29 protein-coding genes (2 of these 29 only partly in view) are annotated in these 57,671 nt (G+C 41.9%); 22 read left to right on the forward strand and 7 right to left on the reverse strand.

Features of this window, described 5'->3' with window-relative positions; genetic code table 11:
- From N7E81_RS07900 to N7E81_RS07925, 6 genes are all read left to right on the forward strand, one after another.
- A protein-coding gene (locus tag N7E81_RS07900; RefSeq protein ID WP_263052749.1) for a helix-turn-helix domain-containing protein crosses the window boundary here: on the forward strand, positions 1–1,059 show its 3' portion. It extends 24 nt beyond the left edge of the window; only the last 1,059 of its 1,083 coding nucleotides appear in the window; its start codon lies beyond the left edge, outside the window; its stop codon occupies positions 1,057–1,059.
- Between the two features lie 267 nt (positions 1,060–1,326).
- Positions 1,327–5,913, forward strand: coding sequence for an Ig-like domain-containing protein (locus N7E81_RS07905; RefSeq protein WP_263052750.1), 4,587 nt, complete (start codon positions 1,327–1,329; stop codon positions 5,911–5,913).
- Between the two features lie 142 nt (positions 5,914–6,055).
- Positions 6,056–7,498, forward strand: coding sequence for a glycoside hydrolase family 125 protein (locus N7E81_RS07910; RefSeq protein WP_263052751.1), 1,443 nt, complete (start codon positions 6,056–6,058; stop codon positions 7,496–7,498).
- Positions 7,499–7,526: 28 nt separating this feature from the next.
- Complete coding sequence (locus N7E81_RS07915; RefSeq protein ID WP_263052752.1) at positions 7,527–8,444, forward strand: alpha/beta hydrolase; 918 nt, start codon at positions 7,527–7,529, stop codon at positions 8,442–8,444.
- Positions 8,444–9,262: an alpha/beta hydrolase gene (locus N7E81_RS07920; RefSeq protein WP_263052753.1), complete on the forward strand. Its 819-nt coding sequence runs from the start codon at positions 8,444–8,446 to the stop codon at positions 9,260–9,262. The genes N7E81_RS07915 and N7E81_RS07920 overlap by 1 nt, the downstream gene beginning before the upstream one ends.
- A gap of 33 nt (positions 9,263–9,295) precedes the next feature.
- Positions 9,296–10,414, forward strand: coding sequence for an aldose epimerase family protein (locus N7E81_RS07925; RefSeq protein WP_263052754.1), 1,119 nt, complete (start codon positions 9,296–9,298; stop codon positions 10,412–10,414).
- A 52-nt stretch (positions 10,415–10,466) separates the two neighbouring features.
- On the opposite strand, the gene N7E81_RS07930 is transcribed toward N7E81_RS07925, so the two are convergent.
- Positions 10,467–11,876 carry a sulfatase family protein gene (locus tag N7E81_RS07930; protein WP_263052755.1) on the reverse strand — a complete coding sequence of 470 codons (1,410 nt, stop codon included), beginning with the start codon at positions 11,874–11,876 and terminating at the stop codon, positions 10,467–10,469.
- 254 nt (positions 11,877–12,130) lie between these two features.
- On the reverse strand, positions 12,131–16,183 hold the full coding sequence (locus N7E81_RS07935; protein ID WP_263052756.1) for a T9SS type A sorting domain-containing protein: 4,053 nt from the start codon (positions 16,181–16,183) through the stop codon (positions 12,131–12,133).
- 498 nt (positions 16,184–16,681) lie between these two features.
- Between N7E81_RS07935 and N7E81_RS07940 the strand changes: the two genes are divergently transcribed.
- The 5 genes from N7E81_RS07940 (at position 16,682) to N7E81_RS07960 (ending at position 30,691) form a co-directional block, all read left to right on the forward strand.
- On the forward strand, positions 16,682–17,767 hold the full coding sequence (locus N7E81_RS07940) for a helix-turn-helix transcriptional regulator (RefSeq protein ID WP_263052757.1): 1,086 nt from the start codon (positions 16,682–16,684) through the stop codon (positions 17,765–17,767).
- Positions 17,768–18,206: 439 nt separating this feature from the next.
- The gene (locus tag N7E81_RS07945) at positions 18,207–21,821 is read left to right on the forward strand and encodes an Ig-like domain-containing protein (RefSeq protein ID WP_263052758.1); all 3,615 of its coding nucleotides are present in this window, start codon (positions 18,207–18,209) and stop codon (positions 21,819–21,821) included.
- 80 nt (positions 21,822–21,901) lie between these two features.
- Complete coding sequence (locus N7E81_RS07950; protein WP_263052759.1) at positions 21,902–24,325, forward strand: WD40/YVTN/BNR-like repeat-containing protein; 2,424 nt, start codon at positions 21,902–21,904, stop codon at positions 24,323–24,325.
- Between the two features lie 22 nt (positions 24,326–24,347).
- A complete protein-coding gene (locus N7E81_RS07955; protein ID WP_263052760.1) occupies positions 24,348–26,144 on the forward strand; it encodes a PKD domain-containing protein in 1,797 nt (598 codons plus the stop codon).
- Positions 26,141–30,691 carry an IPT/TIG domain-containing protein gene (locus N7E81_RS07960; RefSeq protein ID WP_263052761.1) on the forward strand — a complete coding sequence of 1,517 codons (4,551 nt, stop codon included), beginning with the start codon at positions 26,141–26,143 and terminating at the stop codon, positions 30,689–30,691. The genes N7E81_RS07955 and N7E81_RS07960 overlap by 4 nt, the downstream gene beginning before the upstream one ends.
- Positions 30,692–30,924: 233 nt before the next feature.
- Here the strand turns inward: N7E81_RS07960 and N7E81_RS07965 are convergent, their stop codons facing one another.
- Complete coding sequence (locus tag N7E81_RS07965; protein ID WP_263052762.1) at positions 30,925–34,242, reverse strand: alpha-mannosidase; 3,318 nt, start codon at positions 34,240–34,242, stop codon at positions 30,925–30,927.
- Between the two features lie 93 nt (positions 34,243–34,335).
- On the opposite strand from N7E81_RS07965, the gene N7E81_RS07970 reads away from it, so the two are divergent.
- Entirely contained in the window at positions 34,336–35,514 is a 1,179-nt protein-coding gene (locus N7E81_RS07970; protein ID WP_263052763.1) for a helix-turn-helix transcriptional regulator, read from the forward strand.
- Between the two features lie 60 nt (positions 35,515–35,574).
- On the opposite strand, the gene N7E81_RS07975 is transcribed toward N7E81_RS07970, so the two are convergent.
- Complete coding sequence (locus N7E81_RS07975; protein ID WP_263052764.1) at positions 35,575–37,509, reverse strand: ADP-ribosylglycohydrolase family protein; 1,935 nt, start codon at positions 37,507–37,509, stop codon at positions 35,575–35,577.
- Positions 37,510–37,832: 323 nt separating this feature from the next.
- On the opposite strand from N7E81_RS07975, the gene N7E81_RS07980 reads away from it, so the two are divergent.
- The 3 genes from N7E81_RS07980 to N7E81_RS07990 all read left to right on the forward strand — a co-directional run bounded on the left by N7E81_RS07980 (position 37,833) and on the right by N7E81_RS07990 (position 43,700).
- Positions 37,833–40,871 (forward strand): SusC/RagA family TonB-linked outer membrane protein, encoded by a 3,039-nt coding sequence (locus tag N7E81_RS07980; RefSeq protein WP_263052765.1) that lies wholly within the window; start codon positions 37,833–37,835, stop codon positions 40,869–40,871.
- 8 nt (positions 40,872–40,879) lie between these two features.
- A complete protein-coding gene (locus N7E81_RS07985; protein ID WP_263052766.1) occupies positions 40,880–42,436 on the forward strand; it encodes a RagB/SusD family nutrient uptake outer membrane protein in 1,557 nt (518 codons plus the stop codon).
- A 169-nt stretch (positions 42,437–42,605) separates the two neighbouring features.
- Positions 42,606–43,700: a helix-turn-helix domain-containing protein gene (locus N7E81_RS07990; protein WP_263052767.1), complete on the forward strand. Its 1,095-nt coding sequence runs from the start codon at positions 42,606–42,608 to the stop codon at positions 43,698–43,700.
- A 67-nt stretch (positions 43,701–43,767) separates the two neighbouring features.
- On the opposite strand, the gene N7E81_RS07995 is transcribed toward N7E81_RS07990, so the two are convergent.
- Positions 43,768–44,820, reverse strand: coding sequence for a hypothetical protein (locus tag N7E81_RS07995; protein WP_263052768.1), 1,053 nt, complete (start codon positions 44,818–44,820; stop codon positions 43,768–43,770).
- Between the two features lie 223 nt (positions 44,821–45,043).
- On the opposite strand from N7E81_RS07995, the gene N7E81_RS08000 reads away from it, so the two are divergent.
- Genes N7E81_RS08000 through N7E81_RS08020 form a run of 5 tightly spaced genes read left to right on the forward strand, consistent with a single transcriptional unit; the run spans position 45,044 to position 51,250 of the window.
- Positions 45,044–46,462, forward strand: coding sequence for a purine-cytosine permease family protein (locus N7E81_RS08000; protein WP_263052769.1), 1,419 nt, complete (start codon positions 45,044–45,046; stop codon positions 46,460–46,462).
- Positions 46,459–46,638: a hypothetical protein gene (locus N7E81_RS08005; RefSeq protein ID WP_263052770.1), complete on the forward strand. Its 180-nt coding sequence runs from the start codon at positions 46,459–46,461 to the stop codon at positions 46,636–46,638. Before N7E81_RS08000 ends, N7E81_RS08005 begins: the two co-directional genes overlap by 4 nt.
- Positions 46,631–48,148: a hypothetical protein gene (locus N7E81_RS08010; protein ID WP_263052771.1), complete on the forward strand. Its 1,518-nt coding sequence runs from the start codon at positions 46,631–46,633 to the stop codon at positions 48,146–48,148. The genes N7E81_RS08005 and N7E81_RS08010 overlap by 8 nt, the downstream gene beginning before the upstream one ends.
- Position 48,149: 1 nt before the next feature.
- Positions 48,150–49,853: a sulfatase family protein gene (locus tag N7E81_RS08015; protein WP_263052772.1), complete on the forward strand. Its 1,704-nt coding sequence runs from the start codon at positions 48,150–48,152 to the stop codon at positions 49,851–49,853.
- Positions 49,854–49,855: 2 nt separating this feature from the next.
- Positions 49,856–51,250: a sugar MFS transporter gene (locus N7E81_RS08020; RefSeq protein WP_263052773.1), complete on the forward strand. Its 1,395-nt coding sequence runs from the start codon at positions 49,856–49,858 to the stop codon at positions 51,248–51,250.
- Positions 51,251–51,505: 255 nt separating this feature from the next.
- Here N7E81_RS08020 and N7E81_RS08025 read toward each other — a convergent pair whose 3' ends face one another.
- The gene (locus N7E81_RS08025; protein WP_263052774.1) at positions 51,506–53,761 is read right to left on the reverse strand and encodes a GH92 family glycosyl hydrolase; all 2,256 of its coding nucleotides are present in this window, start codon (positions 53,759–53,761) and stop codon (positions 51,506–51,508) included.
- A 145-nt stretch (positions 53,762–53,906) separates the two neighbouring features.
- Positions 53,907–54,038 carry a hypothetical protein gene (locus tag N7E81_RS08030; RefSeq protein ID WP_263052775.1) on the reverse strand — a complete coding sequence of 44 codons (132 nt, stop codon included), beginning with the start codon at positions 54,036–54,038 and terminating at the stop codon, positions 53,907–53,909.
- Between the two features lie 214 nt (positions 54,039–54,252).
- Between N7E81_RS08030 and N7E81_RS08035 the strand changes: the two genes are divergently transcribed.
- Positions 54,253–55,155: an AraC family transcriptional regulator gene (locus N7E81_RS08035; RefSeq protein ID WP_263052776.1), complete on the forward strand. Its 903-nt coding sequence runs from the start codon at positions 54,253–54,255 to the stop codon at positions 55,153–55,155.
- A gap of 97 nt (positions 55,156–55,252) precedes the next feature.
- Positions 55,253–57,671 carry the 5' portion of a VCBS repeat-containing protein gene (locus N7E81_RS08040; protein ID WP_263052777.1) on the forward strand. It continues 917 nt past the right edge of the window, so the window shows 2,419 of its 3,336 coding nt (coding positions 1–2,419); it begins with the start codon at positions 55,253–55,255; its stop codon lies off the right edge, out of view.

Here is a 57,671-nt window from a genome sequence, read left to right on the forward strand (position 1 = left end):
CTTTATATATGGGCCATATTGCAAGGGCTTATGATTGCATTGGCCATTTTATTAAACCATAGGCTATATGCATCTAAGCTTTATGTGATTTTTTTCTTGCTCGCGGCCGTTGAGACATTTTTTCAATACATGTATTCTCATAGTGCATCGGCCTATAAGCTTACCTTGTACATGTTTACATATGAGTGTGCCAACCTCTTATATGGGCCTATTGTCTTTCTAGCACTTTTAAAGAATTTGAAAAAACCATTGATCGGTTTGAAGTCTTGGCTACACTTTATACCAGCACTTATTTTTTTGATCCATTATTTTGTTGACTTTGTTATACCGTATTACCCATTAAAATTCAATGATTGGGTAGGTACTGATGCGAATATAGCATGGCTAATAGCATGTGCGATCTCCTTGCTTGCGTACTTTGCTTATGCTATGTATTTGCTCAAAAATCAGACATACGCAAAATTCAATGTACTCATCAAGCCATTACTTATCTTCTTGATGATCAAAGGTATAAATGCGATAATAGCTGCTTTATATATTCCAGTTTATACCATGAAATTCGAATGGTATTATGAAACGTTGTTTCTGAAAGATTTGGTTTTCATAGGAAGTAATTCATACATGATATACGTCACAATTTTTCTTATTTTCAAAAGAGAATCTATCATTGGCGATGATCGTTCTAGTACCCATCATCCTGCTTTCATTGAAGACCATAAAGACACGATTAGTAACCTAGAAAAGCTCATGAAAGAATCTCAGGTATTTGTCCAACCAGACTTGAGTAAAGAGAAGCTAGCCAAAATGCTTGAAGTACAGCCTTATATACTATCTCGGATTATCAACGAGGGTTATGGTAAATCTTTTTGGGATTATATCAATGAATCGAGAGTAGAATTGGCCAAGGAAATGCTTCTTAAAAACGATGAAAAAATGCTAGCTATCGCTATCAAATGTGGGTACAATTCGGAATCTGTGTTTTACAAAAATTTCAGAAAAATAGCTGGTCAAACACCTAAAAAAATACAAGCGCAAATGCGCAAGTCAGAAATGGACTGAAAAGTTTGAATTTGTACTCTATGGATTTGCAAATTCAAAATTAAGAATCGGTCATCTGATTAGTTATTTCAGAATATGCTGTGTGTTTTGTTAAGTATTGCCCTGTTTCATTGAAAATAATTCAAAAAATAAATTTTTCACTGCTTTGCCTAAATTCCGACTGAGCCTTTGCAAACGCTCACCGAATCAGCACATCCATGGTTTACATTGTAAGTTGATACAAAGCCAAAAAAAGTCTTTTGGTTCAAACTAAACTTAACAAAAACTATGATGAAAAAAATTACAATTTTAACCATCTCCTTGCTATGGACACTATTAGGACATGCGCAGTGGGAGTCGATCAATCCTGGTGCGGGAGGCCAGGTGCAAGATATCGTGTGCGATCCCAATACGCCCAATCGGGTGTTTCTTGCTTCCGATATGGAAGGCATCTACGAGAGTTTGGACAACGGTCAGTCGTGGCATCCCAAAGGCCACCTCAAACAAAACAGAGTGTATGCCGTGGCGGTTACCCCTGGCAATTCAAACAAAATGTTTGTAGGCACCTTATATGGTCTTGAGGTATCTAGCGATGGAGGAGATCATTTCGATTTGGTGGGTATTTCCAAAAAGTTTTCGATCGGCGCCATAGCGGTGAGTCCTTCCAATCCCAACCTGGTCATTGCGGCTGTAGGCTGGAGAGACGATGGGGATTTTGCTGGCAATTTTGGAATGTCTAAAAATGGACAAATCATCACCTACAGATCTACCAATGGCGGAAGCACCTGGCAGCAAGTGAATGTAGGCGGATCGTCCGAGCGAAATGTGTACAGCATCCAGTTCGAAAAAAACAATGCCAATGTAGCCTACATGGGTACTTCGCAAGGAGTGTTCAAAACCACCAACGGCGGTTCATCTTGGTTTGCCTTGGGAGGCAATCCCGGCACCAATACTGGTGTGGCGCTAAGTCCAAACGGCCAGACTTTGTACGGCACATTCAATCATGACCTCTATGTGACAAGTACCTCATCGATCAACTGGCAATTGAAAATGTCAGGATTGGATGGTAGTGCCAACTACTGGTATCCAGAAGTCGATCCTAGATCCACTGGATCATCTCACAAAGTAACGATGGCAATTCTAGGCAGCCGCCCAGGTCTGTACGAAGGCACCTTCAACTGGAGCGGCAACAACCTATCCAGCTATTCTTGGAAGAAAATCTGGGAAGGAGTAAGCGGGTATGATACGGGTTGGGATCAGGCCACGCCAAACCCGAGAGTGGCTCACTATACGCCTACTACCTGGTCTAGGGCGCTATGGTCTACCACCAATCAAACCATCTTTCAGGCAACACCAAATAGCTCGACTTGGGGCTGGAATTGGAACAACAAGTATTGTATTCCAAACAACAACTTCAACCTGGGTGGCAATCCTACCTATGCGAGTAGAGGCACGGCCAGTACCTATACCTACGATATTGCCATGCACGACAACTACATGATACAAACCATGGCCGACAATGGCTGGGTAGAAAGCTGGGATGGAGGCTACTCCTGGAGCAATATGCAAATGCGCTGGAAAGGCCAGCAGTCTGATGCCCAAAGTGTAGACATAGGCTATGACAATGGCAAGTACATCGCCATCACCGAATCAGCTCCTAGCTGCTATGGTGGCGCTTGTTTTACAGGCGGTCGACTTTGGACCAAAATATTGAATACGCATTCTCCGTCCGACGAATGGGTACAAGTAGCCAATAGTGTGAAAGGGGCAGGCGGCCAGATCAATGGCGGTCAGTACCGTGACATCGCCGTATCGCCAGTCAAACGAGATCGTGTGTTTGCCGCGAGCAACGACAACGGCGTGTACTTGATAGACGATCTGTGGGCTGCTGCCAATGGTGCTAGCAATCTGCAGTACATCGGTATGGCTGGTATCCGTACCAAGAAAATAGCCCCACACCCTACTAATGCAGACGTGGTATTCATCTCTTCTAATAGTGGTGGAGGCCAGGGTGTATACAAAGGACAAAAAAATGGAGGCAGCTGGAGTTTCAATAAAATCCTGGACGGATCAGGCTGGGATGCCGAAGTGGATGTGTGGGAGCACAATGGACAAGTATACCTCTTCTATTTTGGAAATATAGGGGGTGAATACAAAGGCATGCTATCCATGGATCAGGGCAACTCTTGGAACACCGTCATTACTTCGGCTACTGCCAAAGGACTGAATACGCCAAGCTGGTATGGACAGGTGTCTGGTGATTTTCGATTCCAAAGCAAGGGTGGAATAGCTGGGTATGACAATAAGATTATTGTCAACTATTATGACCACCGTCAGCAACAGACCTATGGCGTGTATCGTGGTACCATCAATGGTAGCAACAATGTGTCTTGGGAAAATTGGTCTGGAGATATTCACTTTGGTGGATTCACATCGGCAAGAGTAAAAGTAGCCTCCGATGGCAAGAGATATTTCATTGCGTCTACCGCAGGAGCGGGCGCAGTACGAAGAGAAATAGATGGGACGGGTACGATAGTGCCTACCAGCGTTTCTATCAGTGGATGTTCTGGCAGTGCATTATCTGTAGGAGCTACTATGAATCTCAATGAAACGGTGTCGCCTTCCAATGCCACCAACAAGTCTGTGAGCTGGAGCTCTAGCAATACCAGCGTGGCTACAGTGAGTAGTAGTGGACTAGTTACAGCGGTGGCAGCAGGGTCTGCCACCATCACCGTCACCACCAACAGCGGCAACAAAACGGCAACTTGCGGGGTGACCGTATCCGGTGGCTCTGGAGGAGGATGCTCCAATCCTAATTTGGTCAGCAATGGCGAATTTGATAGTGGCGTCTCCGACTGGAATCTGTATGTAAATACCGGCGCGAGCGCCAATGCTTCATCGTCGCAAGTCTCGGGCGCAGGATTGTCTGGGAGCCAAGCGGCTAAGGTGACCATTAGCAATGGTGGTGGTGGCAACAATGACGTACAGTTTTACAAGGTGATTGGTACGCTTCAGAGTGGAAAGACTTACACTGTTTCTTTCAAAGCCAAATCTTCGTCGAATCGAAGCATCACGGCCGGAATACTCAAAGACATTTCGCCTTGGACTGGGTACAAATACGAAACCATCAATTTGACTAATGCAGTGACGGATTACAGTTTTGAATTCGCCATGAGCGCCAACGAGAGCAATGCCAGAATTGACTTCTTTATGGGTGGAGGAAATCCTGATGTATGGATAGATGCGGTATTGGTTCAGGAAAAATGTGAAGGTGGCACAGGGCCAATTCTCCAGACAGGAGTGACTATTAGTGGCTGTTCGGGAAGTGCACTGAGCATAGGCGCTACCATGGATCTCGACGAGTCCGTTTCACCAAGCAATGCAGACGACAAGTCTGTGACGTGGAGCTCGTCCAATACGAGCGTAGCTACCGTAAATGGAAGTGGTGTGGTGACAGCTGTAGCGGCTGGTTCGGCCACCATCACCGTGACTACGAATAGCGCTAATAAAACGGCCAGTTGCAATGTGACAGTAAGCGCACCGAGTGGAGGTAATTCATTGACCATTCGAGCCAGACTCACTGGCGGCAGCAGTGATAATCTGCAAGTACGTGTAAATGACAATACGGTGCATACCTTCTCAATTTCAGGAAGCTCATTTGCTAATTATACGACTTCTCTTTCCATTGCCGGAAACCTAAAAATCTATTTTCCGGACAACGGAACAGATATCGAGGTGGATTATATCATTGTAGATGGGGTGACCTATCAGGCTGAAGATCAGCCTATCAATACCAGTGCTTGGCAGAATGGCTCTTGTGGAGGTGGTGGCTTTAGCCAATGGATGCATTGCCCAGGCTATATAGATTTTGGTAGCCTCAATGGAGGTGGATCTAATGTGTCCGTTTCAGGTGTGGTGATCGGCAATTGTAGTTCGCCTAGTTTATCTGTAGGAGCCACTTTCGATTTCAACGAGACCGTGTCGCCGTCCAATGCCACCAACAAGTCAGTGACCTGGAATTCGTCCAACACCAATGTGGCCACAGTGAATGGCAGCGGTGTAGTGACTACAGTATCTCCAGGTTCGGCCAATATTACGGTGGTGACTGCCGACGGCGGTTTTTCAGCGGGTTGTATGGTGACAGTCACTGGCGGAGGAGGTGCTTCTTCTTATCGCTATTTAAGAGTGACGGCTTATGGTACAGTACAGTTGGAATCTACCATTCAGCAAATTCACTGGCTAGTCGGTAGTGCAGACTATCCAAATCCCAAAATCACTTGGAATACGCAAGGACAGGTGACTTCCAGCAACAACGCCAGCAATGACTATGCGGCCTATGATAATACCAATGGTGGATGGGCTGTAGGCACGAGCTATCCGGCTTGGATCACGATCGACTTGGGTGCAGGCAATGAAATTCTGCCAACAGAAATCCAGATCAAAGCCAATGCGGCCAACAGAGGATTCTCTGCTTTCGATTGCCACGGATCCAATGACAACAGCAATTGGACGATGCTGCATAGCGAAAGCGGATTGACCAGTGCGGACTATCCCAATACCTGGGGAAACTTTAGTTTCGGTAGCAGTGGAAGACTGCGCGATGCTGAATCTGAAAAGTCAGCTGATTTGAACACCCAAGTGGTGTATCCAAATCCATTGAAACAGGGTCAAACGCTGACGATCCTTTTGCAAAAGTCAGCGCAGTTTGTCGAGATTATAACGCTACAAGGCAAAGAGGTCTTGAAAGTTGATGTGACTGGTCTGGATCAGTATCAAGTGCTGATCGATGAGCGCCACTTTACCAGCCGCGGATTATATCTGATCCGTATCAAGAGCGGAGATGACTTCATCACCAAAAAACTGTCTATTAAGTAGTTTGATGATGATTTGAATAGGAAGAACCTTAGACAGTCCGCTGTCTAAGGTTCTTTGCATTTAAAAATGTGCAGTCAATTCTTCTCTTGCCCTTCATGCAATTGACGTATCATTGTTTTTCATTCTATCATAAAACAAACGCATGAAAAGAAGGGATTTTATCATTAAAAATGGGATAGCCGCTACAGGCCTTAGTGTACTGCCAAGCATCAGTTTGGCTTCAGATGGGTTGGCAACGGACGAAAAATATGTGTCTAATCGGCCGCCGAAAAACAAGCGAACATTTACGAGTACGGCAATCGAAAATGAAATCAAATCCATTAAAAAGAAAATAGCCGACGACGAACTCGCCTGGCTTTTCGAAAATTGCTACCCCAATACCTTGGACACTACGGTGGACTATGAAGTAATCGATGGTAAGCCAGATACCTTCATTATCACTGGCGATATAGATGCGATGTGGCTCCGCGATAGCACGGCCCAGGTATGGCCGTACATGAGTTTGATCAATAAAGATGAGGGCATAAAAAAGCTGGTGGCGGGCTTGATCAACAGACAAGTGAAATGCATCCTAAAAGACCCTTATGCCAATGCCTTTTACAAAGACCTGACTAAAGAATCTCATTGGAAAAGTGACCAGCCATCGCCCATATCTGGCGTACATGAGCGCAAGTGGGAGATCGATTCGCTTTGCTATGTGGTGCGGTTGTCCGAAGGATATTATCGTGCTACTGGTGATGCGTCGATATTCGATAGCGACTGGGATGAAGCCATGCGCACGGTGTATGATGTGCTGCGTACCGAGCAGCGCAAAGACGGAGAATCACCCTATCGCTTCAAACGCGTATCCTATGGCATGATCGATGCCCCTGTATTCGACGGTACCGGTAGACCGATCAAACCTGTGGGGCTGATTGTGTCGGCTTTTCGTCCTTCAGACGATGCCACCATGTATCCCTTTTTGATTCCGTCTAATATTTTTGCGGCCATCTCATTGCGTCAGCTGCATGGCCTATATACCAATGTGCGCAAGGAGCCAGCTTTTGCGTCTGATTGTTTGGCATTCGCCAATGAAGTGGATGCTGCGATCAAACAATACGCCATTGCGGAGCATCTGGATTTCGGTCAGATATATGCCTACGAGGTAGATGGCTTTGGCAATAAACTCTATATGGACGATGCGAATGTGCCTTCTTTGATGTCCTTGGCTTATTTGGACGATCAGTATAAAAGCGATCCGATATACACTAACACCAGAAATTTCTTGCTGAGTGAAAACAACCCGTATTTTTTGAAAGGGACGGCAGCAGAAGGCCAAGCCAGTCCACATACTGGCAAAGAGAAAATTTGGCCCATGGGAATCATACTCCGCGCCATGACGAGCACGGATGATCAAGAAATTACGAATTGTTTGAAGATGCTAAAGGCCACACATGCCGATACTGGCTTTATGCATGAGGCTTTTCATAAGGATGATCCCACGGATTTCAACAGGTCTTGGTTTGCCTGGGCCAATACGTTGTTTGGTGAGCTCATCGTAAAGATCCATACCGAACGGCCACATTTGCTAAAACAGACCTTTTAGATATTACCTGTTGATTAAACATCATCATATGAAATCATATATAATACTTACCCTTTGTTTACTTGTAGTTGCCAGTAAGAGCTTTGGACAAGGAACGACACTCTCACTCTGGGAAGGCAAAGTGCCCAATCAGCGGGTCACGGACGAGCAAGAAACTCGCAGGCAGGATGATATATTTTGGGTAGGCAATGTGCAAGCGCCTGCCTTGGACGTGTATCTGCCTGCGCCCAGAGCAGCTACAGGTAAGGCGGTAATCATCTGCCCAGGGGGTGCCTATCATCACCTGGCATACGACTGGGAAGGAACAGATATTGCCAAGTGGTTTAATTCAAAAGGCATCACGGCGTTTGTGTTGAAATACAGATTGCCAGAATCAAAATCATTAGTCGAAAGACACAAAGCGCCACTACAAGATGCACAGCGAGCCATGAGGCTTGTGAGAAAAAATGCAAAGCAATGGAACATTGACCCAAGTCAAATCGGCATTATGGGCTTTTCGGCTGGTGGGCATTTGGCATCGACGCTAGGCACGCATTACGACGAGGTGCTCAGTACCCCACAGGATAGCATCGACGCGCTCAGCGCCAGACCCGATTTTATGATATTGGTCTATCCCGTCATCACTATGCAAGAAGCTTACACCCATACAGGGTCGAGAGACAACTTACTAGGGGCTAAGCCCGATACGTCTCTTCTGGACGAATATTCTAATGAATTGCATGTAAATGCCAATACGCCTCCGACCTTCATCGTGCATGCTATGGATGATGAGCCCGTGCCTGTAATGAACAGTTTACTGTTTTACCAAGCCTTGGTCTCAAATGGTGTGATGTCGGAAGCTCACTTTTATCCAGAAGGCGGGCACGGCTTTGCTTTAGCCATAGGCAAAGGGTATTTGCAAAACTGGCCCAATTTGCTTTTGGATTGGATAGACAGCTTGAAATAATGAGATATACTTTTTTCATTTTGGTGATGACGATTATCTACACCCCAACGTGCTATGCACAAGAGAAAACACTATACAAGCAAGTGGATACTACGGAATTATTCTTGGAGGTATATTATCCTAGTCAAGTAGAAGAAGCCAAAGCTTATCCTGCGTTGGTTTTCTTTTTTGGAGGAGGATGGATCAGTGGTGACCGAATGCATTTTATCCATCATGCAGAGTATTTTGCTCAGAGGGGTTTAGTTTGTTTTTTAGTTGATTACCGAACTAAAAATCAAAACGGAACGACTCCTTTTGAGTCACTTAAGGATGCTAAATCTGCTATGAGATTCATTAGAAAAAATGCAGAAAGGTTCCATGTCGATTCGACTCAAATCATTGCTTCTGGTGGTTCGGCTGGGGGGCATTTGGCTGCTGCTACGGCATTAGTGGAGGGGTATAATGACGACGGGGATGATTCCTCTCAAAGTTGTATACCAGATGCATTGGTGCTTTTTAACCCAGTGATTGATAATGGCCCTGGAGGATATGGGTATGGAAGAATCGGAGAAGATTACAGGTTCTTTTCTCCACTACACAATATCAAAAAAGGAGCTCCTCCTACGCTTATCATGCTAGGTACTAATGACAAGCTTATTCCAGTAGTAACGGCTCAGTATTATCAAAAAGTAATGGATGTGGTCGGAAGTAGGTGTGATTTGCGCCTATATGAAGGAGGAACGCATGGGTTTTTCAACTATGGGCATGGCAAGTTTTATGAGCAAACGTTGATGGATGTAGATAGCTTTTTAGTTTCTCTGGGATACCTCAACAAGTAATGCAACCTAAATTTTCTTAAAAAGAAAGACTACATGAATCAATTGAATATTTCATTTACGTTAATAATTTTATGTATTTCTTGTCGCCAGAATCCAGAGGCGATAAAATTGATTGACAATGCTAATTTTCAAGAGGTAGTCGATGAGAAAGACGTGGATTTATATACGTTGAAAAATCAATCCGGCCTAACCGCCCAAATCACGAATTATGGCGGTAGAGTAGTGAGCTTATGGGTACCCGATAAAAATGGAAATTTTGCTGATATTGTATTGGGTTATGATTCCCTGCAAGGTTATTTGGTATCCAGCGAAATTTATTTCGGGGCACTGATCGGGCGATACGGCAATCGAATAAACAAGGGGCAGTTTACACTTCAAGATTCTACCTACTCACTGGCAACCAATAATGGCGACCATCATCTGCATGGTGGCGACAAAGGTTTCAACAATGTCGTTTGGGATGCCATTCAGGTTTCTGATGTAGAGTTGAAACTGCATTATCTGTCGAAAGATGGCGAAGAAGGTTATCCTGGCAATTTAGATGTAGTAGTGACTTATAAACTGACAGATAATAATGAATTGGAGATTAACTATGTAGCGACCACAGATCGGGCAACCCCTGTCAATCTTACTCATCATTCATTTTTCAACTTGCATGGGGCAGGCCAAGGCAGTATCAATGATCACATATTGCAAATTAATGCAACAAAATACACCCCTGTGACAGATGGGCTTATCCCGACGGGTACGGTAGAGGAGGTTCTGAACACGCCGTTTGATTTTACTGCGCCTATGCCAATTGGAGCACGAGTGAATAGCAATCATCAACAATTGAATTATGGCTATGGATATGATCACAATTTTATTTTGGATGGAGAGGGGATGAAATTGGCAGCCACTGTCGTAGATCCAATTTCTATGAGAAAAATGGAAGTATTTACAGATGAACCAGGTTTACAATTCTATGGGGGGAATTTTTTGAGTGGGAAAGAAGTAGGAAAAGGAGACTTGCCTTATGAGTATAGAACTGCCTTTTGTTTGGAAACCCAACATTTTCCAGACAGTCCTAACCAAGACCATTTTCCTTCTACTATTTTAGCACCTGGCGAAACATATACTTCTACTTGCATCTATAAGTTCAGTGTGCAGTAGTCTCCAAGAGGGCATATTGCTGGAGAGTAGAGATCACAGTCAAACCATATAATCATTCACTTTCTTGGAGTAGCTGTGCTAGTTTTTGTTGCATGACTTTCAGTTGGTCTTGTGCAGATGGTTGGTCAATCAAGTTGTGTTCTTCGCTAGGGTCATTTGCTAGATGATACAATTCCGAAGGCATTTCTGCTTCTGTATAATGAATATACTTCCAATCTTCGGTTCGTACAGCTTGCCAAGGGCGCACTCTGGGAGCCACTTTTTCTAAAAAATATTCCGTTAAAAAGGCCGAACGCCAAGGAGCATTAGACTGTTCAAAAAGAGGAACCATTGATTGGCCATTCATAGGCTCTAGTGGTTCGATTTGAGCCAGTTCCAGCAGGGTAGGGGCTAAGTCTATATTCAAGATCATTTCTTCTTTTATGCTGCCTTTTGGAATGAGCTTGGGATATCTGATCAGCATAGGAATTCGAATAACTGGATCATAAGCCCATCTTTTGATGTTAAACTCACCGTGTTGGCCCATGAGCATGCCATTGTCGCTGGTATAGATGATAATGGTATTGTCCAATTGGTTGCTTTTTTCGAGCGCCGAGAAAATTTCACCGATTCCCTCGTTTACACTAGCCAAGCACCTGAGTTGATCAGCTACCACGACCGAACGTTTACGTCCGCGCCCACGTCTGGATTCGGGAGGTTCGGGTAATACGTTTTCATATGCATAAAAGGCTTGTCTATCGACCGATCTAGTGAGCATTGGCTTGCCATCTATGTCGCTTTTTTTTATTTCTAATGAATCAAATTCAAAATCTGTATACAAGGATTCGTGTCTTGTAGCAGGAAGCAATGGCCAGTGGATGGCTTTGTGGGCAATCACCATAGCAAATGGTTTGTTTCCATGATCTTTGGTGAGGTAGTCTAGCGCACGTTCGTTAATAATGTCGGTCATGTAGCCAGTAGTTTGAAGGTGCACATCTTCGTCATTGACTACTCCATCAATATAATCTCCTTGTCCTTTGAAGCTAAACCATCTGTCGAAACCAGGACGACGAGAGTCATCGAGCCCCATGTGCCATTTTCCGATAAAGGCGGTTTCGTATCCAGATTCTCTGAGCTGACGTGGCCAAGTCAGCAAGGTGTGGCTCACCACATCTAATCCAAGTTTATCGTTATTGATCACATTGTGTTTATGTGAATAGTTGCCAGTAAGAAAACTTGCGCGACTTGGAGAACACAAAGGGGTAACTACAAAGGCATTTTTGAAAAGGACACCTTCTTGACCAATTCGGTCTATATGAGGTGTGTTTGCCTCTTTTGCTCCTTCTATACCTAATAATCCAGTTTGCTGATCATCGGTTATAATAAAAATAATATTGGGTCTGTTTGTGGGTTGCTCGAGCGTATGCTCACCATAGAATGAGAGGAAAGTGAGTAAACTGTATAATAGAGATATCTTATTCATTTTGTTTGTTTCTAAGCCATTATCTGGCAAATTATTTAATCTATAGCCACCAGCTTTATTTGGACAAATACGAATGAAAAGAGTAAAGCCAAGGCCTTGAAAAGTGAATCATCCTGTCAGACTTTTATAGCCGACAGGATGATTTAGATTATGATATGATTCTAGTTTCGACAGAGGGAAAATACCTCTGCGTACTAGAAATTAAACTTAATTTCAAAATGACATGAAACGGTTTTTCATTGGTACTGTGTCATCTATTTTTTAAACAACTTGAAGGAGGTACCCTCTATTTTGGCGATGTACAATCCTTTTTTCAAATGTGAAACGTCCACCTTTCCATCTGCATTTGTAAATTGTCTAAGAACCAACTGACCGTAAGTATTATAAATACTTAGTTCTACAGTATTGGGTGTGTTTAATTTCACATAATGGTCCATGGGATTAGGATATAGACTGATCTGATGGAGAGTGGGCTTGTTGGTCGTAGTTTGTATTCTTGCCCCAGAATTAGAAGTCCAACTAATGTCATCAATTTGGATGTCAGCATTGTTATATCCTTTGAATACGAGCTCGAAAGTACCAGATACATTAATGTTTGAGAAAGTTACAGTTTCAGTAGTAGCTATACTGATTTCTTCTGTACCTATGGAGGTGCCATTCACAAAGACCTCAACACCACTGGTATTCGCAGTGCCAGTGGGTGCAGCTTGAAAAGTTAAATCTCCTATTCCTCCTCCGATATTGGCACTGAGCTCTCCACCATTATTATTGTCCAACTTGATCGTATAGCTATTGATGGCATTGGTACGTTTGGCTTGTGTGTATTCCCATACGATACCGTTGTTGCCTATATATGATCCATTGACCCATTGGTTAGCTGTAGGCATATTGCTGAAATCTTCCATGCCGCCGTTTGTTGAGGTGACTATTTTGTATGTGGCTGTAATGTTCACCCCATTTGTAGGCATAGTCAGGGTAGTATTTGCACTAAATTTGTCTGCCAATATAGACACACCACCAGTCCAAACGTCAAAAACCTGCCCTGAAGGAGCTGCATTTGCTGATACATTGACTGATGTGCCAGCCAGATAATCCCCACTTCCTGATCCGTTGGTTACGTTCAAGGTATATGTTGTAGGGATATTTCCAGTCCAGCTGATGTCATCGATCTGTACATCTGAATTATTAAAACCTTTGATAGACAAATTGAAAGCGCCTTGAATATCTAAATTCTGAATTTCGAATAGTTGTGGAGCGGCTCCATTATCTATGGCAAAAGATTGTAATACTACACCGTCTACGATGATCTCTACTCCACTCGGGCTTCCTGTGCCTGTAGGTGCGGCCATCAGGCTAATTGCAGTTAAACCTCCTGTGATGGTTGCCGATACAGTACCATTGGCACTGTTATCTAGTTTGATTGTGTTGCCGTTGATTGAAGAGGTACGCTTTACCTGAAAATAGCTCCACTCTATGGCGTCATTGCCAGTGAAAGTCCCATCTGACCATTGATTGGCACTAGGCATATTATTAAAATCTTCCATACCACTACTTCCGCCTGTAGACCCAGTTCCATCCTGAGAGATTTGTATGATGGTCGTAGAGCATCCCGAAACGGTAACTTCACCTGACCGAGCAGACGACCCACTATTTGGTGTGGCTGTAATGGTCAGCACCTGGCCAGATAAGCTTGTGTTAATGAAGCCTTGATTGTCGCTAACTGTAAAGGCCTCAGGAGAGGTGATGGTGATGGTGGTAGATCCTCCAGAAGATGGGAAGTTGTGACTTGTCTTGGTGGCAGATACACCACATCCAGACATTTGTCGTCTCCATGCGCCAGTCGTGGCTAAGGCTACATAATAGTAAGGCTTACCGTTTTCAATTTTAACTTTTGCCTGAAGGCCAGTAGGGTTTTCAATCAGTCGGTTATTGCCACTAGCCAAGCTCCAATCTGTCCAGCTAGCAGTACCGTCGTTGTTTAAAATCCCCATGAAAGCACCGAGACCTTTTTTATGATTCCCTACAAATGTGGTTGTCACAATCATATTGTCATGAGCGGCCAAGCCACTAAACTCAACGGGATCATTGCTTTCCACCCATTTTTCAGGACGCAGGGTCAATGATTTGGCTACATCCATGCCTGTGTCTATCCAGCTGGCTATTGAATTCCAATTACTATTTTGAGGGTCTTGATTTACATAAACAGCATAATCACCGTTGATCTGAGCTGCTGCGACCAGCCAAGTTTGTCCTGATTTATTCCAAACATACAAGTCGCTTGCATTTCTGCAATCTGATTCCATATTGGTCCAAGTATAATTATTTCCAGATCGGACCCCACGGTATAGACTTCCAGAGTTTCCTGACCCTGCTGATCTTGCGTATACATAGTTGCTATTGTTAGGGTCTACCCAAATATCTCGAAGATCACGATAGTCCATGTCTGATGGAGTGATTTTACTCCAAGTGCCAGTGCCATTGTATACAGCGACTATATCATCTGTCATGTATATACCGCCTTCGGCTACTCCAGACTTTCCTCTGGTCGATACATAGACGCGTTGTGGAATATTTGGATCATGAATTAATGCACGGTAATTTCTTGAGGGTAATCCATAGTTAGTGCCTTGCGTGTTTGGCACTTCTCCACCTACCAATTTCCAATCTTCTTTTACGCCGATGCTATTTTCATCTATCACTTTGGCATACAAGCCACCCACGGCTTGATTAGGCGCACCGTATCCTTTTCGCATATCTGCGAGTACTAGGGCTGGTGTGACAGGAATAGTCAATACAGACATAGAATTGGTAATACCAGTGGGGCCATGCTCTGCGGTCCAGGAGTAGCCATTATCTAAGCTTTGGAGAATGCCATGATCAGCATTGCCCTGGATCATATAGCTGCCATAAGCATCCACATCGTAGCAGTACGTTGATGTAAACCCACGTTCGTGTGACATGGCTAGGCCATCTTGATAGGAGATTACTTCCCCATATACTTCATTCCAAGAAGAACATGGAAAATCAGCGCCTGTGGCATCACCTATAAATACGTTCATTCCACCCATGGAAATAATCTCATGTGAACTCCATGATGTAGGGGTATAATCATACGCCCGTACGATGAAATCTCGACGCTCCCAGCTTGGCTCAAAATCGAAGCAACGACCATTTTTTGGCATATTTAGTATTTCTTGCCATACATGACTAGTGATGTTGTTGGATCCGTCGATATTTACGGTAGCTTCCCAGAGCCCCACACGGTTTTGATTGCCATTCCAGACGGTACCGATCATGAGTCTGTGCTGCGAAGCAGTGGAGCGAGGATCAACTTTTGGATCATACCATTCTGCTTCATCGCTTAGGCCATTCATGATCATTTGCCATCCTCCTGTGATGCCTGAGGTACTTGTTTTGGCAGCGAAGACAGCCCATCTTTTATTCGAATAACTCGCATCAGCAACTGTCTGATATACTGCGTAGATATATTTGCCATCAGGAGAAAGGCCAACGCCTCTTGAGCCGCCGTCTGGTCGTTTGGAGATATTGACGGCATTGCCAGCATCACCTAATGCCTGTGATGGATCTGATATTCTTGAAAAAGAGGTACCATTATTTGTAGAAACATATACACCAGCACCTGATCCCAAGTAGATGTTGCCATTGGTTGGGTGAATGGATACGCCGAATACATTTCGGTAGCCGTCTTGGCTTTCATACGTTCGCGTGTTCCAGGTTTGCCCGGCATCGGTAGACACATATACTTCTCTGCCACCGTTGAATTTGTCTGTCGTAAGATTCTGAATGGGGTCTATCAAAGATCCCTGTCCTTTTTGGGGATCTTTATTTTGCCACCCTGGAGCCAAGACTACGGTTTGCTTGTCCGGCGAGATGGCTATCGACGCAATGGCATCACCCTTAGTTTCAGGAATGAGGTCCCAGGTTACGTTGTGATGATTTGAAGCTCCAGCATTGGTAGAGAAGTGGGCACCGTGCAAGCCCCCCTGATAAGTTTTGTTTCCGTTCACTTCTTGAGCAATGACGAAAGCCATACCATGGCTTAGGTCTTGGCTTACGAATTTCCAGCTTTGACCAGAATCATCCGAGCGGTACACGCCTTCCATATCACTGGAAAACCAAATTCTACCTTCTACATTTTGGTCGAAATAGATGTCCTGTATTTGTCCACCTCCTCCAGGGTTTAGACTCTCCCATCGATTGAGGTCACCCCAATTACTTGGCTGGGAAAAACCCACCAAGTGTAATAAGACCGCAAATACGGTCATTCGTAGTTTAGTTGTATTCATGCTATATCGTTTAGTTTGTTTTGTTTTCCAGCCAATTTCAAATTGGGCGGACTTCTAAATGTATATAGCGATCAATATATCCTGTGTAGCGATTTTAAAATTGCAACAAAGTATTCTGTATTGACGAAAGAAGAGTTTTTGATGGATTTAAAGAAACTGGTATAAGTCAAGATGATTTGCATGATTTTATATGTTTTGTCATGACTGATACAATAAATTCGATTTTTACTGCAAATATTTCAGAAGCGATGTTTCTGAAATTCACACTTTGGGTTTCCTATATAAAAAGCTCTTAAATTTTTAAAAAGCAGTGCCTACCTATAAAATTTCTTGAGCCGATTCAAGATAATTTTATAGGTAGGACTATATACTTTTCTAAATCAGAATAGATTTTGGCTTGATTCATTGTAGAGTCCCACCTACATTAATTATCCTGCAGTAAGTTTTCTTGAACTTTGTCAATTGCTTATTATTACAAACCAGCAGTATTAGAGAATTATGAAAATAGCATTATACATTTGGGTATCTTTTCAAAGTATTTTGTTCGGGGGAAGTGTTTTGTTTTTTAAAAGAAATCTGCTCAATAAGTTGTTAGCAGCATTTTTCTTTTCTACAGGACTGCATACCACACTGAATTATTTTGTCAGGTTTACCGAGGTAAAATTCGATTTTCCTAGGCTACTGGGATATGGTGATGTTTTTAATCTGCTATATGGCCCGATACTGTATTTGTACATCAAGTCGATTATAGATAATAAGTTGGACAAACGCAGCTATCTGCATATGATGCCAGCTGTGATTTTATTTGTGAGTCTCTGCGTCTTTCACTTTACTCACGAAAAGATCAACTTCATGACCTACCTTTCTCACCCCATGCACCGGGTAGCTATATTTAGTGTAGTTTTTTCAAACATCCTGTATTTAGTATTGTCGGTTCGAATTTATGTACTCCACTTTAAAGAGAATTACGCAGTTGAAAAATGGATTTCTGTCTGGTTTACTATTGCTATTTCTTTTCTTGCACTCAAGGTGATTATCAATGGAGCCTTTCTATCTAGTTTTTATGTAGTACCTAAAATATCTGCAGAGTTAAGAAATGTATTGGTCTATATTTTTATTTCGCTCAATGCTTTGATCGTTTCGATAGCAGGAGTTTATACACTCAGGTTCCCCAATGTGTTTCGCTTACATTCCACGAAGCTATTTAAGAAAAAAACTGACACGACCAGTTCAGAGCCTGAGCCAGTAGATGAAATACTAGAGGCGTTACAGCGTGTGCTCGAAGAGAAAAGGTTGCATCTCAGAAATGATATCACCGAACGGGAAGTAGCCAAAGAAATAGATATACAACCCTATATTTTAAGTAAAGTGCTGAATGAAAATCTTGGTATGAATTTCAATCGTTATATCAATAATTTCAGAATTGAAGAGGCAAAGAGAATATTGCTGTCTCCAGATACCAATGATGCGACCAACTATTCTATTGCTTTAGATAGTGGATTTAAAACAGAGTCTGTTTACTACTCCAATTTCAAAAAAATAGTAGGGATGACTCCAAAACAGTTTCAAAAGCAGCATGAATAAAAGGAGGTAGCAACCGTTTATTTTTCGAATTTCCAATAATGATGAGAGGTCAATCCTCTTTTTAAAATCAGTGTTAGACTGATAAAATCTCCTAATATTCACCTCATTCAATCTTTAAAAGCCCTTTATCCTATTGTGGAATGAAGGGCTTTCTGTTTTGCGTAAAAGTATGCAGGAATAATAAGCTGAATCCGTCAATAAAGGGCTCTTTTTCATACAATTATTTCCTATCATTTTCTCATAAAAAAAACACAGTTAACTAATTGATTATCATTTGTATGTAAAAAACTCCTGAGTAATAATTGCTACTCCTGATTTAGTTTTTTATGCTCAGTAGTCTTCTTTTTTACTGACTTCATAAGTTGTGATATTGTTCGGATGCTAGCATGATACATTTAAACCGAGCAAGGCCAGATTTTATTACTTAAACAAAACACTTATGAAAAAAATATACTATCTCAGTTGCTTCTTGATGATGTCGTTCAGTGTAATCGCTCAAGATTGGCAATCACTTAACCCTGGAGCGGGAGGACGTGTACAAGGGTTGTCTTGCGACCCATCAGTGCCAGGGAGGATGTTTGTAGCCTCAGATATGGAGGGATTTTATTACAGTTCAGATTATGGCACGAGCTGGACTTGGGCAGCACAAGATTTGCCTACCGCTTTCATGCTGATGGCTGTTGGCCATGGCAATAAGTTTTATGTAGGTCATGCCAAAGGGCTGAGCGTGTCTACTAACAAAGGGGCTACCTATACTACAGTAGCTGATACAGAAGATAAAACCATTGGTCTCATAGAGATAGATCCTTCTAATGCCAATTATGTCTATGCGGGGAATAACTGGAGAGGCAATGATGGTCATCTCAACCACTACCCACAGCAGACCACAGATACCAAAGAAATTTATTATTCTCATAACGGGGGGGCGACTTGGAGCAAATCTTCTTGGGATAATTACTCAAGTGGCGATCCTCAAGTGCAATCGATCACAGTAGACCCTACGAACAGCAATGATGTGTTGATCGCGACGGAAGACGGGTTGTATAGATCCACAAACAAAGGAGTCTCTTGGTCACACCAAACAGGCCCGTCAGGTATCGATAACACATATTGCTGGGGAGCAGATTTGAGTGTAGACGGCAATTGGCTTTATGCACTATATAGAAAAGGAGGAAGAACAAACCTATTTGTGAAAAACTACCCAAATGGAGCATGGCAAGATTTGGGGAGTGGTAGTTGGGACAGCCACAACATGTGGCAACCAGAAGTGTTTCAGGCATCTGGAAATAGCCATTATGTGTTGATTGGTCAGCGAGATCAAAATCCAAACGAAGGCTTGTTTGAAGGCCGTTTTACCGTTAGCGGTAATACCGTTTCGGGAAGTTACCAAATGATCATGAATCATAATGGCACTACTAATAATGTGAATTATGACATTGGTTGGAATTATTATGTGGCAAACTGTCGCAACAACACTTACTATCCTGCCAGTTGGAGTGGGACAGGCTATACACGTGGCGTATTTACTCAAGCACAACAATCCTATTTTACTGGTGATGCCGCTTTGGGCAATAGTGATTGGAGAATAGTAAGTACAGGGTATGTCCGATCAGATGATGGATTAGATTTTTTTAGAAGTAGAGGGACCGCATCTACATTTACCTACGACGTAGCGGTACATGATAATTATATGATCCAAGGACAGGCAGATAATTTGGCTTTGGAGAGTTGGGATCATGGCGGTTCTTGGGTACAGTCCAGAACTAGCTTTGGTGTTCAGGACGGACATGCCGTACATGTGTTGCCGACTTCACCTCCTACTGTGCTTATGGATGCTGCTTCTGGTTTTGGTGGGGGCAATCCCGCAGCTAATTCTAATTTACTTTATAAAACACTTGATCTCAATACTCCAGATCACAATTGGCAACAATTAGCTTCAGCCAACAATAGAAAAGGGTTGCCTAATAATAGAATTTGGCAATTCAGAGAAGATCCCAATGATTACAAAAGACTATATGTAATCACACATGCAGGGCTTTATATCTGTGATGATATTGTGAGCTTAATCAATACAGGCTCACCTTCTTTTCGCCGGATCAACAGTAATACGTCACTAGGAACTGCCTTGTCTTTTGACCCTGATAATAGCAATATTGTTTATTACAAGGACAATTCTGGTACGCACAAAGGGACACGGAGCGGTACTACCTACACTTGGGTGACTATGACTAGAAGCTCAGGACAGACAAACAATTTGCACTGGGGAGGTGTCGCAGTTGTGAAGTCAGGTGCCAATTCATTTGTCTATACATACGAGCGGTTCAAAGGAATAGTCCGAGCAAGTAGTGGAGCCACCCAGTTTGAATCATCAGCAGTGCTTTGGGATGCTGATTTGTTCAATTATCTAGACGAACCCGCATGGTACGATGCTGCAGAACACGGGATCAATACCAATGGCATACTTGTCGATGGTAATGTGATGTATATCCCATATCACGTTTGGGAAGATGTAAGATGGGGATATGGAGTGGTCAAAGGAACAGTCAGTAGCAATGGATCCGTCAGTTGGGAAAACTGGACTTCAGACTTACATTACTCTACGGCCAAACAAATCAAATTATATGATGGGAAAGTATACCTAGCGACACAAGGTGCTGGTGTATTAGCTAGAAAAACAAATGGAGGTCAAGCAGATGACTTGCCTTCTATTGATGAGAGTGGGTGGACACCACCAGCAGCAGAACCAAGGTACAATCTATTCACAGATACAGACGAAACCTCAGGATTGGCTTGGTCAGGTTTTGGAAATGTCACATCATCTCCGAGTTCGGGGCAGGTACTCGAAGGGGCATCTTCAAGGTATGTTCAGGGACTGGATCAAAGTGTGGCACCTGGAGCGGATCACTCGCTCATTATCGAATTCGATCCATTGGAAGTGACTGGTGGTACACTTGTGTTGAAAGGGTTTGGCATAGGAGGAGCACTCAACAGTCTCAATGTAAAATTGCTTGATGCAAATGGTGGTTACGTAGATTATCCTAATCAAAGTTTTCCCTCCAACAATTGGGGAACTATAGCGGTAGCTATTTCTGGTGGGACTTTAGATACTGATAGTTTCAATCGTGTGCTAATAGAGCGCTGGGGTGGAGGTGTCGACAAGTTATATCTTGATGATTTACATATTTCGGGCGGTGTAGTAAATGCAGGGAGTTCGACTACCGTTTATGTCACTGGTGTGACCTTAACGCCTGCCTCGGTAGCTTTAATGACTGGAAGTACCCAGCAACTGTCTGCTAGTGTAGCACCCAGCCATGCTACCAATCAAAACGTTAATTATACATCCAACAATACGAATGTAGTTACAGTGAATGGTGCCGGGCTAGTGACAGCAATTGCTGCTGGTACTGCCATCGTTACAGTCACGACAGTAGAAGGGGCGAAGACAGATCAGGCGACAATTACTGTTTCACCAGTAGGGAATGGTGATTGTTCGGCAACCTCTTCAGGAGGCAAACCCAATCCTCCTTGCCAAGTATGGACAGAGGTTACTTCGCCAACTAGTGTGATCCTACACTGGAATGACAACTCCAACAACGAAGACTTCTTTGATATTATGGCACAATTGTCCGGAGATACTTGGAGAGCATCCAGTATGCCTGACGGTGCAGAAAATGCTTCATCAGTATCTATCACTGGATTAGACTATGGAGCATCTTATAAGTTCAGAATTAAATCTAAAAATGGAATCGGTGCTTCGGCTTGGGTTGAAACGGATCAAGTCAGTTTAGGTGCTGGCATTAGATATCGTACGGATGGATCATATGAGAAATCATGGGTTGCCCCTATGCTTATATACCCCGTTCCTGCCACTTCTTGGATGGTGGTAGAATCTGCCGTGAGTGGTCATGCAGTGATCAGAGATATATCAGGAAAAGTAGTTTATTCCTTTCTGTCCAATAAAGGAGTAAACAGATTGGATGTATCAGGCTACCAAAATGGCACCTACCTGTTAGAGATCAACCAAGATGTGAAAAGGTTTTTGGTCACTCATTGATAGTTATTTAGGTCAGCAAGTACCATGTGAGGAGTGAAACCTTTCATGGTGCTTATTTAATTGAGAAAGAAAAGAATAGTATGATGAAAAGGGTTACAAATTTTTTGATTCTGATGGCTTGGTTTAGTATCATCCATTACAATGCCTCTGCACAGTGGTTCAACGCGAACCCTGGCCATGGAGGTCAGGTACAGCACGTGGTATGCGATCCTAACGAAGACGGTAAAATGTATCTCTGTAGTGATATGGAAGGGTACTATGTAAGTCATGATTATGGAGACTCATGGGAGTCCTATAGTTTTCAGTCTTTATACAGCAATGTCTTCAACATTGCAATTGCTCCTACGAACTCTGATAGGCTACTTATGGGCTCCACTTATGGAGCGGCAAAAAGTGATGACGGTGGTGATACTTGGTCTTTTGTCAACGAACTGAAAGGGAAACCAGTATCGGCTATGGCGATAGACCCTTCAGACGAAGACTATATGTATATGGCACCGAGTTGGTTGGAGGATAAGGTAAATGCGTTTGCTACAAGTGGCGAGCGTAGCCTGTATTACTCACACAACAGTGGCGATACTTGGACTAAAAGTAACTATGTAGCCGGCAGTGCAGCTAGAAATGTATATACTATTACCATACATCCTACCAATGGAGATGTATGGTTAGGTTCGGAATCTGGCTTATTTAGATCTACCGACCATGGGGTGACCTGGACAGCGATTTCTAAGCCAACCAATGCAAAAACTTGTTTAGGTGCGGATATTACACCAGACGGAGCATGGGTTTATGCTGCTTACGAGCGGAATGATGGCAATTCTGGACTCTATGTAAGAGCCTATGATGATGGTGACTGGTCGGAACTAGATGCTAGTGGTGTGATGCAAGCAAAAAATCAATTGCACTGGAGACCAGTTGTAGACCCTAATTCAACAGCAACGAATCATTTTGTTATGTTAGGTACGCTATTCAGAGGAGGTAATGGTAATGAAAATGCTCTGCTCGAAGGGAGGTTTACAGTATCAGGAGGAGTCACAATCACAGGTACAATTCAAGAGGCTTTCAAGTACACTGGTGTTGAAAGTATTGAAGAAATTGGTTGGAACAAGTATCAAGGTGTATCTAGAACCTATGCTTATTATCCTAAATCATGGACTAACTATAGCTACACAAGGGGTGCTTTTATCATGAGTCAGCAATCAGCTTATATTGGTGACCTCACAGATGCTTCGTCATGGAAGTGTGTGACTTCTCATCAAGAAAAGAACCTGAATGGTGTAGATTTTTATCGTACCAATGGTACCGCTTCTACATTCAACTGGGACATGGATGGTTATGAAAACTACGTGGTTCAAGCCATGGCAGACAATGGAATTGTAGAAAGTTATGATGGTGGATTCTCATGGTCGCAGCCCAGTATTGTGATGACGGGCAGCTGGAATGCGGATGCAGCGGAATCTGTAGTGAAAAGCGGAGAAAATACGATTATGCTGGCTGGTACAGCAGATGGTTTTGGAGGGGCATTAGCAGAATGGAGTGGTCGTTTGTTATACAAAGAATTGACCAACCTATCTGGCCCAGTAGATAGTTGGCAGGTATTGATCGACGGGAAGTCAGGCACTACAAAAGGATTAGGAACTAACAACAGGATCACGTTTATCCATAGCGATGACAATATTCCTGAGCGAGTTTATATTTCTACTATTGGTGGAGCATATGTCACAGAAAACATACATGAATTAGTCGCTGGAAATAGCACTTATAATTTTGTCAAAATCACAAGTGGAGACACGGAAGTACCAGGTAGAAAAATAATGTCAGATCCTAACGATTCTGATCTTGTGTATTTGCGATGCACCAATGGTACATTCAAAGGCCAAAGACAATCAGGAGGCAATTACATTTGGACCGAGCTGTCTGTGAATGGCAGTACCAATGGCCTAGATAGTAATTGGGGATCCAATGGCGACATGACTGTATGGGCAAATGGAAGCACCACATACCTATTGCTGACTAAAGGAGACAATTCAAATGTTAATTATGAATTGCATCTGTCCGCAGATGGAGGAGATAATTTTACTCAAGTGGTTACGCGAGCAGATGCCGAAACACTGAGAAACCCTGCATGGTTAGGAGCTCATGGATTTAAAACTAGCTTTGGTGGAATTTGTGGTTTGAATAACCAATTCTTTTTCACCTTTCAGGTAAGAGAAAACGGAGAGAAGTTGACCAAAGGAATTGCCTTTATCAAAGCTAATATTGGGAATAGTCTTGCAGATATAACCTTAGAAGACTGGACAGGAACCGTAGGAGAAAACTATATGGAATTTCCAGTATCAAGAAGAGGGAAAATATGGAGTGACGACCAAGGAAATGCACATATTTATCAGGCTACTATGGGAACAGGGCTTTGGAAAAGAAGCCTCAAGAAAAAAGAAGCACCAACAGCTGTTTTTTCTTCTGATAAAAAAGAAGTGAGCGTTTCCTGGTACTGTGAATTTTGATGCCACAGCATCCTCTGCATATATGGATCGCTCCATAGTATCCTATCGTTGGGACTTTGGCGATGAAACTAGCAAAACGGGTAGTACTACGAGTCATGAATTTACCCAAGCAGGAAAATATATAGTGACGCTCACGGTAGAAGACGATCAAGGAGATACAGACGTATCTACCACAACCATCACAGCAGTAGATCTCAGTTTGAAAAGCGTAATTCGTGCCCAAATCACACAAGGATATACACCATTGTATGCCAGCCTAGATGGCAGTGATTCGGAAAGCCCGACTAGCACCATCGAATCTTATACTTGGAAGCTTAAAGGACAGGTAATAAGCGAAGCATCAAAGTTGGCCGTTCAGCTCAGTGAGCCAGGGGCATACATTTACGAACTCACAGTGAAAGATGCCACAGGTGCTGAGCATACTTCGATGCATACCATTACTGCCCTTGCTTTTACAGGAGAGTCGAATAGCTATAAGCAGGTGCTCAAAGATGGGATGGAAGGTTTCAGTATCATCGACCCGTCAAACAATGGACAGCAGTGGGGCGGAGTACCAAGTGTAGCTACTCTCGCATCAGACAATGATTGCCTGATTCATTATGGTACCATATGGGGAGACCATGCGAGTAGTGGATATGATCATGCCAGTGGCAGGTATAGTGCGTTCTTGCAGCCTACAGATGAAGTCCTTTCTTTAGAAGGATTTAATACTGCTGGATATGATCATGTCAAACTTCAATTTGGTATGATGAAAATGTCGATCGTGGAGGGAGAAGCAGTCCCTAACGACGATACAGGTAGTGGAATCAAACTTGAATACTCAACGAATGGGACACAATGGACGGAGATTTCACTAGTAGGCAAGTTTACATACAACAACGAAGTCAATAGTATTTGGTACTGGGTGGAGTTGGAAGAAGAACTGCCATCAGTTGAAAATCTGAGACTTAGGTTTACCAGATTGGCTGATGCCAATCCTTTCGATACCAACTGGAGGATAGACGACATTTTGTTTACGGCTCCTGCAGGAGTGGTCATGAGTAGCCCAGGAGTGACCATTTCGGCTTCTAAGTTGGGTCCCAACCAATTAGAACTTATAGAGGTGACGGCGGCCATAGATGGTACTGCTTCCTTTATCGAGTGGGACTTTGGTGCTGCCGCCAATCCTCAAATTGGATTTGGAGTAGGGCCACATCAAGTGAAATTTTCAAAACAAGGAGCACAAGAAATAAAAGTACGTGTACTAAATCAGATGGGGGAGACCACAGCTAAGACAACCATAGCAGTAGGGCCTATTGTGAGCGCACTAAGCGGAACCATCGTAGCAAGCAAGAGCAAAATTGCCCTCAGTACCAAAGTGATGATTTCGGCTAAGCTAGATGGCGAGGCTAAAGCGTATACATGGGATTTTGGTGTGTCAGCCGAGCCGAAAACGGCTACTGGTGCAGGACCGCACGATGTAATTTTTAGTGAATTGGGCATGAAGGATATTGAACTAAAGGTGACCAACAGAAGTGGTATTACTTCTATTATCAAGGCAGATGGCCTCATCGAAGTTTCCAATACGGTGGTTGCAGGGATAGATGATTCACATATCATACAAGTTTTTCCTAACCCAGCTACCGATCTGCTGCAGTTCAAAGGTTTTAATACTCAAATAAATGTGCAGCTCTGGTCGCTAGAAGGTCAGCAATTGATGGAGAAAAACATCAGGCCACAGGAGACTTTGAAGCTTAATCATTTACAACCAGGTCTGTATTTGCTTCAAATCAGAGGAGAAAATAATCTAATGGAGATTCAAAAAATTAATAAGCTATGAGAAGGTCAATAATTCAAAAAATGCGAGTAGCACTCAAAGCCACACTTTTACCTGTCTTAATATTATCAATGACTCAAGTGCTAATGGCACAAGAGCTCACAGGGTTTTGGCCACTTGCTACCACCACTACTGGTCTGGTAGAAGTGTACGGGACAGGGCTTTCGGAAGCTACTGGAGTCACTATGGGAGGTACAGCTGCCACTTATTTTTATAAGTCTTCGGATGATAAAATCGTGTTTGCCGTGCCTGCTGGTGCTACTACCAGTACGTTTACCGTAGATGGTATAGCACTTACTTCATCGGAGGCACTGCGGATAGATGAGCCTGAGCTGGACACGCTGGCTTTTGTGCAGTTTGGAGATGCTTCTGGCAACAATGAAACCATAGACTTAGGAAGTGAAGACGGTATCATGACTATATCCAGAACATCAGGAGATGGAACATTAGATATTGTAAATAATGGAGCTCAGAATACAGGACTTTATCCAGGGGCATCTGGTGCAAACTATCTCCATGCCAATGGAGGAGCACTGAGTTTTGTCATTTCAGGTATCAATACGATGGGTTACGGGGAAGTGACCTTTGCTTTTGGGTATGTGCCATGGAAAAACAAAAAATCGGACGATGTGATCCAGTTTGAGTATAAAGATGCTGGAAATGGGGGGGCTTGGGTAGACATGAACATGCCTACCATTTATCAAAATGCGAATGTCTGGTTTTATGCCAAGCCGACTCCAGTCGTACCTATTCCAGAAAGCACGGAGATTCAGTTTAGAGTTACAGTCACGGATGCTACTTATCGATTCAAAATGGACGATATAATCATCTTAGGGAACGACCTTCCTCCTAGTGTTGGTTTTACAACCTCTTCGATTGTTACCAACGAAACCGTAGGATCTATGCAAATAGAGGTGGAGGCTACTGAAGCAGTTAGCGGAGACACAAAGATTTACCTTACTACTGCCGGTTCACTTACGGGTTCAGAGTATTCCCTGACCGACAATGGAGGTACTGGAGAGACCAATGTGGTCACTATTCCAGATGGAATGACTACAGGTACAGCCACTTTGACTATTGTCAATGACAGTGATATTGAAGACACTAAAAACTTAACGATCACGATAGTCTCTGCTGATGACCCTGTGGAAGTAGGTGTTAGCAGCGAGCTAGCAGTGAGTGTATTCGATGATGATAGTCCGCCTACCTTGTATGATTTATCAATCAACAAGGCGCAACTTATCGAAGGCTCTGGAAATCAAGCTGAAATCACGGCCTTTGTGACCAAGGCAGTAACCGGAACTCAGACCATTACACTAGCTTTAGCTGGCGATAGAGTAGGGGCTGGAGAGTACGAGATTGGTGGAGGGACTTTCGAACTCACCATAGCTGATGGAGACATGACTGGCACAACCTTGCTTTCTGTTGTAGACGACGATTCATTAGAAATAGCAGAAGTAGTAGCCATCACAGTAGCTGAGATCAATGGTGAAGTGGTGCTTGGAGATCCTGTTCCCGAAGTGTCCATTACTATTGTAGACGACGAAGTGCCTAGCCTGTCTTTCAGCTTGAATCAGCAAGTAGTACAGGAGGCTGATGAAACAGAAGTCACTATTTCGATTGAAACAGAAATACCTGTAAGAGGGGATCAGACTGTTATTTTAGCGTTTGCAGGTACTAATATAAATGGGGACGACTATACCGTATACAGTAGTGCGGGAGATTTGGGCGTGCCAGAGATTTATCTAAAGGATGGCGAATCTTTGGCTACTACTACGTTTGTGATCAGTAGAGATTTAGTGGGAGAAGGGAATGAGAAAATGAATATTGGTATTGCTAGTGTCAGTGCAGGTATCAGTTCGGTGGATTTGCCCACCGCAGCAGAGTTGGTCATTTTGGATGAATATATCGAAAACTACTTTCTACAGCCAGAGACTTTTGGATTTAGAGAAAACACCAGTATAGCAGCTTATTATGGCAATGGCTATTTTGATTATGCCTATGTATATAGCGGAACGGCACGTATTGGCAAGAGAAGTGCCAATGGCGGATTTGATAGCTATGTCAACTTTTTAGCAAGTGATGAAAACACCTTTCAAATGGCTGGTATTAATACCACTGGAGAATCAGATTTGAGGCTTGGGTTCAAACTTCAGCCAACCAAAGTTGGAGCTATGGGAGAAGACTTCAGAGTAGAATTTAGCACCAATGGCGTAGACTTCGATGCTGTAGAGCTGGCATACAATCATTCTGGAGACCTCGTCTTTGATCAAATGATGGCTGCTGGTTTTGTGCCAGAGTCTGACAATCTTACGATCAGATTCACCAATCTATCTGATGATTCGAACAATGGATGGTGGATGGACGATGTGAGTATATTTCATGACAACCCACGCCCAAGAATCACTTTCGAACTCGATACCACTTGGGTGACAGAGGTAGAACAAAAGGAAATCAAAGTATGGGCTCTATTGGAATCAGCGATGGCTACTGACGAGTATGTCTTTTTAGGTGAAGTGGAAGGAACCGAAGTAAGCGAGGAGGATTACTTGTTATCTGCTTCTTCTATATTCATTCCAGCAGGAGAGACCTCTGGATATGTGACCTTGAAAGTGCTGGATGATGCTGAGGAAGAGTACATGGAAGAAATAAACGTAAGTGTGGCTTCTACCAGTGCCGGTTTAGACGATGTGGTGATACCGTCCAAGATATCTGTCACGGTATATGATAATGACAAGCCCGGGCCAGCTGAATATTTTTTCAAAGAAACACTCAACAATCCCCTCAATATAGAACCCAAAAACTGGGGAGATCGTCAGCCACCAAACTATCTAAATAGAAGTAATAGACCTTGGTCCAATGTGAAAGATCACTACCTAAGACAGCATTTTTGGAATGCAAAAGATCACTATATCACGGGCAATGCGATCATTAGTTGTGAGTCTTTTTTAGGAGGTATGTCAAAGGAAGAAGCGACAGACTTTAATATGGGTGCGGAGAAATATGAGGGCGCGAGTGGAGCGCATTATTTCTTCTTTGATAAAGAAGATATGCATGTTTCATTTGGCTTGATCAATTCTTATCGACAAAATACTACGTTCCAGTTTGGGCTTTACAGATTTGAAAACTGGGCATCGGACGGTACTGAGATGAAAGTAGAGTATAGTACAGATGATGCCGTCTCTTGGACGCCGATGACGTTCGACCCACTGCCTAGCCAAGCAGGCTGGTTTTTGGTGACACTCAATGAAGATTTGCCTTATAGTGACAATCTCATCGTTCGATTCAGAGTAGAAGGACTACAAGGAAGTAATGTCTTCAAGATAGATGATATAGAGTTGGTAGTAAGAGAAACTAAAATAGCCAATATCTCTTCTGACTATGAACGTGTAGGAGGCAAATTCACCATTACAGGTCAAAATTTCAAGAATGTTCAAGTGGTAAAGATCGGGACTGTCACGCTTCCTAGTTCATCCTATGTGGTAAAGAGCAGTTCGCAAATAGAAGTGACCGTGCCTGCCAACGTTACTACGGGAGGCGAAGTAAGTGTAATCACTAGTTTTAGCAGTGCGACAGGGCCTGAATTCTCACTCGACGATAGAATCTTAGTATCTCTTTCAGTATCTAAAGTGGAAGTATCAGAAGCAGGAGAAGAATCACTGGAAATCTCAGTGATTGCTGAAGATGCTGTCCCCGAAGGTGCGGCAATTCAAATTGCTTTGGCAGGTAGTTTGGACGACGTGCTGTTGTCATCAGATCTACTTACCATCTCAAGTGGATCAAAAGAGTCTTCTAAAGTTACGTTGACAGCACTCAAGGACGACCTAATAGGAGAGAGTGATGAACTTGTCACTGTATTGATTTCAAAAGTGGTGGCAGGCCATGTAGATATGGGTAATCTTTCTAGTCAGGACATCAAAATCATCAATGATACAAAAATGCACTTGACATTGAGAGCACAAGGCAATGAACCTTTGACAGAAGTGACACAAGATGAAGCGGTCATTTTTGCAACTATTCCTTTTGCACTAGAGGTGGATTTTACTTTTCAAGTGGAAGTTGGTGGTACAGCAAGCGTAGGCGAAGACTTTAGCTTGAGCAAAAGTGACAGGAAATTGACCATACCAGCCGGTAGGTTTATTTCAGATACACTGACGGTGAAGGCACTTTTCGATGGACTTTTGGAAGAAGAGGAATCGATAGAAATTCGTACGGTCTCTGATTTGAGTGGCCTCGTAAATATTTATGCTGAATCAAAAATCTTTATGATTGAAAGCTTGGAAATGGGAGAAAATAGCTCGGAAGTGTTGGCTATAGATCCTAAGGAGGGTCTACTGAAAGTTTATCAATCTTCGGGTTATTTGATGATAGAAAGTAAAGACAGTGAAATAGGAGAACTGGAAGTCATCAGCCTAACAGGGCGTAGCATGTTCAAACAACAACCTATGGTACAACAACTAGAAATACCCTGGCCTCATCAAGGCGTTTTTATTCTGAAAACCCACAACAACAATGGGGTTCAGACCATTAAGTTTATGACAAAACAATAAATGCCAGAGCACAGGATAAAAGCAACTCCAATGATTATTGGAGTTGCTTTTTTTGTCTATTACAATAAAATATCTGCTTCAAAAAACAATGAGGTGGTCGGGTTGAGTTTCATGATTTGTAGAGTCTAAAGAAACACTCTTCACGATTGCTATTCAAGACAAGTTGAAAGGTCAGAAATAAAAAAGCCTGACGAAGTAAACTCCATCAGGCCTGAGAAAAATAAACCTACTAACTACTTCAGCAGGAGTGTTTTGATTTCGAAAGGATCAAATTCAAGTGATACTTTCTCCGCATCCAGTTTCAATTGATCTTGAACCTCTTCTTTCATATTTGTCTGAAATACACTTTTAGGATTGGTGTTTAAACTCAAAGCGAAGTTCGTTTTCATTTGTTTCGTTTCGTAAAGTCTAATAATGATGCCCTCTCCACTTTCAGCTCTTTTTATGGTTTGTAAGGCAATGTTTTCTGGTAGCCCACTGATTAGAGTCGAAACAATATTGCTCTTCGCAGGATGGGCCTGCATCGACTTGGATAGGAGCGGCGTGTTAAAAGCTTTGGCTCGAGCAATGACATCGCTGTCAGAAAGGTCACCCTTGTGTGGGTATACAGCATAGCTGAAGACATCTCCACCTAAGTCACCAGAGGCCGTATGATTCCATTCTACTGCACCCATTTCTTCATATTGATGTTTGAATTGTCCGTAAGACAAAACCAAACGAATACTATTGTGCTGCAAGTTGTACCCGTATCGTACGCGGTCGAATAAGGCAAGTCCATAGTCATCATCAGATACATCTGCCCACTGGTGTGCACATAGTGGCGCATGTAGCGAGTCAGATTTCAGGAAGTTTGACCGAGTGACCGTGTTGGTTCCCCACTGAATCCCATGATTGGCCTGAGAAGTAGCAAAGTCCACAGGGAAATCTACTTCCAGTTTATTGAATTCATGCCAGTCTATGTCCGTGTCAAAAGTAAGTTGCTTACTTCCTTTTTGAAGTGAAACTCGTTGAGTAATTGTGGATTTTTTGTATTCGCGTGTAGTGGTCAGATAGCTTTCTAAAGTATTGACTTTTGTTTTGCTGATTTTGGCTGCAACCGAAATGTGGCTCGTTTTATTGCTGTCATGCGGGTGTTTGACTTCATACATGCGGTTGAATGTCTTTCCTTCTGGTACCAATTCCCTATTTACTTCCTTGTCTAGGTAGCTGGTGATTTCACCTTTTTGATTAAATATGATTTTGACTAAATCATTTTCTAAAACATTGGAGTTACTCGGGAGTGATTGATTATTGGGTTTTGTATTTTCTGTCTTCCAATAATATTTGGCAACGCTCATGGGGGCGAGGTTGGTCACATCGACCAACAAATCATTGCCGTCCTGTACTACGTCTTGTACTATGCCTTGTTCGTCAACTAACTGGTTGTTTTTAGCCATCGATTGGTTTGCAAGACGCACCACGCCAGTCATGGCTATTCCAGCTGGGTTAAATATGATCAGACCGTCCTTATCCATTGCTAGATTTGATGAAATAAAATCAAATGCTGAATCTCTCAGTATTTTGGTTTCCTGCTCGATTTCGTTGATCGTAATGTTGGCTTTGGAGAGTACTTCTGGTACAGCCATAGCCGTGATGATATCATGAAAATGGTGGAGCAAGAGCGACTTCCATAGTACCTTGAATTTTTCGGTAGGGTATGAATAGCCAGATAGACTGGCCATGGTCGCTAGAGCTTCGGCTTCTCGTAGCCTTTGTTCAGCTGCTCGATTGGCAGTTTTTATTCCGTTTCCCATGAGGAAAGTGCGCTGAATGAATGGCGATGGGAGTATGCGCTTGTCGAACATCGCAAACTGATCTTTTTTCGTCTTTTGTAGTGCTATGTAATCATACATATTGGTCCATGCTAGGCGTGGAGTACCAGGTAGCGATTTTACTTTTTTTGCAATTTCCAACTGATCTTCGGTGCCGCCGCCGCCGCCATCTCCCCATCCGATCAATAAGATTTGATTATTGGTGATACTTTTATCCTTGAATTGATCCCAAGTGCCAATAAGTCTTCTGGAGCCTGGGTCTGGAGCATTGTATGTTGTGTAGTGTTCTGGATTGTTGATATGATAGCCATGTACTGCATTCACAAAGGGGTATTCCCATGCAGGAGTACTCAGTCCATTGACCAATATTTCTGTGCCATCGATACCTTTCCATCTATAGATAGTATGGTCGATTTCATCAGTGTTTACACGCATGGCGATCAAATGATCCAAACCGAATCCTTGGGCTACTTGTGGTAAAAATCTAGGGTATCCAAAAGTGTCGGGTAAGAAGAGTACATTCTCGTTGACACCCAAGGTGTTTTCATAGTAGTCGAGGCCATATAGAAATTGTCTCACGATACTTTCTCCACCAGGCAAATTCATGTCGGTTTCTACATAGGTACTGCCGTTGGCAATCCATTGTCCAGCTTTTATTTTTTCGAGTACTCGTGCAAAAAGCTCTGGGTAGAGTTCGCTGAGGCGTTCGTAGTGATAAGGTGTGGTAAATACATATTTGTATTCTGGGTACCTCTCCATGAGGTAGAGATTGTTGAGTACAAGTCGCTCTATTTTGTCATCGGTATGATTGAGGGTCCATCGCCAAGCGCTGTCTAAGTGGCCATGCATCAGCATGCGAAGCGTGGGGCCAGTAGTAGCCATGGCTTCTAGGGCATTAAATCGGGTTTCGACTTCGCCTAAAATGGCTTCTATTTGGGTGCGGAATAGCGAGCTTCCACTCAAGTCTAGATCGAGCGATGCCATCACATAGTCTGCCAGCTCGCGTACGGCTAGATAGCCTTTGGTTTCTTTGGGTAGGATAGAGGCAGACTCTATAAGCGTGCGCATATACCAATAAAGTTCATCTACTTTTGGGTCTCTTTCTACCACACTAATTTCTCGATAGCCTCTTGGGTGATCGTATATACCAAAAGACTTGAGGCAGATTTGATTAGGTTTTGATTCGTCCAATAAAGCATCGGTAGACCAGTAAAAATGCTGTCTCATCAGAGCAGCTTTAGATTTTCCGTTTATATAGATGGTAGTTTCTGGCCACCCGGGTAGAGACATTTCTATAGGTTTCAAACAAAAGAATCTTTCCCAGCCAGTTTGGTTTTTTGGGAGGGCAGGGAGGTCGAGCCAGTATGCATCATAGGTGTGTCGATCCCCAGAGAGATGGTTGGCGCTTACTTTTTTCGCCCCTGATTCTTGGCCAGATGTGTTGGGATAATTTTCAGCCCAATCGGGTTTGTGAAGCATACTGTCGGCCAGCCATACTTTACGATGACGCAGTTGGCTAAGGCGATACAAATACAACACTTCATGTGTTTGAAAAAACGGGTAGGGCATCACATGACCGTCGAGTGCAAGGTGCCCGCCTTCTAGGGCAAGATGATCGCCATCGGCTGCCTTTTTGATGTAACTAAGGGTTTCCTCAGAGATATAATTAGGAGGACTTTGTTGACTCCAGGCTAGTATAGAGCAACATAGAAGGATAAGAATGAAGTAATTTTTTTTCATAGTTCTAAAGTAATTTGAAGGACTATGAATGCGATTTTGATTTAAAAAATCAAAGACTTAAATAAATCAGGAGAATCAATTATTCTGTTAGATTTGAGGTTGACACATCTAGAATTGAACTTCGGAGATGGCGAAAAAGCAGCTTTTATGGAAATAGTCTTTTTATGTGGGTATGCCTGGGTGAGTATCCAGTCCTTTTTGGTCGCCATTGCCTATTTGCTCAAATGGAAACAGCCGAATAACCGTTTTTTATTTTTCGTATTTGCAATTACTTCTATTCTTGTATTTGTTCATTATGCTTACCGGTTTACTGGCGTATTATTTTCACATCCTGAGTTTTCATTTATACATGATGTGATAGAGCTTCTTTACGGGCCTATTATCTTTCATTTTGCTACCTGTATCACTAAAGAAAAATTAGGCAAATGGGCCTTTTTGCATTATTTGCCTGCTCTGATTTATAGTTTATATTTTGTGGTTTTTCAGCTATTTGCCGCTAAACCATTTCATTTGCCATCTTACGTGCTCACACCAGCACATACTACGGTTGTTTATTTTGTCATGTTTTCCTTGGCTATATATGCTTTCGGGACTTTTCAGCTGATTTTAAAACTTCAGCGCGACGGAAAGCCGATTTCATTTCTATTCAGTGGTTGGTTAAATGTGCTCTTTGTTTTTTTAATCATGAAAGTAGTGCATGCTTTGATTCTATTTGTGCTTAAAACTTACTTTACAGAATTTTGGTTTGATGGTACTACCATGAGGTGGAGTGTGGATGCACTGTTTTTCACCTCTTGTGCTTTATTGCTTATTGCCCATGGTAATTTGACTAGTTTTCCCCGCTTTTTTACTTTCCGATTTTCTGGGCAATCTAGAAACATAGGCAACGTCAATGTTTTTCAGAATTTGAATGAAGTCATAAAAGTGATAGACGAAAAGGAAGTTAAGCAATGTGGTGAACGAATGAATGTTTTGTTTTTAGAAGAGGTATATACTGACAGTGAATTGTCAGAGCAAAGCTTGGCTAAAAAAATTGGTCTTCCCAAAAGACATATATCGAGATTGCTTAATTTTTATCTTAAGACCAATTTCAATGAGGTCGTAAATTTTCATCGGGTCAATCATGCGAAGAAAATGCTCAAGGACCAGAACTATGAAGAAGAAACGATGTTTGCTATAGCGATGGCCTGTGGGTTCAAATCTGAATCGGCCTTTTATGCAAATTTTAAGCAATTTACCGGTCAGACACCCAAGAAATTTAAAGAAAGTTAGAAACTAAAAGAGGGGCATAAACCCCTCCCTTGCTTCACTAAAACACTGTCTAAATTATGACTATTGCAATACAGTCGGAATCAACTCTGCGTCCCATTGGCTCTGGTGTGCATGTTTTTCCAAGTGGTGCTTAAACCCTATCATCACATCGAATTGATCTACAGGAAAATCGATTCTGATTAATATTTCATTTTGTTTGGCCAATTTCAATTCGGCATTGTGAGCCATTGACCATGTTCTTCGGATTTGATCACTGGTATAGCATAGTTTTTTATTGTGCCATACTCTCACATAGCCAGCAGCACCTATACACAACCATTTCTTGTCTTTTGGGTTTCCATCGAATTGGGTAAGTAGATAAATAGTCCGTTCACCTCTTCCATAAAAGTAATCACCTAAAGGAAACGTATGGTCTTTTGGAAAAATCAGTTGACTTTCAAATGGGTGCCCCATGGTCTTGCCAGCATAAAGTTCACTGATGGTGCCCCAAGAAAGAAATTCGGTTTTGCGATCTACCTTGTCATGATTCATATAGGCCACGGAAGGCATAGAAGGCAATCCATGGTCAGGGTATTTCTTGTTCATTGGTGTGAGAGCCTCATCATCAGTCACAAATGGACCTGCCATGATCCAATTGCCATAAAAAGGGATACCTTTTTCATGCTTGGCTTCCTCCCCTTCGATTTTGGTGCTGATGGTATAGGGTAGATTTTTTGCCGTGTATTCACCACTTTGAATTTTCTGTAAAGCCTCTTTTTTCCAAATAAGGGGTATTTCTACGCTACTTTGAGACAGAGCGGGTGTAGTGAAATGAACCATTGAAGTTTCTTCAAAAACTGGTGATTCAATTTTTAGGTCTACCCCCAGTTCTTTAGCTGTCAGACTTTCTACTGATATACTAATTTTTCCTTGTTGTCCAGATTTTACGTCAGGGTATAGAGCGACACTTGAGCACAAGTGATGAGTTATGGGTAACGTTTCTATTCGATTCACCGAGTCGGACTCTTCTACTTGCACATCTCCGAATTGCTCAATAAAGTTTAGGCCAATTTTGCAGGTTTCTTCGGTGAGCTCTTCTACGGTTTCTGGTATATCAATGCCTGTAATCTCTGGACTCACCATCAGGTCATTTCCAATTCTGTCTTTCCAGATTTGAGGAATGGCATCGTAGCCCTTGATGATTCCAATTAATGCGGCTGCTGTTGCAATAATACAATCACTATCATGACCATAGTTGATACTCTTAAGAATGTCATCAAAGGAATTGCCAAAAGCTAGAAGAGATAAAATGGTGAGTCCCACGTTCATTGGGGCAGAGGTGAAATCTGCATCACCATATTTTGACTTTATTTTATGTTTGGTAATTTCTTCGCCAAATTGTTTGTGCCAGTGACAAATGTCGTGATACAAGGTGTTGAACGTTTGTCCGCCAGAGGTAAACCCAGCAGCTTGTCGCATAATGCTATTGATGTCGTCATTGAAGAAAGCCATTGCTGCGGCAGCTGAGAAAAACATTTCGGCATCAACAGAAAAATCGGTATGATCGAGCGTGCTATCCATTTGCGCATAAAAGGCTGCTTGAGCAGGACTGCCTGGGCAGAGCATACCCCAGATTTCACTTCGGATAGGCGAACCCATGGATTGATTCCAAATGGTGTTGTTCAACTGCCCAGTATCAGGGTTGTCCAATCCTTTTTCAATGTTTAGTGTGGCTATTCCATATTCGTTCCAAGGAAAATCTACATGGTTTTTCCAGTGCGATTTGTAGTCATTTGTTCTTACTTGAGGGCCTTTTTTCTTGACCATGTCCAACCAAAGAATTTGTAAGTCTAAGTCATCATTCGGAAAATTGTTGTCAAACAGTTTGTCATCAATGATGATATTGTTGAAGGTTTTGAAACCTTCAATAGGAGCCCCCAGGATGCCACCTGCACATTTGCCTATCCATCCACCTCTTACTTTGTTTATGTATTCTTTGTACGTAATCTTCTGCATATTGCTATTGTTGAAATTCGAACCTCTATGATCGCTAATCCTGTTTTAATAATTCTTTTGATTTTTAATTACATATAAAATCCAGTCTTTTGCAGTGTTGTGATTTATGGTGTTTTGGTAGGAAATAAACGGTCAAAATACCGTGTTCTGTGCAGCCAAATTTCTTGCCTTTATCTTGAGGTTATTTCATTCTGATTTTAAAAAGCGAAGTGCGTCAGGCGTATAAATGATCAAGTTTATAGCATTGAAATTCGACCAGAACTGGAACATTTTCAATGTATTACAAAACTAAATCTATTTACAACACACAAAAAAACATGTTTATGAAACAAACAATAACTTATGTTTTTGCCTTGGTGTTCTTAGGCTGTCTTAGCATCTCTGATGCGTGGGGACAGGAAAGAACGGTACGAGGCAAGGTGACCGATGATGCAGGAGAGGGCCTACCAGGAGCCACAGTCATCATTTCAGGTCAGACCAACGGAGCTGTAACCGACTTGAACGGCGAGTACTCACTAAGTGTACCTGGCGAGGGTGGTGAGCTAATCTTTTCGTTCATCGGATATGAAGACCAAAACCAATCTATAGGCAACCGAAGCATCATAGACGTACAAATGGTAGAGAGTGCCTCTCAGCTATCCGAAGTGGTAGTAGTGGGATATGGTTCTCAAGAAAAAGGGAAGGTAACAGGATCGATTTCTACAGTAGATGCTAAGAATATCGAAAACCTTCCTGCCCCAAGTTTTGATCAAGCGATCCAAGGACAAATAGCTGGTGTCAATATTCAGTCTTCTAGCGGAGCACCAGGAGCGGCTATGTCTATCAAGATTCGTGGCCAAAATTCAGTTAACCTGAGTAGTCAGCCTCTATACATTGTAGATGGTATGATCATTTCTGGCAATGATGATGTTGGTTTGGCAGGAGGTAGAAATCAGGGAGGAATTAATATTATGTCCACCTTGAATTCTAATGACATCGAATCTGTAACTGTACTTAAAGATATCGCTTCAGCTGCCATTTATGGTGCTAGAGCAGGAAACGGTGTCATTGTAATTACAACTAAAAAGGGGGGGGACATAGAGCCTAAATTGAATTTCAATGCCTACTATGGTGTTCAAAACTTAAGAAACAAATTGGATTTGGCCACTGGAGATGAATACAGAGCGCATCAACTGGCGGCAGGATCTACCTACCCAAGTTTGACGAATAATGTAAATACCGATTGGCAAGATGAACTATTTGTAGGTGGTACTGATGCTTCGGTTTCTTCTGAAGATCTATCTATATCTGGAGGAACAGAAAACACTAGCTATTTTGTCAGCATCAATCATTACAAAAACAATGGTATCATACTCAATACAGGTATGGAACGATTGGGGATCAGAGCCAATACAGAGACCACATACGGAATACTGAAATGGGGCAATAATATGTATGTGTCCAACACGAATGTAGACCGTATGGCCAATTCTGATGCTACTCCACTGAGCTTGGCGGTGCGTATGCCTTCTAACATTACGTTGTATGACGACAACAATGTTGGTGGATTCGGCGGGCCTGATGGTGATGATAGCGACCAGGTCAAGAACCCTGTCGGTATTCAAGAATTGAACTCTGCGTCAAACAACAGATTGAGAGTAGTGGGCAATACTTATTTGGAATTGGAATTATTGGAAGGCCTAAAACTTAGAAATAATTTTGGTTTCGACGTTACCTCGGGCTATAGCCGATTTTTCTCTCCAACATGGAATAGTGGCACGAGCCCTTCGGATTTGTCTTTGATTGAGTACAGATCTGACGATCGATCATGGTTGTACGATGGCACCTTGTCTTACGACAAATCTATGGGAGACCACAGTTTCGGAATTATGGCTGGTTTTTCTGCTCAAGAATTTAGCTTTAAAACTTTAGGAGCATCTACTATTCCATCTGTAGCTTCTACGCCAGTCTCTGGCGCTAACTCTGAAGTATCTCAAGTAGATGGTAATGAGTACACCAATACCATTGCTTCTTATTTTGGAAGAGTAAATTATAGCTTTAGGGATAAGTATATCTTCCAAGCAGTGATTAGAAGAGACGGTATCTCAAAATTCAACGATGGGTATAAGTGGGGAACCTTTCCTTCTTTATCTGCAGCGTGGAGAGTAGGAGACGAAGGCTTTATGGATGCTGTCCCAGTGATCAGCGACATGAAGCTAAGAGCAAGTTATGGTCAGGCGGGTAATGCAAATGTAGGTGCATATGCGGCTCAGAACACACTAAACTCACAAGCGAGATACGTACTGAACGGTAGTCAAACTGTAGTAGGCACCACGATGAGCAACGAGAGAACTGCACAAAGCCTTTCTTGGGAAACAGTTACAGAGTGGGATTTAGGCCTTGATTTCGGACTGTTCGACAACAAACTTATTTTGAATGTTGATTATTACAATAAGGAAACTTCTGACTTGCTTTTAAGAGGTGCAGTTCCTTCTACAACTGGATTTGGTCAGTTCTTGTCCAATGTAGGTTCTATGACCAACAAAGGATTTGACTTCACAGCTTTGTACCAGACCAAAATTGGTGATCTAGATTTGACTTTCAATGGTAACCTTGGAATCGTGAATAATGAGATTACTACACTTGCAGATGGTAATGACATTCTTTCTAACAACTGGGGAGGAATCAATCAGTCTAATCGAGTAATTCAAAGAGAAGGTGAAGAAGCTGGTTCTTTTTATGGTTTGATATTTGACGGTCTCTATCAGGCAGATGAAGTAGATGGAAATAATGTGGTGATCCACAGAGCAGGTACACCAAAATTCAAGGATGTAAGTGGCCCAGATGGAAACCCTGACGGCGTAATCGACAACAATGATAACGTAATTCTTGGTAGTCCAATTCCTGACTTTACTTACGGATTTGGAATGAATGCTCAATATAAAGGGTTTGATTTCGCACTGAGTTTCTACGGAATGTCTGGTAATGAAATCTTTTCTACGACAAAGTTCAATCAAATAGGTTTTTATAGAACCTACAACGTAGGCTCACAAGCCATGAACGCTTGGACTCCAACTAACACGAATACTGATGTACCAAGAGCAGACTTGTCTGATGCAGAAGCTACAGATATTTCTAGCAGATGGGTCGAGGATGGATCATTCTTGAGATTGAAAAACGTTCAGCTAGGTTATACCTTCAACCCCGAAGCTTTCGGAGGCACCTTTTCTAGACTTAGAGTTTACGTAAGTGGCAACAACCTACTCGTATTCTCTAAGTATGATGATTGGGGCTATGATCCTGAAGTAGGAGCAGGTGGTTTGGATGAAATCACTTATCCTCAGGCTACATCTTTTGTAGCGGGTATTAATGTTCAATTTTAATTTTAGCAATGATGATAAAAAAATATTTAAGGTATTCCTTAGCGATTACCATAGCATTTGGACTAAATGCTTGCGGAGACTTCTTGACAGAAGAAAACCCAAACAGTCCGAATACAGAGAGCTACTATAAGGTAGAGGCTGAATTGGTACAGGCGGTCAACGGGACATACGCCACGTTGCAACGACAAAATTTGTATAAACGACAGTACAATACGATAGGCTATTTGGGTGGAGACTTTTTCCCAACAGATGGAGCTGGATCATGGTCTACTTTGTATTATTTCGATATCAATCCTAATACTTCGGATTTTGTCTCAAGTTCATGGCCTGATCTCTATTTAGGAGTAGCTAGAGCCAACAATGCCCTAGAGGTATTGGAAGCAGCATCTGATGATGTGATTAGTCCTGAAAAGAAAGCCAGATTGCTAGGTGAAGCACACTTTCTAAGAGGCCTGTTCTACTTCCACTTGGTTACTATATATGGTTCAGTACCATATATCGATCATGTAGTGAAAGATAAAACAGATGCTGAATTTAAGCCTGCAAAAGTTGACGTCGCTGTTCTTTGGGATAAAATCGAAGAAGATTTTGAAACAGCAGTAACACTGCTTCCTAAATTCGATGCATACGAAGGTGAAGATATCGGTAGAGCCAGTAAAGGTTCGGCTCAAGGATTTTTAGGAAAAGCACACGTTTACCAAAAAGATTGGGCTGCGGCAGTCACAGTTTTAGGCGATTTAGTAAACTCTCCAGCAGTGTATGGAGCCTATGATTTGGTGCCTAACTATAGCGACAACTTTACGGCTGTGAATGAGAATAACGTGGAGTCTCTATTTGAGGTGCAGTTTGTCAATGGATTCGGCTTTGAGTGGGGTGGTGATGACAACGGTGGAGATACTGAAGGCGGTATGTTCGGTACTCACTTTAGCCCATATCAGTTCGGAAATGCACGTCCAAGTGACGAGGTTAATGCGTTTTTTGATGCCAATCTTACAGGTACTGATGTAAGAAGGTTTTATACGATTGCTAGAGTAGGCGATGACTGGAATGGACAAACCGTTTATTTGAGTGATGATGAAACTACTGGTGACGCACCTGATGGGGAGCCTGCTTTTAGCCCTCGAATCAGAAACTCTGGTGGTGACTCTGGCATTAGAAAATATGTAGATGGAACAGCTGAACCGAACTTAAATTCGGATAACAACATCCGATTGATGCGATTTGCTGATGTATTGCTGCTTTATGCGGAAGCACTCAACAACACAGGATCAACATCTGCTGCTTATGGTCCTCTGAATCGTGTAAGAACAAGAGCTGGAGCTACTGCATTGACTGCAGGATCGGACGAGAATGCTCTTGCAGCTCAGATCAAAACCGAGCGTAGACTTGAGCTGACTTTCGAAGGCTTCAGGTTCCTCGATATGGTGAGGTGGGGAGACATTGGAGGCAGTACTTCTTTTACTGACAGAGGTTTTGAAGCGAATAAACATGAGACACTTCCTATTCCTGCTAGCGATTTGCTAGTGAATGAGAATTTGAAACAAAACGATGCTTATTTGCAATAATTAAGCGTTAAAAAATAAATTTAAAACGTAAAGAGGCTGCCCATTTGAGACAGCCTCTTTTGTTTTTTCAAAATATCTATCCTCATATTTTACCCAAATACCTTCATATATATTATCATTGAGCCTAAATCATGTGAGAAGTAGATTGTAACTGAGGAGAAAAGGAATTATGAAGATTGCATTATTTACCTGGGCTATTATTCAAAGCTTTTTGATTGGGAGCTTGCTGTTGATCAACAACAAAAGCAGGTCGAATAAATACCTTTCGGCCTTTTTCATCATGGTGGGCGTAAAGGTGCTTGGGCAATATCTCATGCGCTTCACAGCACTTAAATACGCTATTCCACATATCATTTTCATCGCAGATATTATCGATTTTGTTGAGCCAGTTTTGGTGCTGTTTTACCTCAGAATCATTTTTGACCTCCCTGTAGAAAAGAAAGACTTTTGGCGTCTTACCCCAGGTGCGCTGATGGCTGTTTTTGCGGTGTCATTTACCTTATATGTCAACGATACTGCGGCTCTATTTGATACTTATATTAGTTCCGTTCCTCATCAGGTGGTTTTGACTTTTATTTTGGTGTGGAAAATATTTGTCTTATTAGAAGTGCATGTGCTCATTTTTGGAAAAAACAAAGTGGCAGTACAGACTAAACAGCAAAAATCTTTGCTCTGGCCCAAGATTTTAGCAATTTTTCTACTTATTTCTACTTTGGGAATTTTAGGCAACGTGCTCTATCATGTCTCAGATTTGCCTGGTAGCCCCAATGAGACCTTCAGGTTGCTGCTCGAGTACGAGTATATCATCTTTAACTGTAGTTTGGTTTTTGCTACGGCTTATTTCTTTTTAGAAGATCCCAAATTGTTCAAAGGTATTGTCTTGGGGAAAGGAAAGTCTAATGATGATTTCCCAGGAGGTGACTATTATTTCAAAAAACTAAACAAACTGCTAGAAGAAGACCGAATTCACCTTGACAGTGAGCTGACTGAGCATGGATTTGCGGAGGTGTTGTCTATTCAGCCTTACTTGCTTTCTAAGCTGGTCAACAAGTACCTTGGAAAATCCTACAGTGAGTTGATAAATGAATATAGAATAGCAGAGGCCAAGAAAATTTTATCTACAGAAAAAGGTCAAAATATGACCATTTATGCTGTAGCTGTAGATAGTGGTTTCCGTTCAGAATCTGTATTCTACGTCAACTTCAAAAAAATCACAGGACAAACACCCACGCAATTTAAAAAAGAGCATAAAAAGAAACAGTAAGCCATCTTTATGGCTTGCTCTGCGGATGTACGTGCTTATATTTTAGCATTCAAGATTTGAAAAAGGATCAATATTTGATCGATTCTTTCGTTTCTTGTCCTGATTTTGTAAACGAAATATCTATTTCAGTATCGTTAAATTGGATATCGTCTACACCTTCGAAGGACTTGTCTATTTTAAGTAAAAACATTTTATAGGATTTCGATTTGGTTTCGCCAGCATCGATAAACTCAAATGAATTTTGACCAAAAAATCTAGAGTCTGTGGTCATCATATATTCAAAAGATTGCCACATTCCACAAGTAGCAAATTCAAGTGCTCGCCCCTTTACCTTACCTTCTTCAAACTGATGCCAGATATTGAGCCAGGGATAATCTTTCTTGTCCCAGATATAACCAATAAGCAAACCGTCTTCGCGGTTGGCGATGGTTGCCCATGCTGTAGTGGTAGAATCAGGAAATATGTGAGAGCTGTTGAAAGTTTTTTCGATTTGTTTCGAGGGTCTCAAGTCTACTTCCACGTCTGGCAATTGTGCCATAGGCCAGTCATAACTTGTTGCTTCAATGTCTTCGTAGGTGGCTCTTCGATAGTCTCCATTTTGATAAAAACCTTTTCCAGCATTACTACTTATAATTGTCTTTTGATTGATAAACTGACCGCCAAACGTAGCATGCTGAAGCATGTTGTAAGGTCGGCCTATCGGTAGCTGATTAGTTACCGTTTCAGTCACCTCAAGTACTGGGGCAGTTTCTGAAAGCGTGACTGTTCGCAGCACTTCTAGCTGTTGGTTAGGTTCTAGGCAGTGAGTGATGACTTGCTGTGTCTCTTTTGTCTGTGTTTGTACAATATCCCACACTTCTGTATTTACTTCACCATAAAATTTCAATCCGGCTTTTTTCTCCCCATCTGTAGGCATACCCCAAGTGCCTAGGCATAAAAATTGTCCTCTAAAAGGAAAGCTACCTATGTTGGTGTCGGGAAGACGCTCTATAGGCAAGGACCAGTCCAGTGGGTTTAGTTTTTGGTCTTGAAATTCAAATTTTAAGAAAGCAGAGCCCTCCAAGGCCATTTCAAAAGTTACTTTTTCGTTTTTTAATAGAATAGTATTTGACTTTGTCATTGCTCCGTAAATAATGAGAATAGCAGGTGCTATCCATAATAAATGTTTGCTATTGAACATATTAGATTTGATTTGAAGATGTGAATTTGCTGAATTCTGCTCGTATTTTTCTTTGTATTTCCAAATCACAAGAATATGTAATTCCAGAGTGTACATATTCACATTTGAAATACTGTGCTTCACGATACACCTGAGGCGATACATTAGATATAAAGACGAAATAATGGGAGTAAAAAAGTGGCTGAATTTTGAGGAGGCAAAAAATGTAGATGAATACGAAAGAGAACCCGTTCCTAAATCAAGTGTCAAGAGTTTTAAAGAGTTTGTAAGTCTCGTGGCAGGCGAACATATTGCGGGGACGGAGTTTGTTATTGGGCCTTTGTTTGTATTGCATGGTGTATCTGCTATCGATGTGTTTGTTGGCTTGTTGATAGGCAATATATTAGCCACATTGAGTTGGACTTTGATCTGTGCTCCAGCTGCTGTGAAGACTAGGTTGACCATTTTTTATCAATTAGAAAAAATATGCGGCTTCGGTCTGGTATCCATATATAATTTCATCAACGGATTACTTTTTGCCGTGGCTGCTGCAGCCATGATTGGCGTGTCAGCTTCAGCGATCGGTATACTCTTCGGTGTCAAAGGCCCTGGGTTGACTAGCTTATACCCTGAGAGTTTTGAATGGGTAATGATTATAGTAGCCGTTGGGGCAGTGATTGCCATAGTGGCCACTTTCGGGTTTGAAATCGTAGCCAAGTTTTCTTCACTTTTTGCACCTTGGATGCCATTTGTGTTTTTAGCAGCAGGATTGGCGGTTTTGCCACAGTTGGGTGTGACGAGTTTCGGTAATTTTTGGCAAGTAGCCAACGAGAGTATTTGGACAGGTACGCCTCAGGAAGGCGCAACGCAATATACTTTAATTCATATCATTATATTTTCTTGGTTGTGTAACAATGCCATGCATATTGGCTTAGCAGATATGTCTATTTATAGGTATGCTAAAAAAGCTTCTTATGGGTTGGCATCTGCTTTTGGGATGTTTATTGGTCATTTTATGGCATGGATCGCTTCTGGTATCCTGTGTGCACTTGCCTTGAAACAAGGCAATACTAATCCTTCGCCAGGTGAAATAGCCTATCTGGGCGCAGGTGTAGCTGGGTTAATTTGCGTAGTGATTGCGGGATGGACAACGGCCAATCCAACTATCTACCGTGCGGGTTTGGCTGTGCAAGGTTTGATGCCTTCTACTAAAAGGTGGAAGATCACCGTGATCGTGGGTATCGCATCTACGACTTTGGCCTGTTTTCCTGCAATAGTAAGCAAGTTGGATCAATTTCTTGGTTGGTATGCACTAGTAGCAGCTCCCGTAGGGGCAGTAGTGATGGTGGATATTTTCTTGTTTCCCAAAATAAAAATGGTATCTAATCTAGCTGAAGTAATCAAGTCGCCATTTAATCTATCTGTGTTTTTTACTTGGGCTATTGCCGTAGGGGTGAGCTATGGTATCTATGTTTATTTAGATCTCGATTTCGCATTTTTTGTGGCTCTACCAGGTTGGTTGATTGGTGGCGTACTCTACGTCATTTTCGGTTATATCCAGCAAAAACTATTGTCTGAAAAACTTAAATCCTTAGGAATATGAAATTAGTAATCAAATCACTCTCATTTCTTGGGTTGGCATTTACGGCTATTCCTTCCTTTTTTGTTTTGGCCGGAAGCCTATCTATAGAGATGTATAAAACTTTAATGCTCGTTGGTACCGGAATGTGGTTGCTGACGGCTCCATTTTGGATTTTTAATAAAAAAGAAAATGCTTAAATACACTTATTTAGTTGTTGTCTGTTGTGGACTTTTGGCCTGTGAGAAGCCAGCTATTCAGATAGAAGAAGGAAAGTCGAGGACTATTTACCCCGACATGATTGGGTTGAATGGAAACCTGACAAGCATGGATCAGCCATGGAATCATGACGGTTTTGTAAGTGCCGTAGAAAGTATAGGTACCACTAATTTTCGATACCCAGCTGGCACCTTAGGCAATTATTGGGATTGGGATAAAGGCTGGCTAGATGCCAGTGTACCAGATAGTGCAATGATCAAATGGGTAGTGGAAAACAACATTCACACGAGCGATTACCGATATACACTCGAAAATTTAGCCGAAGGATATAGGAAAACAGGTTTTACGCCTGTCTTTATGCTCAATATGCTGAGCAAAGACTTAGCTCATAGTGTGCGAAACTTGCTTCGTGCGCGCGATTTAGGGCTACCAGTCAAGTATATCGAATTGGGCAATGAGTTGTATTTCAACTTGCCTTACGAAATGTCCGTTTATCCTACCCCAGAGGATTATGGAAAGACTTGTCAGGTTTGGATTGACTCACTGAAAGTTCATTTTCCAGAGGCCAAATATGCTTTGCTGGGTGGATATATCAAAAGGCGACCTAGACATACGAACTGGACACAAAGAGCTTTGAAATATTGTACAAATGCAGATGCTATTACTTTTCACAAGTATAGCCCTGCAGGTATAGATGGTCGGATAGAGCAAAAGGATATTACCGCAGGAACGGAAGGTACAGCCGATTTGTCAACCGTTACTCGAACGCCCCCTTCTGGAGGTCTTGCTGCTATTCAAGAATGGGAAGTAGGGCTACTTCAGAACGACTCTACGTATGCTAATTTTTTGGCTACAGCTAGAGACGCAGCTCTTTATTATCAAAAAATCAATGCACCAGAAGGGATGGAAATATGGGTGACGGAATTTAACATGCGTGACGATATGAGTGGTCTACGTGGCACTTGGGCGAATGCATTTTATGACGCTAAATACTATGAGGTATTTATGAATAGCCCAGTGACTATTACCAATATTCATAATGTGATAGGCAGTAAGTTTGCACAGATTTTTAGTTCATCAGATTTGATGGATTTTATCAAGTGGAAAGAGGTAGAAGCAAAGCCTTGGGCATTGTCTTCGCAAGGGATCGCTACTGCTGCATTTGCCAAGGCTACTGCAGGAATGACGACATCAACCAAGCTCGAGTTTTCGGATGATCAAGAGCTCGTTAATGACCTCGGGGCTACAATCAACACCCTGGCAGGTTGGAAGTTTAGTACTCCTGATTCGGCCAAATTACTATTAATCAATTATGGCAGAACACCACAAACGGTTCGATGGGATCATCTAGAAGATTTTTCGTCAGCACTCAGTTATTCTGCTCCTGCAGAAGCCTATATCACAGATGGTTTTGCTGATTTATTAATTGAAGAAAGCCTTGTGGGTTCATCTTTGATATTGCCACCATTTTCATTCACATTAGTTAAGTAGCATGAAGAACATCAATATCCTATGTTTTTTTTTGGTCATGATAGCAATGGCTTGTCAGCCAAAAGAAAAGGTAGAAGAGATTAAAAAGCGGCCCAATATCATTTGGCTGGTAGCGGAAGATTTGAGTCCTAGGTTCTCTTTTTATGGAGATTCTACGGCCTACACACCTGCTATAGATGCTATAGCAGCTAAAGGGGTGGTCTATGAAAATGCTTTTACAGTATCAGGCGTTTGTGCGCCGAGTCGATCTTCGATGATCACGGGGTGCTACCCATCGTCAATAGGCACACAACACATGCGCCAGTCTAAAAGTGTAATTCCGATGCCCGGTGTGCCTAATTATAATGCGGTACCTCCAGCGGAAATCAAAGCTTTTCCTGAATTGCTAAGAGCGGCTGGTTATTGGACGGCGAGTTATAGAAAACTGGATTATCAGTTTGGTGCGCCTTTTACCATATGGGATGAGGTAGGAGAAGATCCGCATTGGAGACACCGAAGAGAAGAAGACAAAGACAAGCCTTTTTTCATTTATTCCACTTATGAGATCACCCATGAGGTGAATATTTGGCCAGACAGCACTAAGGAGAAATTTTTCTTAGACAAAAAAATTGATCCGATGAAATTGGCCAAGGATGTTCGTGTAAGGCCTCCATTAGATACTTTGAAAAAAATCGATGTAGGTGAGATAATGGTTCCTCCTTACTTACCAAATACAGAGCTGGCAAGAGGCCATATTCAGCGGTTGTATTATAATACCATGAGAATGGATCAGCAAATTGCCCGATTGATGGCAGATCTAAAAGCGGATGGTCTAGAGGAAAATACCATCATATTCTTTATGAGTGATCATGGCGACTGTTTGCCAAGAGCCAAACGATGGATTAATGAATCGGGAACCAAAGTCCCATTGGTTATTTATATTCCAGATCAGTTTTTGCCAGAAGGCTTTGTTCAAAAAGGGCGAGACAATCATCTCTACAGTTATCTAGATCTACCACCTACTGTATTGGAAATGGCGGGTGTAGCTGTGCCAGATTGGATTCAAGGGCATAGTATCATTTCAGATTTGAAGGAACGTCCTCGTCAATATGTATATGGATCGAGAGATCGGATGGATAATAAATATGATATCAGAAGGGCTGTGAGAGATGAGCAATACAGATACATCAAAAATTTCGAACCATTAAAACCTTATCAGCAGCAAATCGAATTCTTGGAAAGAATGCCTTTGATGAGTGAAATTTTGAAAATGAAAGCTGCAGGTAAGTTGAATGAAACCCAAGCGGCCTGGCTGGCAGATAGTAAGCCAGAAGAAGAACTATATGATTTGAAAAACGATCCGTTTGAAATCAAAAATTTATCCGAAGACTCAAAATATGAGAGTACAAAGTTGAGGCTGTCAAATGAGCTGAGCCGATGGATGGATGAAATCAACGACATGTATCAGATCGACGAAAAAGAACAAGCAGAATCGGCTTGGCCAAATGGAGAGCGACCTACTACAAAAGCAGTTGATTTCACATTAGAAAATGGTCGATTAAGTTTATCTAGTATTACGCAGTGCGCATCAATTGCCTACCGGACAAAGGGCCGTGAGAGGTGGGAGATTTATATGGCTCCATTAAATATAAAAACAGATACTATTGAGGCTAAAGCAGTGCGATACGGTTTTGAGGCATCGGAGATTACTACTTACACACCATAATTATGAGTTCAAAAAATTATAAATCTAGTTTAGTTATTCTGACCACTTTGTTTTTTATGTGGGGTTTTCTTACCTGTATGAATGACATTCTTATTCCTTATTTGAAGGATATTTTTGAGTTGAAATATTGGCAAGCCATGCTGATTCAATTTGCTTTTTTTGGAGCTTATTTTATTGGCTCACTGGTCTATTTTTTATTGTCGCTGCGGATAGGAGATCCCATCAACCGCATTGGCTATAAGAATGGAATCGTTATCGGTCTTTTGATTGCAGGATTGGGATGTTTCTTGTTTTATCCTGCAGCGCAGTTCCAGATGTATGGATTCTTTTTGGCGGCACTATTCATTTTAGGTTTAGGGTTTACCATGTTGCAGATTGCAGCCAATCCTTATGTATCGATCTTGGGAGAACCCGAAACGGCCTCCTCAAGACTAAATATGTCACAGGCTTTCAATTCATTGGGGACTACTATAGCACCTATATTAGGAGGGTATCTGATATTCGAATTTTTCTTCGATGAGGCAGCTGGAGGCGACGCAGTCAAAGTGCCTTATCTCATATTTGGCTTGATGTTTCTCATAGGAGCCATAGTTTTTAAACTAATAAAGTTACCCAATTTTGTCAATGATGATGAAATTGTAAAAGGTACTGGGGCACTAAAATTCCCCAATTTATCATTGGGTACATTGGCTATTTTTACTTATGTAGGAGGCGAGGTGGCGATTGGTAGTTTTCTAATCAATTTCATTGGGCTAGACGAAATCATGGGATTGGAAGAAGCTGCTGCAAAAAACTTTTTGGCGTATTACTGGGGCGGTACGATGATTGGTAGGTTCTCTGGAGCTATTTCGCTTAGTGACATGTCTGGAGCAAAAAAATATGCTGCGATGGCGTTGATGTCTATTCTTTCATTTGTGCTGATATTTTCTATCTCCGGAATGGAATTCTCATCAGTCACTCCTTATTTGGGAATCATCGCTCTCAATTTCCTAGCATTCGTTGCAGGCAAAAGTATTGCTGGTAGAACATTAGGGTTGTTTGCAAGTATCTCTGTGGCCTTATTACTTACCGCAATAAGCACTGATGGTAGTTTTGCCATGTGGGCACTGATAGGCGTCGGGATCTTCAATTCTATCATGTGGCCAAATATTTTTACGATTGCTATCGCAGGTTTGGGTAAGTATACGAGTCAAGGGTCATCGCTATTGGTCATGGCTATATTAGGAGCCGCTTTAGTGCCTTTGGTGCAGGGCGTATTAGCAGATATGATTGGCTTACAGATGTCTTTTGTTGTACCTGTAGTATGCTATTTATATATCGTGTTTTATGGGTTCTACAGTGCTAAGTTTATAACAGAAGAAAGTAGTGATCAGAAGCCTAAAGCTGGCTTTCATTAAGATTTTAAACACACAATTCACATATAGCCTATTTGTTCATATGATGAACGAATAGGTTTTTTTGTTTTGTTAATAAGCTAACAGATGAGAAAAATGTGGCATTTGTCAGGTTACAACAGTAGTGGTCTTTACGCTAGACGTAGATGTTTTTTGAATCAACCAAAAGAATGAAGAAATGTTTTTGAAATAGAGAACAACAAAAAGGGTCAACTCTTCTGGAGTTGACCCTTTTTGTTGTTGTGTGGAGGCTAATAATTAGTTGACAACCGCAGGTGTAGTTTTAATTGTCATTTTTTTGCCTTGGGAGGTGATAGCCTTGTGACTCAACTGGTAACCCAATTCTTTTCCATCAAGAGTGATGGCTTCTATCTCGCCGTCTTTTGGCCCATCACGTTCTATTACAAATGAATCGTTGGTGTAAAATTTCGGATCAAGTTGAAGTGTAATTTTATCGAAACTAGGAGTGGTGACTTGATAAGCGGGTACACCTGGCGTATCGGGGTATATTCCCATCATGGCGAATACAACCCAAGCTGACATGGTGCCTGCATCATCATTGCCTGGGATTCCGTCTGTTTGGTTGGTGAAGTATTTATCCAAACAACCATGTACCATTTCAGCGGTTTTTGTGCTTCGCTCATGGGTATAGTTATACATGAATGGATAACCCAAGTCTGGTTCGTTGGTCATATCGAAATGGTCAGCTTCAAATAATTCATCGAGTTTGCTTAAAAATTCACCATCCCCCATTACTGTTTTGAGTGTATCTATTCCATGAGGAATAGAAAATAGATATTGCCAAGCGCTCCCTTCTACAAACCCAGGACCACCTCTTAGACCAAATCTCATCTGATCCCAAAGCCCTTGAGCAGGGTCAAATGGGGTATACCAACTCCCGTCTCTGTTTTTTGGTCTGATGAGTCCAGTTTCAGAGTCATATAGTTTGATGAAAGACATGGATTGGTCTAAAAACCTTTGGTAGTCTGCTGTTTTTCCCATGCCTTTTGCCATCTGTGCAATGTTGAAATCGGATAGGTTAAATTCCATAGTTGTGGAAACAGGTCCCCATACGATGCCATTAAACCATTCAAATTTTGTAACATCTTTAAATGGTCCATCCATAGAGATATAGCCCAGTTCGAGATATTCCTCCAATCCTCTTCGCATGTAGTTGCCTTCCACCACGGTGGCTTGATTTACCATCGCTTCATAAGCCTTCAAGGTGTCGAATTGAGTAATGCCTTTGGTGTATGTGTCTCCAATCACAATTGCAGCTGGATCTCCCACCATGATATTGGTCTCAGTCGCAAAGATTTCCCACTTAGGTAGTCTACCAGCTTCTTCGTACATCCCAATCATAGTTTTGACCATGTCTAGCTGCTCCGCTGGGTACGCCAAAGCAAATAGAGGATGCGTGGTGCGGTAGGTGTCCCAAAGTGAAAAGGCAGTATAACGCGTGTAGTCAGCCGTGCCAATCTCTTTGCTTCCTTGTTTTACATACTGGCCATTTACATCACTAAAGGTCATGGGCATCAGCAAACTGTGGTACAACGATGTATAGAATACAGCTAAATTATCTTGATCGTCTGATTCAACTTTTATTTTGCTCAGCTCTGCCTCCCAAGTTTGTTTAGCTTGTAATTGTACCAGATCAAACTGGAAGTCCGTTTGTTCTGTGTCAAGGTTGAGTTTAGCATTGTCAGAAGAGACAAACGAAACGCCTACTTTGACAAGTACTGTTTGTGGTGTGTCGTTGTTGTATTCGTATACAATTCCGCTTGGCTTATCATCCAGATTTTGTTTGAATTGGTTGCTTTTGTTTTGATATATTAAATAGGAAGTATCAGCCTCTTGATTCAGTTCGGTATGAAAATAAACCTTTAATCGGTTTGTCGAACCACAGAAAAAACCTTCTAGCTGATAACCACTCGCCATCGAATAGGTGTGTTGCTCAATACTTCCTCCTTTGATATGCCCTTGTTGGGCGGTAAGGTCTAGAAATACCTGACTTTTCCCTGCGGGTAGTTCTACTTTGTAGAGTCCAGACCGTTTGGTAGCCGTTGCACTTACTTTAATTTTCTCATCCACGAGATCTACACTATAAAATCCTGGTCTGGCGAGTTCATTAGTATAGGCTGAGCCAGAGGATTTACTGCTAAATTCACCTGATGTAAACTTGAAAGGGATACTGCCAGCTCCAGGGCAGCCCACGCCAGACAAATTCACAGAACTGAAGCCGAAAATCTTGCCTTGCCCCTGCCTATACCCTGTAGCTAACTGCATGCCAGTAAAATCATAAGTTTGAGGGCTTAATGCGGCCATCCCCCATGGTAGTACTGCGCCTGGGTGGGTATTGCCTACCCCATCAGTGCCGATAAATAAATTGACATTTGAAGTATAATTTGTATTTGTAGTGAGAGATGATGAGCTGTGAGTTTTACTACACCCATATCCTGTTAGCACACTCAATGAAAGTACTGCTAGTCGTGTTACATTTCTTATCGAAATCATTTGATAATAATTACATTAAACAAGAGCTAAATGTAGTTCTGTTGATTTCTTAAGGCCTTTTGTTTTCGAAAACAGCATAAAAAAGCCGCTTACTGATCATTCAGTAAGCGGCTTTTTAATTTCAAAAATCCCTTTCTAAGGAAGTTTATTTGTTTTGTACTATTGCAGTATTATTTTGTTGAGGCATTGTGATAGCATCAGCATACATAGACTCTATAATACATCCTAAAACCATAAAAGAAATTCCAGCAATTAAATAAGTAATTAGTTTTCTCATAGCTTATTTTTTAATCGTTATTATTTGCATCAATTCAACAGTCATCTTTGATGCTTCCTTCACAAATTAAACAAAATGATATTTGGCTATGACACCCTTTTGTTTTTGTCTCGAAGTAAGAATCGTGTTTGACCCTTGAATCTGTAAATTAAGGAAAAATAATTTTTAGATGAAATACATAAATTGGAATATAATTTGCACAAAATGACACTCGATGAAAGCTGAACAAGAATTGTTTTTCAAATACCTCACTGTTAGCGATGTCGATCTGAAGTGGGGGCTGTACATCACCGCAGGAGGGTATGAGAAAATAAAACCCAAATCTGTTTACCCAAGTATCGGCCACCCATCTACTTATTATTTTGAGTATGATTCTGGGCGAATCTTGAAGGAGTATCAAATTCTTTATATCACAAATGGTAAAGGAACATTTCAATCCAAAAAGGCAGGAAAAATCAGAGTAAATGAGGGAACTATTATTATGCTATATCCTGATGAATGGCACAGTTATAGGCCCGACAAATCAACAGGTTGGGATGAATTTTGGTTTGGGTTAAAGGGGCCAATGGTTCAGAATATTTTGGAAAGTGGCGATTTTTTTACAAAAAAAGAACCTTTAATTCAAATCGGGCATCGAGAATTTATTTTTCAATTGTTTGAACAAATCATTGAGACCATCCGGAATGAACCCCCCGCATATCAGCAAATTGCCTCGGGCATGGCTATGCACCTATTGGGTCGGTTGTTCGCCATTAGTAAGATTAAGTTGTTTGAAGGCAAACAAGTTGAATCTCAAATAAGAAAGGCAATTATCATCTTTCGAGAAAATACCTCAAGTAATATTAGCCCCGAAATTGTAGCAGATCAACTCAATATGGGGTATAGTTGGTTTCGCAGGATGTTCAAAAATTATACGGGACTTTCGCCTGCCAAATATTTTCAGCAAATGAAAATGCAGCATGCCAAAGAGTTTTTGCTGACGACCGACAAACCAATTAAAGAAATTTCCTATGAGCTAGGATTCGACTCCATTTTTTACTTCTCAAGACAATTTAAAAAGGTGACTGGTTTTGCACCTTCAGAGTACAAAAAAGCGCATCGATTGATAGATTCTTAGTTTGGTTATGGGGTTTGATTTTCTTTTGATTTTCTAAATCATAGTATCTAGCCAGCTATTCCCTTTATAATTGAAAAATTAGTCAGAAATAGAAAAGATGAATAAATATTGTTTGCTGTGGGTCGTGTGTTTGTTTTTGGGAGCCTGTGAGTCGCAAAAAAAAGGAGCCGCAAAAATATTTGAACTATTGCCTAGCAGTAGTACTGGTATTTCGTTTCGAAACGATCTGCATGAAAATGATAGCTTAAACTATTTCACTTACCCATACATATATATGGGGGGAGGTGTGGCTGTGGGAGACCTCAATGGTGATGGGCTCGAAGATCTCTATTTTACAGCTAATATGCAGTCGAATGCATTATACCTCAATAGAGGACAATTGAAATTTGAAGATGTAACAGAGACATCGAGCGTGGCTGGTGATAACCGATGGATGACGGGAGTGACTTTGGTGGACATCAATCAAGACGGTAGGTTAGATATATATGTGAGCGTTTCAGGTTTGTTTGGCCCGTTTGGAAATCTTTTATACGTAAATCAAGGGAATGACTCGGAGGGGATACCTTCATTTGAGGAGCAAGGGGAGGCCTATGGAATCGCAGATTTGGGGCATACTACCCAAGCTTCATTCTTCGATGCTGACAATGATGGAGATCTTGATTTGTATGTGGCCAATTATCCTATTACCAATTTCAAAGTGCCGACGGCTTATTACTCGTATCAAATGAACAATCCTATTCTTGATCATTCAAGTCATTTTTATAAAAATGAAAATGGAAGGTATGTAGATCAAACAGAAGCTTCAGGGTTATTGAGTTTTGGACTCAGTTTATCTGCTTCTGTGGGAGATTTCAATAATGATGGATATTTGGACATTTATGTCTCGAATGATTTTGCAAGCCCAGATTTTTGTTATATCAATCAAGGTGATGGCACTTTCGTGGAGCAGGTCAAAACAGTGACTAATCAAACTTCATTCTATGGGATGGGTTCTGATGCCGCAGACTACAACAATGATGGTCTATTGGATATTATCCAAGTAGATATGGCTCCAGAAAGCCATAAAAGGTCTAAAGAAAATATGGCTAGTATGAACCCAGAGGGCTTTTATGAAATGGTAGACAAATCATTACATTATCAGTATATGTTCAATTGTCTTCAATTAAACCAAGGGATCGATACTGAGGGGCTACCAATGTACAGCAATGTGGTTCAAATGGCACATACAGCTAAAACGGATTGGAGCTGGGCACCACTATTTGCAGATCTAGACAATGATGGCCTAAAGGATCTTTTTATTACTAATGGTACGAGAAGAGACATCAATAATCGCGACTTTTTTAGGAGGACAGAAGGGCAAAACTATTTTGGACAGAAAGCGAAAAAAAATACACTCGCTGATCTAGCCGAAATGCCTTCCGAAGCGGTGCCTAATTACGCTTTTAAAAATAAAGGAGATCTTACTTTTGGTAAGATGGCCAAAAACTGGGGACTGGATCAGCCTTCATTTTCTAATGGCGCCGTATATGCTGACTTGGATAATGACGGAGACCTAGAGTTGGTTGTCAATAATATAGACGAGGATGTGTTTGTGTATAAAAATCATTCGGTAGAGATGGGGCTAGGCAACTATCTGACCGTGTCGCTCGAAGGTACAGACAAAAACTTGGCAGGTATAGGAGCTAGAGTTACGATTTATACCCCACAAGGATTACAGACTGTAGAGGTCATGCGTGCTAGGGGGTTTCAGTCGGCAGTTGCCCCCAAGGCACACTTTGGACTAGGAGCTGTGGATACAATCACTAAAGTAGAGGTAGATTGGAAAAATGGAAGGCGCTCTGTTGTAGAGCAGGTACCAGCCAATCAAACACTGGTAGTGAAAGCGACTGACGCAGAACCCTATCAACCAGTGCCTAACCACACTCAGAAAGTATTTGAAGAAGTAGCAGGTGTATTTATTGAAGAATATGTTCATGAAGAAAATAGTTTTAATGATTTTGATCGTGAACCATTGCTACCACACAAGATGTCCAATTTTGGGCCAGCATTGGCTACTGGAGATGTAAATGCCGATGGCTTACCAGATGTGTATGTGGGCGGGGCATTGGGTAGAGCGGGTACGCTTTTCATACAAAATAAAAATGGGATGTTCGAATCATTCGACACCGCATTTTGGCAATTAGAAAAGCTCTCTGAAGATTTGGACGCCCTTTTTGTTGATTTAGATCAAGATGGAGATTTAGATCTATATGTTGTAAGTGGGGGAAATGAATTGCGCTCAACAGATAAAAGGCTAAAGGATCGTTTATATCTCAACGATGGACAAGGCCATTTCAGCAACCATTCTAATCTCCTCCCAGATTTATTTGAAAGTGGAGGCAAAGTAGTTGCGTTTGATTACGACCAAGATGGTGATCAAGATTTGTTTTTAGGCACTCGCTTAATCCCTGGCCAGTACCCTACACCTGCGAGTAGTTATTTGTTAGAAAACCAGATAGAAAAGGGCTCCCTTGCTT

Source organism: Reichenbachiella carrageenanivorans (assembly GCF_025639805.1).
Lineage (GTDB): Bacteria > Bacteroidota > Bacteroidia > Cytophagales > Cyclobacteriaceae > Reichenbachiella > Reichenbachiella carrageenanivorans.

Excerpts from the sequence above, each read along its gene's own strand:
- N7E81_RS07905 (WP_263052750.1), top strand. The coding sequence starts at position 1,327 with ATGATGAAAAAAATTACAATTTTAACCATCTCCTTGCTATGGACACTA.
- N7E81_RS07910 (WP_263052751.1), top strand. The coding sequence starts at position 6,056 with ATGAAAAGAAGGGATTTTATCATTAAAAATGGGATAGCCGCTACAGGC.
- N7E81_RS07915 (WP_263052752.1), top strand. The coding sequence starts at position 7,527 with ATGAAATCATATATAATACTTACCCTTTGTTTACTTGTAGTTGCCAGT.
- N7E81_RS07920 (WP_263052753.1), top strand. The coding sequence starts at position 8,444 with ATGAGATATACTTTTTTCATTTTGGTGATGACGATTATCTACACCCCA.
- N7E81_RS07925 (WP_263052754.1), top strand. The coding sequence starts at position 9,296 with ATGAATCAATTGAATATTTCATTTACGTTAATAATTTTATGTATTTCT.
- N7E81_RS07930 (WP_263052755.1), bottom strand. The coding sequence starts at position 11,876 with ATGAATAAGATATCTCTATTATACAGTTTACTCACTTTCCTCTCATTC.
- N7E81_RS07935 (WP_263052756.1), bottom strand. The coding sequence starts at position 16,183 with ATGAATACAACTAAACTACGAATGACCGTATTTGCGGTCTTATTACAC.
- N7E81_RS07940 (WP_263052757.1), top strand. The coding sequence starts at position 16,682 with ATGAAAATAGCATTATACATTTGGGTATCTTTTCAAAGTATTTTGTTC.
- N7E81_RS07945 (WP_263052758.1), top strand. The coding sequence starts at position 18,207 with ATGAAAAAAATATACTATCTCAGTTGCTTCTTGATGATGTCGTTCAGT.
- N7E81_RS07950 (WP_263052759.1), top strand. The coding sequence starts at position 21,902 with ATGATGAAAAGGGTTACAAATTTTTTGATTCTGATGGCTTGGTTTAGT.
- N7E81_RS07955 (WP_263052760.1), top strand. The coding sequence starts at position 24,348 with ATGGATCGCTCCATAGTATCCTATCGTTGGGACTTTGGCGATGAAACT.
- N7E81_RS07960 (WP_263052761.1), top strand. The coding sequence starts at position 26,141 with ATGAGAAGGTCAATAATTCAAAAAATGCGAGTAGCACTCAAAGCCACA.
- N7E81_RS07965 (WP_263052762.1), bottom strand. The coding sequence starts at position 34,242 with ATGAAAAAAAATTACTTCATTCTTATCCTTCTATGTTGCTCTATACTA.
- N7E81_RS07975 (WP_263052764.1), bottom strand. The coding sequence starts at position 37,509 with ATGCAGAAGATTACGTACAAAGAATACATAAACAAAGTAAGAGGTGGA.
- N7E81_RS07980 (WP_263052765.1), top strand. The coding sequence starts at position 37,833 with ATGAAACAAACAATAACTTATGTTTTTGCCTTGGTGTTCTTAGGCTGT.
- N7E81_RS07985 (WP_263052766.1), top strand. The coding sequence starts at position 40,880 with ATGATGATAAAAAAATATTTAAGGTATTCCTTAGCGATTACCATAGCA.
- N7E81_RS07990 (WP_263052767.1), top strand. The coding sequence starts at position 42,606 with ATGAAGATTGCATTATTTACCTGGGCTATTATTCAAAGCTTTTTGATT.
- N7E81_RS07995 (WP_263052768.1), bottom strand. The coding sequence starts at position 44,820 with ATGACAAAGTCAAATACTATTCTATTAAAAAACGAAAAAGTAACTTTT.
- N7E81_RS08000 (WP_263052769.1), top strand. The coding sequence starts at position 45,044 with ATGGGAGTAAAAAAGTGGCTGAATTTTGAGGAGGCAAAAAATGTAGAT.
- N7E81_RS08005 (WP_263052770.1), top strand. The coding sequence starts at position 46,459 with ATGAAATTAGTAATCAAATCACTCTCATTTCTTGGGTTGGCATTTACG.
- N7E81_RS08010 (WP_263052771.1), top strand. The coding sequence starts at position 46,631 with ATGCTTAAATACACTTATTTAGTTGTTGTCTGTTGTGGACTTTTGGCC.
- N7E81_RS08015 (WP_263052772.1), top strand. The coding sequence starts at position 48,150 with ATGAAGAACATCAATATCCTATGTTTTTTTTTGGTCATGATAGCAATG.
- N7E81_RS08020 (WP_263052773.1), top strand. The coding sequence starts at position 49,856 with ATGAGTTCAAAAAATTATAAATCTAGTTTAGTTATTCTGACCACTTTG.
- N7E81_RS08025 (WP_263052774.1), bottom strand. The coding sequence starts at position 53,761 with ATGATTTCGATAAGAAATGTAACACGACTAGCAGTACTTTCATTGAGT.
- N7E81_RS08030 (WP_263052775.1), bottom strand. The coding sequence starts at position 54,038 with ATGAGAAAACTAATTACTTATTTAATTGCTGGAATTTCTTTTATGGTT.
- N7E81_RS08035 (WP_263052776.1), top strand. The coding sequence starts at position 54,253 with ATGAAAGCTGAACAAGAATTGTTTTTCAAATACCTCACTGTTAGCGAT.